We start from the raw sequence: 54,877 nt of genomic DNA, 5'->3' as shown, positions 1-54,877 counted from the left end.
CAGCCGGGGGTCGTCGGCGTGCACGAGCAGGGCGGTGCGGCCCTCGCCCACGTCGGCGAAGGCGACGGGCTTCCAGCCGTCCCCCGCCTCCTCGCCCTCGACCAGCGCGAGGAGCTCGGCGCCGGGGGCCTCGCCCCCGGGGATCTCGATCCACCGCTGGACCATGCCCTCGCCGTACGGTCCGTCGCGCAGCACGGTGGTGGGCACCAGGCCCCAGCCGGTGGCTTCGGAGACCAGGTAGGAGGCGACCTCGCGCTGGGCGAGGTTCCCGTCGGGGAAGTCCCACAGGGGGCGCTCGCCCTTCACCGGCTTGTACACGCAGTCGGCGCTCTCGCCCCCGTACGCGACCTTGCACAGCAGCACGGCGTTGGACGCCTCGCGGATCCGGCCGACGACGGTCAGCTCACCCTTGGTGAGCAGTTCCTCGTACTTCTCCCGCTCCCCCATGACGGTCACACCTGGCGCCGGTAGCCGTTCTGGCGGGGGCAGACGTGCCCCTCCGGGTCCAGCGGCAGACTGCACAGCGGGCACGGCGGCCGGCCCGCGTTGACCACGTCCAGGGCCCGCTTGGCGAAGGCCCGGGCCTGGGCGCCGGTGAGGCGGACCCGGAGCATGGGCGGGCCGTTCTCCTCGTCCTGGAGCAGCCGCTCCTCCGCCTCGGCGAGATCCTCGTCCGAGTCGGCGTCGAGTTCGACCAGGGCCTGCGCCTCGACGATCATGCGCTGTTCCTCGCCGTCCCAGGCCAGGGCCATGGTGCCGACGCGGAACTCCTCGTCGACGGGGACGTCCAGCGGCGCGGTGTCGGCCGCCTCGGCGGGGGCGACGGCCGGAACCGGGGCGTTGCCCCCCGTGCGCCGTACGACCTCGTCCAGCAGCTCGTCCATCCGCTCGGCCAGCGCCGCGACCTGGGTCTTCTCCAGGGAGACGCTGGTGACGCGTGGGCCGGCGGAGGCCTGCAGGAAGAACGTACGGCGCCCCGGCAGACCGACCGTGCCGGCCACGAAGCGGTCCGGCGGGTCGTAGAGGAACACCTGACGGGGCACGTCCTGTCTCCAAGTCTCGGCGGCAGCGCTCATTTACGGGGCCAGTCCACCCTACTGCGCCGTTCGATCACACCGCGCCCGCACCGCCTCCCACGACGGCGTTCCCGCCGTCTTCCACGGCTTTGTCCGGTGTGGTCGCGCGCGGCACGAGCGCGCCCAGGTCCCCGGTGTCACCGACCCGGAACACGAACGGCCGGGTCGGGGTGTAGCGGACGGCGGTCACGGAGCACGGGTCGACGTGGATGCGCTGGAAGAGGTCGAGGTGCATGCCCAGGGCGTCCGCGACGAGGGACTTGATGATGTCGCCGTGGGAGCACATCAGGAAGACGGCGTCGGCGCCGTGCTCCTGCTCGACGCGCGCGTTCCAGTCCCGTACCGCGTCCACGGCGCGCGCCTGCATGGTGCGCAGGGACTCGCCGCCGGGGAAGGCGGCCGCCGAGGGATGCTGCTGGACGACCTTCATCAGGGGCTCGTCGGCCAGTTCGGAGAGTTTGCGGCCCGACCAGTCGCCGTAGTGGCACTCGCCGATCCGCTCGTCGGTGTGCAGTTCCAGCTCCGGGCGGGCGGCCAGCAGCGGGGCGAGGGTCTCCCGGCAGCGTTGCAGCGGGCTGGTGACGACGGCGGCGAGCGGCACGCCCGCCAGTCTCCCGGGCAGTGCGGCGGCCTGCTCGGCGCCGCGCTCGTCGAGGGCCACTCCCGGGGTCCATCCGGCGAGCAGCCCAGCGGTGTTGGCGGTGGACCGCCCGTGTCGTACGAGGATCAGCGTGGCCATGCCGCCAGCCTAAGCGCTGCCGGTGGCGTGCGGGCCGGGCGGGGGCGGGGGAGAATACGGCGCGTGATAGTGGACTGCGCGATTTACCGGAACGGCCGCCGCACCGAGGGCCCCGCGGACTTCTCGGACGCCCTGGACGAGGCGCGCGCCACGGGGGACGCCTTCCTCTGGGTCGGCATGTACGAGCCGACCGAGAAGGAATTCGAGCACGTGCGGACCGAGTTCGGCCTGCACCCGCTGGCGGTGGAGGACGCCCTGACCGCGCACCAGCGCCCGAAGCTGGAGGTCTACGACGACTCGCTGTTCGTCGTCCTCAAGCCGGTGCTCTACGACGACCACACGGACATCGTGACGGCGGGCGAGCTGATGGTCTTCATCGGTGACTCGTTCGTGGTCACGGTCCGGCACGGCGAGGGGGCCGCGCTGGCCGCCGTACGGCGGCGGCTGGAGCACGAGCCGGACGTCCTGAAGCACGGCCCCACCGCCGTGCTGTACGCGGTCTCCGACGCGGTGGTGGACCACTACATCGACGTGGCGGCCGAGCTCCAGGCCGACCTGGAGGAGTTGGAGGCCGACGTCTTCGCCCCGAACGCCTCGGACACCAAGAACACCGCCTCGCGCATCTACGCCTTCAAACGGCAGGTGCTGGAGTTCCGCCGGGCGACGAGCCCGCTGCTCCAGCCCATGGACCGGCTCGCCTTCGGGAGGGTGCCCTTCGTCCACGAGCACGCCCAGCCGTTCTTCCGCGACGTGGCCGACCACCTGACCAAGGCGAACGAGTACGTGGAGGGCCTGGACCGGCTGCTGTCGGACGCGCTCGCCGCGCACCTGGCGCAGATGGGCGTGCGGCAGAACGACGACATGCGCAAGATCTCGGCATGGGCGGCGATGGCGGCCGTCCCCACGATGGTGGCGGGGATCTACGGGATGAACTTCGACCACATGCCCGAGCTGGGGTGGGGGCTGGGGTATCCGGGCGTGGTTCTGGTGATGGCCGGGGCCTGCCTCGGCCTGCACCGGATGTTCAAGCGGCGGGGCTGGCTCTAGCCGGCCCGAGGGGCCCGAGGGGCGCGGGGGGCCCGGGGGCCCGAGGGGCGCGGGGCTCGGGGTCCGGCTCTACGCGAACTCCGGCGAGGTGACCGGCGCCCCGCCCAGGGCGTTGCGCCGCTCGGGCTGGCGCAGCTCCACCATCCGGTGCCAGCCGCTGAACCGCTCGTACGCGTACATCCCGCGGATCCCGGCGGCGAGCGCGGCCGCCTTGGGCCGGGGCCAGCGCAGCAGCCGCCCCATGTGCGCCATGACGGCGAGGCTCACGTCCCGGTAGATGCCGATCTCGGCGAGCGCGCTCTGGCGCAGCACCCGCTGGATGGTGCGGCCGTGTCCCTCACGGGCCAGGCGCAGCAACTCCTCGTGGCAGTAGGCGAGGTGGTTGTCCTCGTCGTGGCTGATCATGCGGATGGCCCTGCCGACCTCGGGGTGGTCGCCGAAGTGCCGGACCAGCATGTCCATCTGGTCGGCGGCCCGCTGTTCGGTGACCCGGCTGTGCGAGAGGTAGACGACGATGTCGCGCTCGGTCAGCGGCTCCTCGCGGCGCAGCTTGTCGTGCGCGAGGCCGATGCCCCGCCGCTCCAGCAGCATCGTGTAGTCGGTCTCGGGTGGCACCGGGACGGGCGGCAGGCCGCGCTTGCGGAGCAGGGCGTGGAAGATCCGCCCGTGCTTGTCCTCGTCCGCGCCGTGCCGGGTGATCTTGGGTGCGAGGTCGCGCATGCCGTCCGGCACCAGGGCTGCGATGCGGGCGTTCTCCCAGCCGCCCTGGGTCTCCCCGCTGGCGGCGATCGAGCAGAACAGCTGGAAGGAGTCGTCGTTGTCGACGATCTCCTGGAACAGGCTGCGGGCAGAGAGCATGCAACGAGTCAAACGCCGGTCGCCGGGGGCGGCAACCGAAGGACCGCGGCGCTCGCCCGAATGAACGAAACCGGCGGATGGGCGCCGGCGCGTAACCCGGCGGGCGCCCCGCGCGTTGTTGCCTGTGTCGGCCGTGGCGGGGAAGACCCCCGAGCCCCCACCACGGCCGCAGGACCCGTCGCCGCCGCGCCGGTCAGGCCAGGCCCGCACGCTCCATGGCCTCGGTGCCGGCCCGCAGGGCGGCGATCCGCTCGTCCAGGGTGAAGCCGGCCGGGGCCAGCGTGAGGGTCGTGACCCCGGCCTCCGCGTAGGCCCGCATCCCGTCCGCGATCCGCTCGACCGGGCCCAGCAGGGTGGTCGAGTCGATCAGGGAGTGCGGGACGGCCTGGGCCGCGCCGGTCTTGTCACCGCCCAGGTACTTCTCCTGGATCTCGGCGGCTTCCTTCTCGTACCCCATGCGCTGGGCGAGCTGGTTGTAGAAGTTCTGCTTGCGGCTGCCCATGCCGCCCACGTAGAGGGCGGTGTACGGGCGGAACATGTCGGCGAGCGCGGTCACGTCCTCTCCGAGGGCCAGCGGCACGGTCGGGCAGACGTCGAAGCCGTCCATGGTCAGCCCGGCCTTCTCGCGGCCCGCCCGGATGTGGGTGAGGGCAGTGGCCTCGAGGTGCTCGGCGGCCGGGAAGATCAGCAGGGCGCCGTCGGCGATCTCGCCGGTCTGCTCGAGGTTCTTGGGGCCGATCGCGGCGATGTAGAGGGGGATGTGCTCGCGCTCGGGGTGCACCGTCAGCTTGAGCGGCTTGCCCGGGCCTCCCGGGAGCGGCAGGGTCCAGTGCTCGCCCTCGTACGAGAGCCGCTCACGGCTCATCGCCTTGCGGACGATCTCCACGTACTCCCGGGTGCGTGCGAGCGGCTTGTCGAACGTGACGCCGTACCAGCCCTCGGAGACCTGCGGGCCGGAGACGCCGAGGCCGAGCCGGAAGCGGCCCTTGGTGAGGGAGTCCAGGGTGGCGGCGGTCATGGCCGTCATGGCGGGCTGACGGGCCGGGATCTGGAGGATCGCCGAACCGACGTCGATCCGCTCGGTCTGGGCGGCGACCCAGGCGAGCACGGTCGGGGCATCGGAGCCGTAGGCCTCGGCCGCCCAGCAGACGTCGTAGCCGAGGCGGTCGGCCTCCTGTGCGACGGCGAGGTTGTCGGCGTCCATGCCCGCACCCCAGTAGCCGAGATTGATGCCGAGCCGCATGTGTCGTCCCCTTACCGAATGTACCGATCAGTAACGTGCGTGTGCCGGGACTCTAGCGCGCCCGGAGCCCTTGCGGCAGTGCCCCAGTAGTCTCAGCGCTCATGGAGCAGAGGCATCTCGGCCGCACCGGACTGCGCGTATCCCGGATCGGCCTCGGCACCCTCACCTGGGGCCGCGACACCGGCGAGGAAGCCGCCGCCGAGCAGGTGAAGACGTTCTGGGAGGCGGGCGGCACCCTCGTCGACACGGCCGACGTGTACGGGGGCGGCGAGGCCGAGTACCTCCTCGGCCGGCTGCTGGCCGGGCTCGTCCCGCGCCGGGACCTGGTGATCGCGACCAAGGCGGGCAGCGTGCCCGACCCGGACCGGCGGTTCGACGGCTCGCGCGGGCACCTGCTGGCCGCGCTGGACGCCTCCCTGGAGCGGCTGGGCACCGATCACGTCGATCTCTGGCAGCTGCACGCCTTCGATCCGGTGACCCCGCTGGAGGAGACCCTGCAGGCACTGGACCTGGCCGTGAGCAGCGGGCGCGCCCGGTACGCCGGCGTGGCCGGCTTCTGCGGCTGGCAGTTGGCGAAGGCGGCGACCTGGCAGCTCGCGGCGCCGGGGGTGAGGACGCGGCTGGCCTCGACCCAGATGGAGTACTCGCTGCTCCAGCGGGGCGTCGAACGCGAGGTGCTGCCGGCCGCCCTGGACCTGGGCGTCGGCCTCCTGCCCTCGTCCCCGCTGGGACGCGGGGTCCTGACGGCCAAGTACCGGGCCGGTACCCCGGCGGACTCGCGGGGCGCCTCGGAGTCGCTGGCCGCCCTGGTGGACCCGTACCTGGACGAGGCCGCGGGCCGGATCGTGGACGCGGTGGTGACGGCGGCCCAGGGGCTGGCGGTGACCCCCCTCCAGGTGGCCCTGGCGTGGATCCGCGACCGGCCCGGGGTGGTCGCGCCCATCGTCGGCGCGCGGACGTCGGCGCAGCTCGCGGAGGCCCTGTCAGTGGAGGCCCTTAGTCTTCCCGAGGAGATCTGCCGGGCGCTGGACGATGTGTCGGCTCCCGTGCACCGCTACCCCGATCAGGACTGGAGCACGCTGTGAGCACCGACCGCTCGGCCGAACCCGCTGCCGCGGAGGAAACGGAGGCGACGGCCGTCCGGCCCGCTGCCGTGGAGGACCCGGCCGGGCAGGCACCCGCCGACGGGGACGCCCCGTACCCCGCGGAGCCCGACGCCACGGGCGCCGCCGCCCCGGCCGGGACCGCGCCGGGTCCGGAGCCGCAGGCCGCGGCACACGGCGAAGCCGGGGATGTCGAGGTCCCGGACGGCGAGGTCCCGGACGGCGAAGCCCGGGACGGCGAAGCCCGGGACGAGGAAGCGTTGGACGAGGAAGCGCCGGACGGGGAGGCAGCGGACGGGGAAACCGGGGCGGGGGCCGCCGGCGCTGCCGGGCCCGCCGGCGGCGAAGCGGCGGTCGCACCCGGGCTGAGCGAGGCCCAGGCCGAGCTGGCCGCGCAGAAGATCGAACGGGAGCGGATCGCCCGCCGGAAGGCCGAGCGGGAAGGACCGGTCGAGGCCGGCGCCAAGCTCAGCGGCAAGGCCGCCGACCTGCTGGCCGCCGTACGGGCCGTGGAGAGCGGGACCAAGCCCCCGTCCGCGTACTTCGACGAGGCCCCGGCCGCGCCGCGCAAGGCCGCCCCCGCTCCTGCGCCGCCGCCGCGCAGGACGACGCAGGCTCCGGCCGCCGCCCCGGCCGCGGACACCGTCGACGGCGTACGGGCCGTCCTGGCCCGGGGCGGCGCCCCCGAGGCCCTGGCCGCCCCGGCCGCAGCGGCGCTCGGCGACGGCGCCGCCGACCGGCTCGCGGAGAACCCCTGGCTGCTGCTGGCGGTACCGGCCGTGCGCCCGACGCAGGCGGACGGCTTCGCCCGCGCCCTGCTCGGCCCCGAGGCCGGGCCCGGCGACGAGCGCCGCACCGCCGCCCTGGTCGGCTGGCTGCTGGTCCAGGCCGGGCTCAAGGGCCACACCGCGCTGGAGGCCCCGGTCCTGCGGTCGGCGCTGGCGCAGTACGGCGTGCCGGATCCCGACGCGGCCCTCGAGGCGGCCATCGCCGAGGGCTCGGTCCTGGTCTTCCACGAGCCGCTCGGGCCGCCGGTCGCACAGGACGCGCAGGACGCCGAGCAGCCGGTACGGGTGCTGGTGGGCCTGGAAGGCGCGGCGATGGCCGAGGAGAGCCTGGCCGACGGACTGGCCCGGATCGCCAGCACCTTCGACGCCCCGGCGGACTGGGACAAGGCCGCCGCCGGCCCCGGCGCGGAGCTGATCCGCGCCGTCGCGGGCCACGGTCTGGTCACCCACACCGGCGGTGAGGCCTCCCGCGCGGAACCGCTCGCCCTGCTGGCCGCCGCCCGCGGACTCGGCCTGCGCACCTGCCTGGCCGCGCACGTCCCCCCGGCCGAGGGGGTCACCGTCGCCGGGCTGCTGGCCGGGGCGGAGGGCCCGGGGCGGGACGCCGACGGGCAGTTCGCGCTGGACCTGCTGGTGGTGCTGGACGCACCGCAGCTGGACGTGGAGACCGCGGCCGCACTGGTGGAGTCCGTCCCCGACGGAGCCCGCCTGGTGCTCTCCGGGGACCCCTCGGTGCTCGGTTCCGCCGGGGCCGGGCGGGTGTTCGCCGATCTGCTGGCCGCCCGTACCTGCCCCCAGGTGGTCTCCCGCGTCCCGGACCCCGGCCCCCTCGGCGAGCTGGTCTCCGGGGTCGGCATCGGCGAGCTGAACCAGGTCGACGCACCCGGCAAGGAGGTCGTCATCGTCCCGGTGCGCGACGCCGGGGAGGCCGTGCACCGGGCCGTACAGCTGGTGGCCGAGTCGGTACCGCGGGCCTTCGGGATCCCGGCGGACAGCGTGCAGGTGATCACCCCGGGCCACGGCGGCTCGGCGGGCACCCGTGCGCTGAACGCGGCCCTCAAGGAGCGGCTGAATCCCGGCCCGGGCCGGTTCGGCGGCTTCGATCCCGGCGACCGGGTGGTCCACGTGCCCTCCCCCGGGCGGGCCCTGCCGGCCCGGGTGGTGTCGGCCGACGCGCAGGGGCTGCACCTGGAGCGCGCGGGCGCGCCGGTCGTCGTACCGAAGGAGCTGGTGGAGGCCCAGGTCCGGCACGGGTGGGCGGTGACCGCGCACCAGGCGGTGGGCGCGCGCTGGCCGGCGGTGGTCGTCGTCCTGCCGGGGGACGCGGCGCAGGCCCTTTCCCGGGACTGGGTGTATACGGCGTTCGGGCGGGCGGAGCGGCACCTGTCCGTGGTGCACGGCGTGGACCAGGCCCTGCCACACGCGGTCGCCGAGGTGCTGCCGAAGCCGCGTACGACCCGGCTGACCGGGCTGCTGACCGCCCTGACGGCGGCCGACGGACAGCCGGAGTAGACGGAAGCGGCCCCCGCGGTGCGGGGGCCGCTTCCGTTCCGGCTCGAGCGCGGCCCGGGCGCCGCTCAGGCCGGGGTCAGCCCCGGCCGTGCGGTCTCGTCCGCGACCTCGTCCGCGTCGGCGTCCTCGCCGAACTCGTCGGTCTCCTCGTCGAAGACGGAGCTGACGTCGAACCGGTGCATGACGTCCTCCGGATCGGTGTGCCCGAAGGGCGAGTTGAGCCAGTCCCCCGGCTCCGCCATGTCCTCCGAGGCCGCGATCCACAGCGTGGAGTCGCCCTCCTCCAGCCCGAAGTCCTTGTAGCGGGAGGCGATCTCGTCGGGCTCGTACTCCCCGAACAGGACGCCCAGCGCCCCCGCGGTGCCGCCGTCGTGGACGCGTTCGGCCTCCCGGTCGTGCGCGGCGACCCGCTCGGCCTGGGCGATCAGCCGCTGCGGCTCGACCACGGCGTAGTCGCGGCGGATGAGCACGCTGAAGGCGGCGGGCTCGGCGGGACCGGTGTACGGGACGCCGTCCTCGGGGGTGGGGATCTCGAAGGGGGTGACCTCGTCGTAGCGGTCGTAGAGCAGTTCGTCGTACTCCTCGGCAGCGGCGGCGAGTTCGTTGAACGCGGCGTAGACGGCGGGGTCCTCGTCCCCGGTCCGGCGCTCGACCGCGGCGAGGTGCCGGTCGAGCGCTTCCTTGACCGCCTCGGCGGCGGCGCGTACCTCGGCAACAGTGGGCAGAGCGGCATCAGACATAGAGGAGACGCTATCCGTAGCAGGGCTCTGCCCGCACAATAGATGCGATGCCGGAATACGAATTTGTCGACGTGTACGTGCCCCGCGGGGTTCCCCGCAAGGAGGCGACCCGCCTGCTGACCGATCATGCCGAGTACGGGAACTGGGAACTCGACCGCCTGACCCTGCACCGGGACGGCAGCCGCCGCGTGCGACTGCGCCGCCGGATCATCCGCCAGGTCCGCGCGACCTGGTGACGCGGGCCCCGGGCATGGGGCCCGCGTCGTGAGGGACCGTCAGGCGGCGTTGCGGGCGCGCCGGTAGAGCACGGCGCCGCCCAGCAGCAGACCGCCGGCGAGCGGAAGCGCAGCCGCGAGGACGTCACCGGAGCCGGTGGCGGCGAGGACGGGCGGCGAGCCCGGAACACCGGCCTCCGGAGCGGGGTGCGTGATCGGCGTGACGGGCGTGCCGGTGATCGTGACGGGGTTGCCCGGCTTTTCCTGCTCGGGCTTGCCGTTGCCGGGGTTCTCCGTGCCCGGCTTGCCCGGGCCCGGCGTCTCGGGGTGGTCGTCGCACGGCTCGTCGCCGCCGTTCCCCGGGTGTCCGGGGGGCGCCGGGTGCCCGGGTCCGCCCGGGTGGTCAGGGTGCTCAGGGTGGCCCGGGTGATCAGGGTGGCCCGGGTAGTCAGGATTACCCGGGTTGCCATGGTTGCCAGGGTTACCCGGATTGCCGGGGTTGCCCGGGTGGTCAGGCGTGTCAGGCGTGTCGGGCCGGTCCGGGCGGCCGGGCCTGCCGCCGTGGTCCGAACCGTTGGCGCAGTGGTTCCCGAAGGCCGGGTTGAGGGCTCCCACCACCGTGACCGTGATGCCGCAGGCGTTCACGGGCGCGTCCACGGGTGCCTGCACGTTGTTCCCGGACAGCAGTCCGGGAGAGTTGGCGGCCTTCCCCGAGGCGCCGGAGTCCGCATGTGCGTACCCCCCGCCCAGCGCCAGGACACCTCCCGCGGCAGCCATGGTGATCAGGGTCTTCCTGGTGGCCTGTACCGGTCGTCGCATCTGTACTCGTCCCCATGATGTTTAGGTCCAGGCTCCCCTGCCTGGAGCACCGAACGTGAGAATCCGGGCCGGAAAGCCCGGTAGCCCCGGAGCGCTGGAATGCGCTCCGGGGCCGAAGACTTCAGACGCGTCAGGCGTTGACGCAGGTGTTGCCGAAGGCCGGGTTCAGCAGGCCGATCACGTTGACCGTGTTGCCGCAGACGTTCACGGGGATGTGAACCGGGACCTGGACGACGTTGCCGGACAGCACACCGGGGGAGCCGATGGCCGCACCCTGGGCGCCCGCGTCGGCGACAGCCAGACCCGCACCCGCGAGAACCAGGCCACCGGTGGCAGCCGCAGCGGCGACAACCTTCTTGATCATTGTTCCTCCTAGTAGGCAATTGCGGTCCCAGCCGCGGACCGCACCACCTGTAACGAGGAGGGATCACCAGGGCTACGAGCGTATGAGCGCATTCACTCTTCCCAGTGGTCTGCGCACACTTCTGCGATTCTCGGGCGTTGTCCCCCTCAGGCGTTGTCGATGAATCGGTCGAGGACGCGGACGCCGAACTTCAGTCCGTCGACCGGCACCCGCTCGTCGACGCCGTGGAACATCCCGGCGAAGTCCAGCTCCGGCGGCAGCTGCAGCGGCGCGAAGCCGAAGCAGCGGATGCCGAGGTCGTCGAAGGACTTGGCGTCCGTACCGCCCGAGAGCATGTACGGGACGGCCCGCGCGATCGGGTCCTCGGCCTTCAGGGCGCCCTGCATCGCGTCGACCAGCCGACCGTCGAAGTCGGTCTCCAGAGCCTTGTCCCCGTGCACGTCCTCCCGCTTGACCCGGGGGCCGAGGATGCGGTCGAGGTCGGCGAAGAACTCGTCCTCGTAGCCCGGCAGGAAGCGGCCGTCGACGTGGGCCGTGGCCTGGCCGGGAATGACGTTGACCTTGTAGCCGGCGCCGAGCATGGTCGGGGCGGCGGAGTTGCGCAGCGTCGCGCCGACCATCTTGGCGATGCCGCCGAGCTTGGCGAGCGTGGCGTCCATGTTGTCCGGGTCCAGGGGGGTCCCGAGGGCGTCCGAGAGCTCGTCCAGGAAGCTGCGTACGGTCTTGGTCACGCGCACCGGCCACTGGTGGCGCCCGAGCCGGCCCACGGCCTCGCACAGCTCCGTGATCGCGTTGTCGTTGTTGGTCATGGAGCCGTGGCCCGCGGTGCCCTCCACCGTGAGCCGCATCCAGTGCATGCCCTTCTGGGCGGTCTCCACGAGGTAGAGGCGCAGGTTCTCGTTCACCGTGAAGGAGAAGCCGCCGACCTCGCCGATCGCCTCGGTGACGCCCTCGAAGAGGCCCGGGTGCTTGTCGACGAGGTGCCGTGCCCCGTACACGCCGCCGGCCTCCTCGTCGGCGAGGAAGGCGAGCACGATGTCACGCGGGGGCTTGCGGCCGCTGCGCATGCGATCGCGTACGACGGCCAGCGTCATCGCGTCCATGTCCTTCATGTCGACGGCGCCGCGGCCCCACACGCAGCCGTCGGCGATCTCCCCCGCGAAGGGGTCGAAGGTCCAGTCGGCCGCGTTGGCCGGGACCACGTCGGTGTGCCCGTGGATCAGCAGCGCGGGCCGCGAGGGGTCCTCCCCCTCGATGCGCGCCACGGTCGAGGCCCGCCCCTTGTGCGATTCGAAGATCTGCGGCTCCAGGCCGACCTCGGCGAGCTTCTCGGCCACCCACTCGGCCGCCTTGCGCTCGCCGGGGCCCGAGTGGTCCCCGTAGTTGCTGGTGTCGATCCGGATGAGGTCCCGGCAGAGGTCGACGACCTCGTCCTCGCCGGAGACGGTCCTGCCCGCGCTCGACTCGCTCACGCTGCTTCCTCCCACTGATCGGTACCGGACTGCCCCCATCCTCCCGCTCGGAACCGTTCTCCCCAAGGGCACTCCCTGGCCATGGGGGGGTGTGATCGAGGGCCCCGGAATGTTTGGTAATGTTTTCCACGTCGGAACGGCCCGCGAGGGACGCGAGACAGACACCTTGTCCGGGTGGCGGAATGGCAGACGCGCTAGCTTGAGGTGCTAGTGCCCTTTATCGGGCGTGGGGGTTCAAGTCCCCCCTCGGACACAAAAGAAGGACCCCGCTTCGGCGGGGTCCTTTTCGTTGTCCGCGCCGCCCCCCGTCCCGCGGCACGGGCGCGGGGGGCGGTGGCGGGGCCCCGGTGGGGGCCCCGCCGCTTCGCGGGAGGGTCAGTCGCGGGCCGCGGCGAGTTGTGCGACGCGGCCGCGCACCAGGAACCAGCCGCCGACCAGGGCGGCGGCGATGGCCGGGACGAACATGACCGTGGTGCGGCCCACACCGCCGTCGCACCACATCAGGACCAGGACCGTGAGGAGGAAGGCCAGGGTCAGCAGCTGGGTGTACGGGGCCCAGGGCAGGCGGTAGGCGGGACGCTCGACGCGGCCCTGCTTCGCGCGGCGCCAGAAGTGCAGCGAACAGATCATGACCATCGCCCAGGTGCCGAGGATGCCGAGCGAGGCGAAGTTCAGGACGATCTCGAAGGCCTCCTCCTCCATGAAGTAGTTCAGGCCGACGCCCGCGACGCCGAAGGCGGCGGTGAACAGGACCCCGCCGTAGGGGACCTTGCCCTTGTTCATGAGGCCGGTGAACTTGGGGGCGGAGCCGGACAGGGCCATGGAGCGCAGGATGCGGCCGGTGGAGTAGAGGCCGGAATTCAGGCTGGAGAGGGCCGCGGTCAGCACGACCAGGTTCATGACGCCCGCGGCGCCGGGGACGCCGAGCTTGTCGAAGACGGTCACGAAGGGGCTCTGGTCGGACGAGTAGGCCGTGTACGGGAGCAGCAGGGCGAGCAGCACCACGGAGCCGACGTAGAAGAGGCCCACGCGCCACATGATCGAGTTGATCGCCTTCGGCATGATCTTCTCGGGGTTCTCGGTCTCGCCGGCGGCGACGCCGCACAGTTCGACGGAGGCGTACGCGAAGACCACGCCCTGGATCACCAGGAGCATCGGGAGGACGCCGGAGGGGAAGATGCCGCCGTTGTCGGTGATGGTGGCCAGGCCCGGGGTGTGGCCGCCGATCTCGTGGCTGGTGGCCACGAGCCAGATGCCGACGATCAGGAAGATGACCAGGGCGGCGACCTTGACCAGGGAGAACCAGAACTCCATCTCGCCGAAGTACTTCACCGAGATCAGGTTCGCGGTGAGGACGACGGCGAGGGCGATGAAGGCCAGGACCCACTGGGGGACGTCGGTGAACAGCGACCAGAAGTGGGCGTATGTCGCCGCGGCGGTGATGTCGGCCACCGTGGTCGTGGACCAGTTGAGGAAGTAGAGCCAGCCCGCCGTGTAGGCGCCCTTCTCGCCCATGAACTCGCGCGCGTACGAGACGAAGGCGCCGGAGGAGGGGCGGTAGAGCACGAGCTCGCCGAGGGCCCGGACGACGAAGAAGGCGAAGACGCCGCAGACCGCGTAGGCGATCGCCAGGGAGGGCCCGGCTCCGGCGAGGCGGCCGCCGGCGCCGAGGAACAGGCCGGTGCCTATCGCCCCGCCGATGGCGATCATGTTGATGTGCCGGGACTTGAGGTCCTTGCTGTAGCCCTCGTCGCCGGCGTCGACGTGGCGGGAAGACGCCGGGGCGGGGGCCTCGGTCAAGGTGCTGTCACTCATGGATGACTTCGCCTTCGTGGGGGTCGGACAGGCATGCCCGGACCGCCGCGCAGGGGAGCTGGGTGGTGTCCCCTGTGCAGTGGTTCGGTCGTTTTGATCGCCCCAGGAGACCATGGGGGTCCGTCCGCCGCCAAAATCAGCCCAGCGCATCGAAGCCCCCGACGACCTTGGAAAGGGGTGTCGGGGGCTTCGTAAGGGCTGGAAAGCCAGGTCCCGGGGTCAGTCTCTGGTGGTGGCCTCTGCTGCCTGGTCGAGGCGGAAGGCCTCGTTGCCCAGGCCGATGCGGGCGTGCGCCTCGGGGCGGCTGCGGCGCAGGAAGGCCCCGTAGAGCAGGCCGGTGACGACGGCGGCGCCGATGATGCCCGGCAGGACCCAGCTGAGGGCGGAGCCCTCCGCGGCGCCGACCAGGACGCCGAAGTCCTTGACGGTGTAGACGGCGATGGCGAGCAGCGCGAGCCCTGCGGCGCCGGCCGCGACGAGCCGCCAGACCTGGGCGCCGGCGGTGCCGCGGCGGACGAAGAAGGCGATGACCGCGAAGGAGGCGGCGGCCATGAGAAGGGTCACGCCGAGAGCGCCGACGCTGCCCATCCAGGTGAACAGGTGGAGCACGGGGGCGGTGGGGTCGCCGGCGGGCTTGTCGTCGGTGACGGCGAAGGCGATCACGACGAGGGTGGCGATGCCGGTCTGCAGGAGCGAGCCGGTGGCGGGGGCGCCGGTGCCGGCGCTGGTCCGGCCGAAGGCGGCCGGGAGCAGGCCCTCGCGGCCCATCGCGAAGGCGTAGCGGGCGACCACGTTGTGGAAGCTGAGCATGGCCGCGAACATGCCGGTCACGAAGAGGACGTGCAGGACGTCGGTGAAGGTGGCGCCGAGGCGGGACTCGGTGAGCTGGAAGAGCAGGCCGGGGCCGGCTTCCGCGGAGGTCCTGACGACCTCGGCGGGGCCGGTGGCGACGGTCAGGGCCCAGGCGCTCAGGGCGAAGAAGAGCGCGACGAAGCCGACGGCGAGGAACATCACCCGGGAGACGACGATGTGCGGCTTGCTGGTCTCCTCGGCGTACACCGGTGACTGCTCGAAGCCGACGAAGGCGGCGATGCAGAAGCACAGGGCGGTGCCGAGGCCGGGCCCGCTGAGGGTCTCCGGGTTGAAGGCGTGCAGCGAGAGGCCTTGGGCTCCGGGCTTGCCGAGGGCGGCGAGGTCGAAGACGACGACGAGGGCGCACTCGATGAGGAGCAGGACGCCGAGCACCTTGGCGTTGAGGTCGATCTTCAGCCAGCCGAGGGCGCCGGTGGCGGCGACGGCGAGCAGGGCCGGGATCCACCAGGCGAGTTCGATCTCGAGGTAGGTGGCGAAGAGGCCGGATATCTCGAAGCCGAGGATGCCGTAGACGCCGACCTGCATGGCGCTGTAGGCGACCAGTGCGACGAGGGAGGCGCCGGCGCCCGCGGTGGGGCCCAGTCCGCGGGCGATGTAGGCGTAGAAGGCGCCGGCGTTGTGGACGTGCCGGCTCATTTCGGCGTAGCCGATGCTGAAGAGGGCGAGGACGATGCCGAGGATCACGAAGAGCAGCGGCTGGCCCACGATGCCCATGACGCCGAAGGTGGTGGGCATCACACCGGCGACCACCATCAGGGGCGCGCTGGCGGCGAGTACGGAGAGCAGCAGGCCGGCGGTGCCGAGGCGGTCGGCGCGCAGGGCCCGGTCCTGGCCCTTGTACGTGCGGATCTCGGCGGGGTCCTGGAGCGTGGTGGATCTGCCCGTCGGCATGGCGGGTCCGTCCTTTCGGGGGGATCGGGGGTGGTCCTGGTCCCGGGGGGCCGGGTCTGGCCGGTCGGGGTCAGGCGGTGCCGAGCGCGGCGCGGCGCGCGGCGAGGAAGGCCTTGTGCGGGTCGAGGTCCGGGTAGGACCACGGGGCGGGGGTGGCATGGCTGCCGATGCGGTGGAACAGGGCGGCGGCCTCGGCGGGGCGGCCCTCGCAGAGCTTGGCGTGGGCGAGGAAGTTGAGGTCGACGCGGTTGCGGGGGTGGTCCTCGCGCTCCCACTCCAGCCACCAGTCGAAGGCGGAACGCAGCACCTGGCGGGCGCGCCGGCCGGACCAGTGCTGGGCGGCGTTGCCGAAGGTGTGCCCGTGCGTGGCGGCGAGCACCCGGTAGCGCTCGGCGTGGGCGATGACGGGGAGCACCGCGAGGGGGGAGTCGGCCGGGGACTCCTCGGCGGCCCAGGCGGCGAAGTCGTAGACCTCGTGGAGCGGGTCGTGGCCGGCGGCGGGGGTGCGCTCGGCCAGCCTGGCGACCATCAGGTGGTGGGCGTGGTGGTGCTCGCGGTGGCGGGCGCGGACCTGGTCGAAGTGGCGGCTGAACTCCTCCTCGGTGCCGAAGGCGCGGGAGAGCAGGAGCAGGCCGAGCCAGGGGGTGGGGTCGGCGGGGAGCAGGGCGGCGGCCCGGCGGCAGGCCTCCTCGGCCGCCGCGGGGGTGCCCTTGCGGCGCAGGGCGGTGAAGACGGCGGCGCAGGCGAGGAGGGTGGCGGCGTCGGCGCTCTCGGGTTCGGCGAGCAGCCATTCGCGGGCCCAGGCGGTGGCCGCCGGGGTTTCGGCGAGGACGACGATGCGGTGGCCGCGGCGGTCCCAGTCGTCGCCGGTGCCGACGAGCAGGGAGCGGGCCTTGCTCCAGCGACCCTGGGTGAACTGGGCGCGCACGTCGACGAGTTCGGCGTCGCAGAGGGCGGGATCGAAGAGCTGGGCGTCCCGCTTGCGGGCGCGGCCGAGGGGCGGCGGAGGCGGGGACATCCGCGGGTTTCCCTCCAGGGCGCGGGCGGACGAGGGGTGCTGGTGAGCGGTGGCCGGAAAACGTGCATGATGCACGTGGGTGGTCCGGCCGCGTGGTGTGCGGATCGTGCCGGTGAGCGAACCGGTGATCACTGACAGCAAAGCGGTACGCACAGCTCCGAGTCAAGGTCCAGTCCACTGCGTGGCGGGTTTCAACTGCTGTGGGGGTGGTGCGCGTTGGGGTGGTTGTGCCGGTTCGGGGCGGACTGGGCCGCGATCCCCTAGGCTCGGCCCATGACCACCTGTGACGATCTTCCCCCGTACCTGCTGGGCTTCCCGGGGCCGCTGCGCGACAGGCTGGTCGCGGCCGTGCTGAGCGGGGCGAAGACCGCGACGACGGGGCTGCTCGCGGGATACGCGGCGGAGGGCGAGCCGCTGCCCGTGGCGGGGCAGCGGGCGGTGCTGCTGGATTCCGCGGAGCGTCCGGTGGCCGTCCTGGAGGTGACCGGCGTACGGGTGCTGCGGCTGGGCGAGGTGGACCTGGAGCACGCGTCGGCCGAGGGCGAGGGGCACGCGTCCGTGGCCGAATGGCGCTCCTCCCACGAGGCGTTCTGGCACGGTCCCGAACTGCGCGAGCTGCTCGGCGATCCGGGGTTCACGGTGGACGACGACACTCCGGTGGTGGCGGAGCGGTTCCGGATCGTCGAGCAACTGGGCTGAGGCCCGGGCGGGGCCTTTCGGCGTACGCGGCCCGGGGACGGGCACGGCGGCGTACGGGCACGGCGGCGTACGGGCCCGGCGCCGGGCCGGGCCCGGTGGGTACGGGTCCGCGTACGGGTCCGGGTACGGGTACGGGTACGGGTACGGGCTCGAGGTCAGCCGACCGCCTTCGCCGCCGCCCGGCCCGCCGCCCGGCCCGAGAAGAGGCAGCCGCCCAGGAAGGTGCCCTCCAGCGCCCGGTAGCCGTGGACCCCGCCGCCGCCGAAGCCGGCCGCCTCGCCCGCCGCGTAGACGCCGGGCAGCGGCTCGCCGTCGGCCGTCAGGACCCGCGAGGAGAGGTCGGTCTCCAGGCCGCCCAGGGACTTGCGGGTCAGGATCGACAGCCGTACGGCGATCAGCGGCCCGGCCCCGGGGTCCAGGATCCGGTGCGGTGCGGCCGTGCGGATCAGCTTGTCGCCGAGGTACTTGCGGGCCCCGTGAATGGCCGTCACCTGGAGGTCCTTGCTGAACGGGTTGGCGATCTCCCGGTCCCGGGCGGTGATCACGCGGCGCAGTTCGGCCTCGTCGATCAGTTCCTCCTTGGTGACGGCGTTCATCCCGCGCACCAGGGCGGACAGGTCCCGCTCGACGACGAAGTCGGCGCCGTTGTCCATGAAGGCCCTGACCGGACCGGGGACGGCCTGCCGGGCACGGTTGATGACGTCGCGGACCGACTTGCCGGTGAGGTCCGGGTTCTGCTCGGAGCCGGAGAGGGCGAACTCCTTGCCGATGATGCGCTGGTTGAGGACGAACCAGGTGTGCCCGTGGCCGGTCTTCATGATGTGGTCGAGGGTGCCGAGGGTGTCGAAGCCCGGGAAGAGCGGCACGGGCAGCCGCCGGCCCGTGGCGTCCAGCCACAGCGAGGAGGGGCCGGGCAGGATGCGGATGCCGTGCCGGGACCAGATGGGGTCCCAGTTCTCGATGCCCTCGGTGTAGTGCCACATGCGGTCCTTGTTGATGTGGCTGGCGCCCGCCCCCTCGGCGATCCCGAGCATCAGGCCGTCCACGTGCGCGGGGACCCCGGAGAGCATCCGCTCGGGCGGGGTGCCGAGCCGCGCGGGCCACTGCTCCCGTACGAGGTCGTGGTTGCCGCCGATGCCACCGCTGGTCACGATCACGGCCTGGGCCCGCAGGGAGAACGCCCCGGTGGTCCCGCGGCTGCTCGCGGCGCCCCGTACGGCGTCGGAGGGCTCGAGGATCTCGCCGGTCACGGTGTCGACCGCGCCCGCGGTGCGGGAGAGCCCGGTCACCCGGTGGCGGAACCTGAGCTGGACCAGGCCGCGGGCCACGCCGGCCCGGACCCGCCGCTCGAAGGGTGCGACCAGGCCGGGGCCGGTGCCCCAGGTGATGTGGAAGCGGGGGACGGAGTTGCCGTGGCCCTCCGCGTCGTAGCCGCCGCGCTCGGCCCAGCCCACCACCGGGAAGAAGCGGACGCCCTGCGCGTGCAGCCAGGGGCGCTTCTCGCCCGCGGCGAAGTCGACGTAGGCCTCGGCCCAGCGGCGCGGCCAGTCGTCCTCCGCGCGGTCGAACCCGGCGGTGCCGAGCCAGTCCTGGAGGGCGAGCTCCCGGTCGTCCTTGATCCGCATCCGGCGCTGCTCGGGCGAGTCCACCAGGAACAGGCCGCCGAAGGACCAGTGGGCCTGGCCGCCGATGGACTGCTCGGGCTCCTGGTCGAGCAGGATCACCTTGCGGCCCGCGTCGACGAGCTCGGCGGTGGCCGCGAGACCGGACAGCCCGGCCCCGATCACGATCACGTCAGCGTCGTACGTCATGCGTATACCCGTCCTCCGTCGGTGGTGGGGCAGATCCTTGGCTACGGAGCGGTAACCAGTCAACAACGGTGGTTGGATGGACCGTGTGAGTGCCGCTGACGAAGTGCTGGACGTGGTGGACCGCGACGACCGGGTCCTCGGGCAGGCCCGGCGGGGCGAGGTGTACGCGCGGGGCCTGCTCCACCGCTGCGTGTTCGTGCAGGCCAGGGATGCGCAGGGGCGGATCTTCGTGCACCGGCGCACGGCGTCGAAGCTGGTGTTCCCCTCGTACTACGACATGTTCGTGGGCGGGGTGCTCGGCGCCGGGGAGGACTACGCGTCGGCCGCGCTGCGCGAGGCCGAGGAGGAGCTCGGGGTCACCGGGCTGCCGCAGCCGGTGCCGCTGTTCAAGTTCCTGTACGAGGGCCCGGGCGGGGCCTGGTGGTCCTTCGTGCACGAGGTGCGCTGCGCGCTGCCGGTGGCTCCTCAGGAGTCGGAGGTGGACTGGCACGCCTTCCTCGCGCCGCAGGAGCTGGACCGGCGCGTCGCCGACGGGCAGTGGGCGTGGGTGCCGGACGGGCTGGAGGCGTACCGGCGGCTGCGGGAGTTCCGCCGTAGATTGCCCTTGTGATCGACTTCGTCAAAGACGTCCGCCTCTGGTTCGCGCCGCAGGGCCTCCAGGACGAGGGCGAGACCCCCGACTACCGCTTCTCGCTGGCCAACGAGCGGACCTTCCTCGCCTGGATCCGGACCGCGCTGGCCTTGGTGGGCGGCGGTTTCGCCGTCGACCAGTTCCTGCCGGACCTGCGGTGGGGGGTGCGGGTCGGGATGGCCTTCGCGCTGCTCGCGGTGGGGGCCGCGTGCGCGCTGCGCGCGGTGAACCACTGGGTGCGGTGCGAGCGGGCGATGCGGCGGGGCCGGGACCTGCCGCTGTCGCGGTTCCCGGTGGTGCTGAGCCTGGGGGTCGGGCTGGTCGCGGTGGCGATGGTGGTGGTCGTGGCGCTGGGCTGGACGTCGGGCCGGTGAGCCCGTCCCCGGACGGCGAGGCGCGCGACGCGGGACTGCAGCCCGAACGGACCCGGCTCGCGTGGCGGCGTACGACGCTGGCCTCCTCGGTGGTGGCGGTGCTGGCGCTGCGGCAGGCGCTGCGCGGTTCCGGGCGGCCGCTGGAGGTGGCCGGGGCGGCGGTGATCGCGCTGGTCTGGCTGGCGTTCCTGTGGGTGGCGCACCGGCGGATCCGGGCGCTGACGGCGGGGCGGCCGCCGGGGCTCGCACCCGGCGCGGCGCTGGCGGCGGTGGCCTGCACGGTGGCGCTGGCGGTGTTCGCGATGGCCGTGATCATCTGAGCGGGTGACCCGATGATCCGGCTTCCGGGCGGCGCCCGGGCACGGCTCGACGCCCGCCGGACACCACTCGGACACAGTCGGACAGAACGGGCGATCCCGGATGATGCGCACTAGCCTCGGCCCCATGACCACTCAGCACATGGAACACCCCACGCACACCCACACCCACGGCCCCGACTGCGGGCACCGGTCGGTCGTGCACGGCGACCACGTCGACTACGCGCACGACGGGCATCTGCACCGGGAGCACTCCGGGCACTGGGACGAGTGCGAGAGCGCCGGGCACACCGCGCACGACGGCCACAGCCACGTGCACGGCGCGGACTGCGGGCACGAGGCGGTCCCCCACGGGGACCACGTGGACTACGTGCACGACGGGCACCGGCACGCCGAACACGACGGGCACTACGACGACCACTGACGCGGTGGGCCGCTGACCGGAAGTCCACGCAGGAAGACAGGAAGACACCCGCCCTCCCCCGGCGCCGCGACGGCTGGCAGGATGCCGACCGCCCGTCAAAGCCACCCGGGGAGAGCGCAGATGACCGTCGACAAGCCGTACCTCGTCCAGCCCGCACCGGGGGTGTACGCCTACGTCCAGCCGGACGGCGGCTGGTGCCTCAACAACGCCGGCTTCGTCAGCGACGGCGGCCGGACCCTGCTCGTCGACACCGCCGCCACCGAGCGGCGGGCCCTGGCCCTGCGCGAGGCGGTCACGGCCGCCGGCGTGCCGCTCCCCCGCACCGTCGTGAACACCCACCACCACGGCGACCACACCTACGGCAACGGCGTGTTCACGCCCGAGGCGCTGGTCCTGGGGCACGACAACGCGCGGACCGAACAGCTCGCGGCCGGGCACCAGCTGGAGATGATCTGGCCCGGGACCGATTTCGGCGCGATAGAGATCACCGCGCCCGACCTCACCTACAGCGACCGGATGACCCTGCACGTCGGCGGGACCGAGGTGCAGGTCATCCACCCGGGCGTCGCGCACACGACCGGCGACTCGATCGTGTGGCTGCCCCGGCAGGGGGTCGTGTTCACCGGGGACCTAATCTTCGCCGAGGGCACCCCCTTCCTCGCGATGGGCTCCCTGGCCGGCTCGCTGCGGGCGCTGGAGCTGCTGCGCTCCCTGGACGCGCAGACCGTCGTGCCGGGACACGGGCCGCTGACCGACGCCTCGGCCTACGACGCCACCGAGCGCTACCTGCGGTACGTGGCCGAGCTGGCCCGGGAGGGGCGGGAACAGGGGCTGACCCCGCTGGAGACGGCCCGCCGGGCCGATCTCGGCGAGTTCGCGGCCTGGCGGGAGAGCGAACGGCTGGTGGCGAACCTGCACCGGGCGTACGCGGAACTGGCCGGGGAACCGGAGGGCGCCGCGCTGGACATTCTGGCGGTGCTGAAGGACATGACGGTCATGAACGGCGGGACGCCGATCCTCTGCCATGCCTGAGGGCGCCTGTCCGGCCCGATCGATGCGTGGGGGCGGGTGATCCCGCCGCCGTACTCTGGACTACATACCGACTGGTCGGCATGATGTCTGCGAGCGAACACAGTCAGCGTCGCCCCCTACGGAGGTGCCCACCCATGACCCCAGCCCCGGACGATCCCCGAGGCCTCGATCTGGAACGGCTGCGCGGCCATCTCGACAGCGCGCGGCCCGGCCTCGTGGCCGGGGCGCTGAGCGGCCGGCTGATCGAAGGGGGCCGGTCGAACCTCACGTACGAGGTCACCGACGGGTCCGCCCGCTGGGTGGTGCGCCGTCCCCCGCTCGGCCACGTCCTGGACACGGCGCACGACATGCGGCGCGAGCACCGGGTGATCGCCGCCCTGCACGGGACGGCCGTACCGGTCCCCGAGCCCGTGCTGCTGTGCGAGGACGAGTCCGTGCTCGGGGCGCCGTTCTACGTCATGGAGTACGTGGACGGCGTGCCGTACCGCATGGCGGGCCAGCTCGCCGCGCTCGGCCCCGAACGCACCCGGCGGGCGGTGCTCGGGCTGGTGGACACGCTGGTCGACCTGCACGCGGTGGACCCCGAGGCCGTCGGCCTGGGCGACTTCGGCCGGCCCGAGGGCTTCCTGGACCGGCAGCTGCGCCGCTGGGGCAAGCAGCTCGCGGCTTCCCGGGGGCGCGAGCTCGCCGGGATCGAGGAGCTGCACGGCACGCTCGGCCGCACCCTGCCCCGCTCCCCCGCGCCGACCGTGGTGCACGGGGACTTCCGGCTGGACAACGTGCTGATCGGCGGCCCGGACGACACGATCAGGGCGGTGCTGGACTGGGAGATGTCTACGCTGGGCGATCCCCTGACCGACCTCGGGCTGCTGGTGATGTACAGCTCCGACCTGGGCCTGACCGCGTCCGCGGTCAGCACCACCAGCGGGGCTCCGGGGCATCCGGCCCCCGCCGAACTGGTCGAACGCTACGCGGCGCGCTCCGGGCGGGACACCGGCGCGATCGCCTGGTACACGGCGTTCGCCTGGTTCAAGCTCGCGGTGATCCTCGAGGGGATCCACTACCGCTACACGCTCGGGCAGACCGTCGGCGCGGGCTTCGACCGGATCGGCGAGCTGGTCCCGGTCTTCATCGAGCACGGTCTGACCACCCTCCAGGAACTCCACGAAGGCTGAGGCACGCAACCCATGGACTTCGCATTCGACGCCCGGACCGAGGAACTCCGCGAGCGGCTGCTCGCGTTCATGGAGGAGTACGTCTACCCGGCGGAGCCCGTCGCCGCCGAGCAGCGCGCACGGCTGGCCTCGCCCTGGGACACCCCGGCCGTCTTCGGTGAACTGAAGGCCGAGGCACGCCGCCAGGGCCTGTGGAACCTCTTCCTGCCCGACACCGGGTACGGGGCGGGGCTGACCAACCTCCAGTACGCCCCGCTCGCCGAGATCACCGGCCGCAGCCCGCACCTGGCCCCGATGGCGACCAACTGCGCGGCCCCGGACACCGGGAACATGGAGCTGCTCGCGCAGTTCGGTGCGGAGGAGCACAAGAAGCAGTGGCTGGAGCCCCTGCTGGCCGGGGAGATCCGCTCCGCGTTCGCGATGACCGAGCCGGATGTGGCGTCCTCGGACGCGACCAACGTCGAGACGCGGATCGAGCGGTCGGGTGACGAGTACGTCGTCACCGGGCGCAAGTGGTTCATCTCCGGGGCGATGAACCCGGACTGCAAGATCTTCATCGTGATGGGCAAGACCGACCCGCAGGGCCCCGATCCGCGGCGCCAGCAGTCGATGATCCTGGTACCGCGCGACACCCCGGGCGTCGAGGTCCGCCGTGCCATGACGGTGTACGGGTACGAGGACCACGACCACGGCGGGCACGCCGAGGTGGTCTTCGACGGGGCCCGGGTCCCGGCGGCGAACCTCATCGGCGAGGAGGGCACCGGCTTCGCCATCGCCCAGGCGCGGCTCGGACCGGGCCGCATCCACCACTGCATGCGGCTGATCGGCATGGCGGAGCGGGCCATCGAGCTGATGTGCCGGCGCGCCGTGGACCGTACGGCCTTCGGCAAGCCGCTGGCCGCGCAGGGGGTCGTACAGAACTGGATCGCGGACGCCCGGGTGACGGTGGAGCAGTTGCGGCTGCTGGTGCTGAAGACGGCCTGGCTGATGGACACGGTCGGGAACCGGGGCGCGCACACCGAGATCCAGGCCATCAAGATCGCGACCCCGCGGGCGGTGGTGCGGATCCTGGACGACGCGGTGCAGCTGCACGGCGCGGGCGGGGTGAGCCAAGACTTCCCGCTCGCCGAGCTGTGGGCGGCGGCGCGCACGCTGCGGCTGGCGGACGGGCCGGACGAGGTCCACCAGCGCTCGCTGGCCCGGCGCGAGCTGAAGCGGTACATGTAGCGCCGGGCGGAGCGCGGAGGGCTTGGGGTCCGGGGCGGGCGGGCCCGGCTCCCCTTCGGGACACGCCCTTCGTCTCCTCCGTCCGCCCTGGTCAGCGTGGGGACCTGGGGCCGCACGGCCCTCCCGCTGGGCCGGGCTCAGGGGCGCAGTGCGCGCAGCAGCAGGTCGGCGAGGTGATCGGCGACCTGCTGCGGCGTGAGCGGCCCGTCCGCGCGGTACCAGGTCGACAGGTGGTGCACGGACCCGAAGTGGTAGTCCACCACCAGGTCGGCGGGGGTGGCGTCGGAGAACACGCCGGTGCGCTGGCCCTCCTCGATCAGCGCCCGGAAGCGCTCGTGGTAGCGCCGTCGCTCCGCCCGGACCTGCTTGAACTTCTCCGGGCTGAGCTGGTGCATCGACCGGAAGAAGATCATCGCATCGTCGAGGTTCTCGATCGTGGTGACCACCACGTCGGCGGCGGCCGCCCGCAGCCGGTCCTCGACCGGTGCGTCGGATCCGGCCACCGCGTCGAGCCGCTGCTGCTGGCGGCGCAGCATCCGCGCGTACACCTCGTGCAGCAGGTCGTCCTTGGACCCGAAGTAGTGGTAGAGCGCCCCCTTGGTGACCCCGGCCGCCTCGACGATCTCCTGCACGGAGGTGCGGTCATAGCCGCGCTCGGCGAACAACCGGGTCGCGACGGCCAGCAGCCGCTGCGGTACCGGGGCCTCGTGCGCGCCTTCGGGTTCCGTGGTCCTGGCAGCCATGGCGCCGACCTTCCCTTCCGATTCCAGCTGTACGACCATCCGACTGTTTTCAGCCGCGGTCGCGCAGTTCCCGTCGCAGGATCTTGCCACTGGTGGTCTTCGGCAGGACAGGCAGGATCTCCACCTGGCGGGGGTACTTGTAGGCGGCGATGCGTTCGGCGCAGTAGGCGGACAGTTCGGCCGGCTCGGCGCGGGCGCCGGGACGCAGGCTGACGTACGCCTTCACGCTCTCTCCGCGGTAGGGGTGGGGGACGCCGACCACGGCCGCCTCGCGGACCGCGGGGTGGGTGTAGAGCACGTCCTCGACCTCGCGCGGCCAGACCTTGAAACCGGAGGCGTTGATCATGTCCTTCTTGCGGTCGACGACGTACAGCCAGCCGTCCGCGTCCATGAAACCGACGTCCCCGGTGCGCAGTTCGCCGCCCGGAAAGGCCTTGGCCGTGTCCGCCGGCAGGCCCCAGTAGCCGGGTACGACCTGCGGGCCGCGGACGGCTATCTCGCCGGTCTCGCCGAAGGGCACCTCGGCGCCGTGCTCGTCGAGGATCCGTACGACGGTGTCGGCGCCCGGCAGTCCGACGGAGAGGGTGCCGGAGGCCGGGTCGACGGGGGCTTCGAGGTGCGGGGGAACGCTGGCGCAGGGGGCGGTGCACTCGGTGAGGCCGTAGCCGTTGCGCAGGTAGAAGCCGAAGGCGCCGCGCAGCCGTTCGACGAGCGCGGGCGGCAGCGGGGCTCCGCCGGAGGAGATCACCCGGAACGAGGAGAAGTGGTCCCGGGTGACTTCGGGGTGGGCGGCCAGGGCCATGAAGGCGGTGGCCGGGCCGACGGTGTAGGCGGGGCGGTGCTCCAGGAAGGCGTCGAGCACGACCGCGGCGTCGAAGCGGTGGGCGAGGACGAGGGTGCCGGCGTTGGCGAAGCAGGCGGCGAGCTCGCAGACCATGCCCGTGATGTGGAACAGGGGCGCGAGGGCGAAGTAGGTGGCGCCCTCGGGGAGGGGGTGGGCGGTGACCTGGCGGACGGCGTTGTACGTGAGGGCGCCGTGCGGGTTCATGGCGCCCTTGGGGGTGCCGCTGGTCCCCGAGGTGTAGCTGATCAGGGCGGTGTCGTCGGCGGCGAGGAGCGGGTCGTCCGGGGCGGGGTGGCCCTGGCGTGCGACGGTGGCGAGGTCGGCGACGTCGGGACCGCCGGCGCTGTCGGGACCGCCGGCGCTGTCGGGGCCGCCGGTCGTGTCCGGGGCTCCGGACGCTCGACGGCCGTCCGCCGGGGCCAGGACCCGCGGGTCGTTGCGGCTCTGGAAGTCCAGGTCGCAGGCGGTCAGGACGGTCCGTACGGCGGTGCCCGCGACGGTCTCGCGGAGGTACGCCGACCACGCGCGGCCGTCGCAGACCAGCGCGGCGGCGCCGGAGTCGCGCAGGACGTGCCCGACTTCGCCCGCCTTGTACATGGGGTTGAGCGGGACGACGACGGCCCCGGCCTTCCAGGCGGCGAGCACGGCCAGCACGAAGTGCGGCGTGTTCTGCAGCATGACGGCGACCCGGTCACCCCGGCGGACGCCGCGCGCCGCGAGGTGGCCGGCGACCGAGTCGGACAGGGCGTCGGCCTCGGCGTAGCCGGTGCGGCCGTCGAAGTAGGCGAGCGCGGTCCGCTCGGGGGCACGGGCCACGGCCTCGCGGAAGGCGTGCAGCACGGTCGGCGGCGGGGTGACGGGCGCCCGCTGGGCCGGGCTGAGCAGGGCGAGCCAGGGCCGGGCGGCGTACGGGGAGCTCACGGGGTCTCCCATGTCCGCTGGAGGTGGTTCATGCCGCTCAGCCAGCGGTCCGGGTCGGTGGCGCGGGCGGCGTAGAAGTCCGCGACCTCGGGGTGCGGGAGGATCAAGAACCGGCCCTTCTCCATGCCGTCGAACAGTGCGTCAGCGACCGCTTCCGGCTCGATCGCGGTCGGTGCGAGGACGAGCTCGCCCGCCGATCCCGCGGCCGTCAGCATGTCGGTGCGCACCCCCTGCGGGCAGATGGCGTGGACCTCGACACCGCGGTGGCGGTAGGTCAGCGAGAGCCATTCGGCGAAGGCGAGCGCACCGTGCTTGGTGACACTGTACGGCGCGGCCCCGATCATGGTCAGCAGTCCGGCGGCGGAGACCGTGGACACGAAGCGGCCGCTCCCGCGCTCCAGCCAGTCCGGAAGGAGGAGCCGGGCCGCGCGGACGTGGGCCATGACGTTGGTGTCCCAGGCCGCCTCCCAGACGGCCTCGTCGGCGAACGCGTCGCCCCCGGAGGCCAGTCCGGCATTGGCGCAGTAGACGTCGATCCCGCCGCCGAGGGCGTCCCGGGCCTCGGCCACGATCGCCGACGCGTCGCCGGCGAGGGGGATCGCGCGGACGCCGATCGCGCCCGCCACCGCGGCGGCCTTGGCCGGGTCGAGGTCGTTGACGACCACCGTGGCCCCCTCCGCGGCGAAGCGGTGGGCGAGGGCGGCCCCGATCCCGCCGCCCGCTCCGGTGACGACGACTCGCTGGTCCTGGTACGCGTACGCGCTCACGGGGATCACCTTTCGGGGACGGACGGCGTGCGGATCGCGAGCAGACTAACCAGTCGGTATGTCGGGGCGGAAGGGGGCTGCGCCCTAGCGTGGCGGGATGACTCTGTCGCGACGCGGGGTGCTGGGACTGGCGGGGGCCATCGGGGCGGCGGGGGCCGTGGGTGCGGCCGGGGTCGCCGGGGCCGCGGGGGCCGCCTGGGGTACGGATCCGTCGGCCGGCTCGGATCCGTCGGCCGGCGCTCCACGGGCGGGCCGGGTGCGGACCGGCTTCGAGCGGCTCGCCGCGGACGGCTACGCCGCACTCGCCGGGCAGAAGGTCGGGGTGGTCACCAACCCCACCGGGATCACCGCCGACGCCCGCCACCTGGTCGACGTACTGCACGCGGACGGCCGGGTGGACCTGGTGGCGGTGTTCGGCCCGGAGCACGGGTTCCGCGGGACGGCGCAGGCGGGCGGCTCGGAGGGGCCCTCCCGGGATCCGGCGACCGGGCTGCCGGTGTACGACACGTACGACAAGAGCGGGCAGCGGCTCGCGGACGTGTTCACGGCGGCCGGGATCGACACCGTCGTCTTCGACATCCAGGACGTCGGGGCGCGCTTCTACACCTACATCTGGACGCTCTACGACTGCATGCGCGCGGCCGCCCTCGCCGGCAAGGCGGTGGTGGTGCTGGACCGGCCCAACCCGGTGGGCGGCCGGCGGGCCGCGGGGCCGGTGCTGGAGCGGCCGTACGCGAGCTTCGTGGGACGTGAGCCGATCGCGCTCGCGCACGGGATGACGGCGGCCGAACTGGCGCTGCTCTTCAACGGCGAGTTCCTGTCCCGGCTGCCCGAAAAGCAGGTCGGGCTGCGGACGGTGGCGATGAGCGGCTGGCGGCGGGGGTCCTTCTTCGGTGACACCGGGCTGCCGTGGGTGCCGCCCAGCCCGAACATGCCGACCCCGGACACGGCCCTCGCCTACGCCGGTACCTGCCTGTTCGAGGGGACGAACCTGTCCGAGGGGCGCGGGACGACCACCCCCTTCGAGGTGCTGGGCGCGGAGGGCGTCGACCGGCGGTGGGCGCAGGCGGCGAACGCGCTGGATCTGCCGGGGGTGTGGTTCCGGGAGGCGTACTTCACGCCGTCCTTCTCCAAGCACGCCGGGAAGGTGTGCGGCGGGGTCCGGCTGATCGTGCACGACCGCGAGGCCTTCGATCCGGTACGGGCCGGGATCGGGCTGCTGGTCACGGCCCGGCGCTCGTGGAGCGGCTTCGCCTGGCGGCCCGACCACTGGATCGACAAGCTGACGGGCTCGGACCGGGTGCGCAGGCTGGTGGACGCGGGGGCCGGCGTAGAGGAGATCGCGGGCGACTGGGCGGCGGGGCTGGCCCGGTTCGAGGCGGTGCGTGCGGAGTACCTGCTCTACGGGTGAGCCGGTGGCGTCCGGGGTCTGGCCGGGCGGGCGCGCCCGCAGGATGCTGGATCCACCGGGCGCACGGCGTGGAGGGGGCGGGTCATGACGGACGGCGGAGTCGGGGCCGGGACTGGGGCTGGGGTCGGGGCCGGGCCGGCAGCCGGGGTCGGGCCGTATGCGGAGCTGACCTTCGACTCCGAGGGCGACGTGGACCGGGGGACGCAGGCCGCGGTGGCCCGGATCGATGCCACGGACCTCCTGGTCTTCGCGCACGGCTGGAACAGCGACCGGTCCACGGCGACCCGGCTCTACGACCGGTTCTTCGCCCCCTTCCCGGGACTGGTGGGGCCAGGGGTGCGCTTGGGGTACGTGGGCGTCGTATGGCCCTCGATGCGCTTCTCCGACGAGCCGATACCGGACTTCGAGGGCGCCCTCGCGGAGCCCGGCTTCGGGACGGCGCTGGATCCGGGGACCCGGCGGGCGCTCGCGGGGTTCTGGCCCGGGCGGCAGGCGGAGCTGGGCCGCGTGGCAGAACTGCTGGAGGTGCGGCCGGAGTCGGAGGCCGCGTTCATCGAGTTCGGGGCGCTCGTACGGGAACTCGCGGGCGTGGACGTGGTGGACGGTGCGTCCGCGGCCGGCGTGCCGGCGGCGCGGCCGGTTCCCGCCGTCTTCGCTCTGGACGTCCTCGAGGTGTGCCGGGCCCTGACCGACGCGCTGGTCGAGGCGGGCGCGCCGCCCGGGGGCCGGCCCGAGCAGGGCCTCGCGACGGGCGCGGGGCTGCGCCCGCTGTGGAACGGCGCGAAGGAACTGCTGCGCCAGGCCACGTATTACAAGATGAAGAAGCGGGCGGGCGTCGTCGGTGAGCGCGGCCTCGGCCCGGTCCTCGCGGAGCTGGCGGGCAGGCGGCCGGGCCTGCGGATCCATCTGATCGGGCACAGCTTCGGGGCGCGGCTGGTGTCGTACTCGCTGCGCGCGATCCCGGACGGCTCCCGGTGCGTGGCCTCCCTGACGTTGCTCCAAGGAGCGTTCTCGCACTACGCGTTCGCGGAGCGGCTGCCCCACGACAGGAACCGCGGCGGCGCCCTGGGCGGTCTCCAGCGCAAGGTCGCCGGGCCCGTGGTGGCCTGCCACTCCCCGCACGACACCTCGCTGCGGGTGTTCTACCCGCTGGCCTCCCGGATGGCGGGCGATTCGGCCGGACTGCTGGGCTTCGACGAACGCTGGGGCGCGCTCGGGCACGACGGGGTGCAGGCGGTGCCGGGCGCGCCCCGGCTGACCCTGGACGCGGCCCTGCGCGAGGGGGTGCCCGCGGCGGGTTGCGTGAGTGTGGACGCGGGCTCGGTGGTGCGGCGCGGCGGCGCTCCCTCGGGGGCGCACAGCGACATCTGCCACGAGGAGCTGGCCCGGGTGGTGGTGGCCGCGGGGCGCATGGGGCGCTGACTTCCGGCCATGTGCCACCCGCACGCCTCGACCGCCCCCGCATGCGCCCGGCCCCGGCAGGGCATGTTGGGCACATCGGTGGAGGTGAAGGTGCGATGGCAGGATTCCGGAGTCTGGCCCATCAGGTGCGCGACGCGCGCAATGACCGGGCCCTGCGGCGCCATTCCCTGCGCCGCTGCCTGGAGCGGTTCGCCCCGTACGGGCACCGGGCCACGTGGTGGCACCTGTGCGACCGGCACGGGATCGCCCCCGAGGACCGGGGCGCCGACCCGCTGCGGCTGGTCGCCGCGCTGGAGGAGCTGGAGGACGCACGGGCGGTCTGGCTGGAGTACGAGCGCCAGTTCGCGGAGCGGCGCCGGCGGGAGAAGCACCACGGGCTGCGCCGTCCGGAGTGGGCGTGGGGCGGGAGCGGGGACGCGGTGGTGCGCTGCGCGGATCCGGGGGTGCGGCCGGAGGGCGCGCTGGGCGAGGTGTTGAGACGGCTGGTCAGGGCGCTGGAGTCGGAGCCCGGGAGGGCGTGCCCGGTCTGCGGGGAGGAGGAGCTGCGGTGGCCGGCCGTCCCCGCGGTCGGCGCCTGGGAGGGGGCGTGGGCCTGGGACGGTCCGGTGTGCGCGGGCTGCGGGATCGTGGTGCCGAGACCGGCGCTGGCGGACACCTCGACCGCGGGCGCGGCGTGAGGCCGCGCGGGGCGTCGGAACGCGCCTCCGGGGCGGCCGGGGCACCGGGGGTGGCTGTGGCACCTGTGGCGAGCCGGCCCGGGGGATCGGCGTCCGCGCCGCTGGTGTCGCTGAACGGCGCCCGGGGCGCCGTCGAGGGGTCGGCCGTGCCGATGTCGCCGCAGGACCTGGCGGAGGCGGCGCTGGCCGCGGTAGCCGCGGGGGCCGGGGAGGTACGGGTGAGCCCGCGGACCCCGTGCGGCCGGCAGAGCCTGTCGCCGCGGGTGGTGGGGCCGGTGCTGGAGGCGCTGCGGGGCACGGGGGTCCGCGTACCGCTGTCGGTGCCGGTGAGCGTGGGGGCGGAGCCCGGTCCCGCGGGGCGGCTGGAGCGCGTGCGGTCCTGGAGCGTGCTGCCGGACCGGGCGGAGGTGAGTTTCGCGGAGCCGGGGGCCGCGGAGTTGGCGGAGGCGCTGCTGGCCCGGGGGGTCCTGGTCGACGCGATGGTTCCGCTGGGCGGACCGGCCGGCCCGGAGCCGATGGCGCGGTTCCTGGCCTGGCCGGTGCGGGCGCCCGGGCGGGTGCGGCTGCTGGCGGAGCTCGCCGCGGCCGATCCGGCGCTGGTGGCCGGGCTGCGCGGGCTGCCGCCGGTGGCGGTGGTGCTGTACGGGCGGGAGGCCGCCGCCTGGCCGGTTCTGCGCCTGGCCGCGCGATGCGGTACGGGCGCGCGGACCGGCGTGGGCGACGTACTCCGTCTGCCGGACGGGCGTCCGGCGCGGTCGAACGCCGAACTGGTGGCGGCGGCCCGGGAACAGCTGGAGCGGCACGCGCCGGTTACAGCCGCGAGCCGGTGAGCCGTTCGCCGAAGACGTCGTCCGGGTTGGACAGTGCGCAGTTCTCCAGGGAGAGGCAGCCGCAGCCGATGCAGTCGGTCAGATGGTCGCGCAGCCGCCCGAGTTGGGTGATCCGCTCGTCGAGCTCGGTGCGCCAGGCCTCGGAGAGGCGGGCCCAGTCCTCGCGGGTGGGTGTGCGCTCCTCGGGGAGTTCGGCGAGTGCGTCGCGGATGCTGGCGAGCGGGATGCCCACGCGCTGGGCGGCGCGTACGAAGGCCACCCGGCGCAGCGCGTCGCGGGTGTAGCGGCGCTGGTTGCCGGATGTGCGGCGGCTGCTGATCAGGCCCTTGGACTCGTAGAAGTGGAGCGCCGAGACGGCGGCTCCGCTACGGGCGGACAGCTGGCCGACGGTGAGTTCGTGGATTTTCTCGGGAATCTGCGGCACCCGGTCGAGGTTAGTCGGCGGTCCGTTGACATACACATACGGTCCCAGCATGCTGAGCAAGCGCTTGTTCGCCCCGGCGCAATCCGTGAGTGAGAGGCAGGAGCAGGGCATGGCCGAGCCGAGGATCTTCACGTCCGCCGAGGAGCTGCACGCCGGGACGGGCGAACCGCTCGGGCCCAGCGGATGGCTGGAGGTGGACCAGAAGCGGATCGACCTCTTCGCGGACGCCACCGGCGACCACCAGTGGATCCACGTGGACCCGGAGCGGGCGGCGTCCGGACCCTTCGGTTCCACGATCGCGCACGGCTATCTGACCCTGTCCCTGCTGCCGAGCCTGGTGCCGCAGATCATGCGGGTCGAAGGCATGAAGATGGGCATCAACTACGGCGTGGACAAGGTACGCTTCCCGGCGCCGGTGCCGGTCGGCTCGCGGCTGCGCGCGACCGCCGTGATCACGGAGGTCACGGAGGCCGGGGGCGGGGTCCAGGTCGCGGCCACCGTGACGGTGGAGCGCGAGGGCGGCGACAAGCCGGTGTGCGTGGCGCAGTCGGTGTCCCGCTACTACTTCTGAGCCGCTGCCGTTTCGGAGCGGCTCATCCCCTGCGGAGCGGCTACCGCCTCCTGGCCACCGCACGGCCGTTGACGGCGCGCGCCCGGGTCTGTTGGCAGCACGCGCCCGGGTCTGTTGGCAGCACGCCCGGGCCCGTCCTCCCGGTCCGGTGCCCGCCGGCCTACCGGTGGGGGCGCGCGCCCACCATGCGGAGCACGAGGTCGGCGTAGAGGGCGCCGACCTCGTCGGGCGTGCGGTGCCCGGACACGCTGAACCAGCGGGCCACGTCGATGCAGAGCGACAGCACGGCGAGGGTGGTGCCGGGCACGTCGGGGACGGCGAACTCGCCCGCCTCGACGCCGTCGGCGAGGATCCGGCGCACGGCGGCGTCGCTCTGCCGGCGCAGTGCCACGATCTCGGAGCGGTGCTCCGGAGCGAGAGCATCGAGCTCGTACTGGACCACGCGCGCGGTGGTGTGGTGGGCGGCGTGCCAGCGTACGAAGGACCGTACGGCCGCATCGAGCCGTTCGGCGGCGGTGCCCGGCGCGTCCGCGGCGGTGGTGAGGATCTCCAGGGCCTTGTCGTGGCCGATCCGGCTGATCCGGTGGAGCAGTTCTTCCTTGGTCTTGTAGTGGATGTAGAGGGCGGCCGGGCTCATCCCCGCGCGACCCGCGATGTCACGTGTGGTGGTCGCGTGGTACCCGCGCTCCGCGAAGGCCTCCACGGCGGCGACGAGCAGCCGCCGCGCGGCGTCGGGGGTGACCTCGGACCACGGCTGGTAGCCGTCGACCGTCTCCGCCGCGCTGTCCATCGCTCACTCACCCTCTTCGCCGTATGGAAATGAACACCTTACCGGAGGGTGAGCAAGCGCTTAGCGGGCGCGCGGGAGGTTGGCGCGCTCCCGTTCGTGCTCAGAACGCGGACACCCCGGTCCGGGCCCGGCCGATCAGCAGCTTCTGGATCTGGCTGGTGCCTTCGTAGAGGGTCATCACGCGGGCGTCGCGCAGCAGCTTCCCGGCCGGGTACTCGTCGATGTATCCGTAACCGCCGTGCACCTGGAGCGCGTTGCTCGCGGCCCGGACGGCAGCCTCGGAGGCGAAGAGCTTGGCGGTGGAGGACTCGGTGGCGAAGGGCTGGCCGCGGTCGATGAGGTCCGCGACCCGCCAGGTCAGCAGGCGGGCGGCATCCACGTCGACCGAGATGTCGGCGATCAGCTCCTGCACCAGTTGATGGTGGGCGATCGGCTTGCCGAACTGCTCGCGCTGGGCAGCGTAGGACACGGCCGCGTCCAGGGCCGCCTGGGCTATGCCCACGCAGCCGGCGGCCACCGACATCCGGCCCTTGGCCAGTGCGGACATGGCGACCGAGAAGCCCTTGCCTTCGGGGCCGAGCAGGGCGGAGGCGGGGACGCGGACCCCGTCGAGGGCGAGCTCGGCGGTGGCCTGGCCGCGCAGGCCGAGCTTGCCGTGGATCTCGCGGCGGGTGAGGCCGGGCGTGTCGGTGGGGACGAGGAAGGCGGAGACCCCGCGGTGGCCGGGCTCGTCGCCGGTGCGGGCGAACAGCAGCACGACGTCGGCCCAGGTGCCGTTGGTGATGAACATCTTGCTGCCGCTGAGGACGTAGGCGTCGCCCTCGCGCACGGCGCGGGTCGTGAGGCTGCCGGCGTCGGAGCCGGTGCCGGGCTCGGTCAGCCCGAAGCAGCCGAGCGCGTCCCCGGCACACAGGCGCGGCAGCCAAGCGTGCTTCTGCTCCTCGGTCCCCCAGGCCGCGATGGACTTGGCGACCAGGCCGAGGGAGACCGAGACGATGCCGCGCACGGCGGAATCGCCCCGGCCGAGCTCCTCGGTGACCAGGACGTAGGCGAGGTGGTCACCGCCGGAGCCGCCGTATTCCTCGGGGACGGTCAGGCCGAGGAAACCGAGCGCACCGAGCTTCTTCACGATGCCCCGGTCGACGCTCTCGGCGCGGTCCCACGCGGCGGCGTACGGGACCACCTCGCGCTCGGTGAACTCGCGGGCGAGCCTGCGCACGGCGCTCTGCTCCTCGCTCAGCTCAAGGTTCACCGGGCACCTCCGGGCGTTTCGTCCGGGCCGTTAACTAGCACCGGTAGTTTATGGCGGGCAGGCCCTACTATGTGGCGCATGGCCAGACCGCGCAAGCCCCTCCTCAGCAGAGCCCGCATCGTCGAGGCGGCGGGGGCGCTCGTGGACGCGGAGGGGCTGGAGGCCGTCTCGACGCGGCGGCTGGCGGCCGCCCTGGGGGTCAGCGGGCCATCGCTGTACAACCACTTCCGCACGAAGGACGAGATCCTGGACGCGGTGGCGGACGCCGTGAGCGCGCGGGTCGACCTGTCGATGTTCGAGGCCGGCCGCCTGGACTGGCGGGGCGCCCTGCACGCCTGGGCCCACTCGTACCGGGCCGCCCTGTCCGACCATCCGAACATCGTCCCGGTACTGGCGCGGGGCCCGGGCCGCCGTCCGGCGGGCCTCCGGCTGGCGGACGCGGTGTTCGGCGCGATGACGGCGGCGGGCTGGCCCCCGGCCCAGGCGACCCGGATCGGCGCGCTGATGCGGTACTTCATCCTGGGCTCGGCGATGGCCTCGTTCGCCCGGGGCTTCGTGGACGACGAGACGGCATACGACCCGGCGGACTACCCCCACCTGGGCCAGGCCCACCTGCTGGCCGAGCGACAGAACGAGGTGGACGAGGGCGCCTTCGAGACGGGCCTGGCGGCCCTGCTGGACGGCCTGGCGCTCCAGTACGAGGCGCTGGCGCGCGCGAACGCGGGAACGTAGCCGGCCGCGGCTCGCGCGCGACCGCGGGAGCTTGGAAGGCCGCGGCCTCCCCGGCCCCGCGCAGCCTCGAGGACCGCGGCGTCCCGGGGCGCCGTCTCCTCCTCCACCGGGCCGGGCTGGGGAGAAGACGGCGCCGGACTGCCGGACCAGAACCGGACTGCCGGACTGCCGGACTAGAAGACGACGAGCGAGCGGCCGCCCTTGCCCGCCAGCATGGCGTCGAAGGCGGCCGGGATGCCGTCGAGGGTGATGCGGTCGGTGACGAGGCCGCCGAGGTCGAGGCGGCCCGCGCGGACGTGTTCGGCGATCACCGGGAGGTCGCGGGCGGGGTCGCTGTTGCCGTAGACGCAGCCTGTGAGGGTGCGGGCGAAGTGGAAGATCTCCAGCGCGTGGAAGGTGACCTGCTGGTCCTTTCCGCCGATACCGACGACCGTGGTGCGGCCGCCCCGGCGGGTGGCCTCCCAGGCTGCGCGGATGGTGTCCGCCCGGCCGACGCATTCGACGGCGACGTCCGCGCCCTGCCCGCCGGTCAGGGCACGGATCTGCTTGGCGGTGGTGTCCGAGGCGAGCACGAATTCGGTGGCTCCGGCCGCCCGCGCCAGCTCCTCCTTGGCCGGCGAGACGTCGACGGCCACGACGGGGCCCGCCTGGGCGATCCGGGCGGCCTGGAGTGCGGCCAGCCCGACCCCGCCGACACCGAACACGGCCACCGACTCCCCCGGGCGGACCTGGGCGCTGTGGTGGACGGCGCCGTAGCCGGTGAGGACCGCGCAGCCGAGCAGGGCGGCCTCGGCGAGCGGGATCCCGGCCGGCGCGGGCAGCACGCAGTTGGCCGCGACGACCGTCTCCTCGGCGAACGCGGCCACGTTCAGCCCCGGGTGCAGCTCGGCGCCCTGCGCGTCGTGCGCGTAGACGGCCCCGACGCCCGTGAGCGCCTGCGCGCAGAGCCAGACCTCGCCGATGGAGCAGTGGTGGCACTGCCCGCAGGACGGGGCCCAGTTGAGCACGACCCCGTCGCCGGGGGCGACGTGGGTCACGCCCTCCCCGACGGCGAGGACCGTACCCGCGCCCTCGTGGCCGAGGACGGCGGGGACGGGCACGCGCATGGTGCCGTTGGTGAGGGAGAGGTCGGAGTGGCAGACCCCGGCTGCGGTGAGCCGGACCCTGACCTGCCCGGGGCCGGGATCGGGCAGCACGATCTCCCGTATCTCGAGCGGGGCTCCGACGGCGGGCAGGATGGCGGCGCGGACCATGGTCGTCTTCTCCGAATCGCGGCGGCTCAGAACGGGCAGGACAGCTTAGAACTGCAGGGACTTGGTCTGGAGGTACTCCGCCAGGCCGTGCGGGCCCAGTTCGCGGCCGACGCCCGACTGCTTGTAACCGCCGAAGGGCGCGAGCACGTTGAAGCGGCCGCCGTTGATGTCCACCTGTCCGGTGTCCATGCGGCGGGCGAAGGCCACGGCCGTCTCCCCGTCCGCGGCCCAGACCGCCCCGCCCAAGCCGTAGACGGTGCCGTTGGCGATGCGCAGGGCGTCCTCCTCGTCCTCGTAGGCCAGGATCGACAGCACGGGGCCGAAGATCTCCTCCTGGGCGATGGTCATGTCGGGCGTGACGTCGGCGAACACCGTGGGCGCGACGAAGTAGCCCCTCTCGTGCGGTGCGTCGGCGCCGCCGGCGACGAGGCGGGCACCTTCCTCGACGCCCTTGGCGATGTACCCGCGCACGCGCTCGTGCTGCTTGGCGTTGACGACCGGGCCCAGGCGGGTGGCCGGGTCGGTGGGGTCGCCGGTGGGGTAGTTGGCGACGGCGGCGGCCGCGAGCGAGACGGCTTCCTCGTACTGGTCCCGGTGTACGAGCATGCGGGTGAGCGCGTTGCAGCTCTGACCGGTGTTGTTCATGACGTGGCCCACGCCGGCGGCGACGGCCTTGGCCAGGTCGGCCCCGGGCAGGATGACATTGGCCGATTTGCCGCCCAGCTCGAGGGCGACCCGCTTGACGGCGGCGCCGGCGGTGGCGCCGATCTTCTTGCCGACGGCGGTCGAGCCGGTGAAGGAGACGAGGTCCACTCCCTCGTGCGCGGCCAGGGCCTGTCCGGCGACCGGACCGGTTCCGGTCACGAGGTTGAAGACTCCGGCCGGGATGCCCGCCTCGTGCACGGCCTCGGCGAAGAGCTGTGCGGTCAGCGGGGTGTCCTCGGCCGGCTTGAGAACGAGGGTGCAGCCGGCGGCGAGAGCGGGCGCCACCTTGGCAACGACTTGGTGCAGGGGATAGTTCCAGGGCGTGATGGCCCCGACCACACCGACCGGTTCGAGCAGCACGGTGGAGTTCCCGAGCCGCTCCTCGAAGGCGTACGAACCCGCGAGTTCGGCATACGAGGAGGCCACCGCGAGCGGCGCCCCGACGTGGACCATCTCCGCGAAGCCGAGCGGGGAACCGAGCTCCGCGGTGATGGTCTCGGCGATCTCGCCCTTGCGGGCGGCCAGTACGTCGCGCAGGGCGCCGATCAGGGCCGCCCGCTCGGCCGGAGCCGTGGCCGCCCAGCCCGGGAGGGCTGCGCGGGCCGCCCGTACGGCGGCGTCCACGTCCTCCGCGGTGCCGGCCGGAACCGAGCCGATGACCTGCTCGTCGGCCGGGTTGACCACCTCGATGCGGTCGCGTCCGGCGGCGGGCCGCCATGCGCCGCCGATGTACATCCCGTCGTGGGCCTTCATGGCATTTCCTCCCGAGCACGCACGAGCGCGTAGACCAGACCTCGCGGACACCCTACAAACTAGCGCCGGTAGTTTTCTGCGCGCCAGGGGCGGCCGGGATCAGATGATGCCGAAAAGCATCCCCGCCGCGAGGACCACCAGGGAGGTCAGGGCCGCCCATTTCACCGTGAAGCGGGTGTGGTCGCCGAACTCGACCTTGGCCATGCCGACGAGGACGTAGACGGCCGGAACCAGCGGGCTCGACATGTGCAGCGCCTGCCCCACCAGGGAGGCGCGGGCGATCTCGAGCGGGGAGACGCCGTGGGCGGCGCCTGCTTCGGCGAGGACGGGCAGCACACCGAAGTAGAAGCCGTCGTTGGACATGAAGTAGGTGAGCGGCAGGCTGAGCAGGCCGGTGACCAGCGCCATGTGCGGACCCATGCCCTCGGGGACGGCGCCGACAAGCCAGTCGGCCATGTGCTTGACCATGCCGGTGCCGGAGAGGACGCCGGTGAAGACGGCGGCGGCGAAGACCATGCCGGCGACGTTGAGGACGTTCTCGGCGTGGGCGCCGATCCGCGCCTTCTGGTCGGGCATGTGTGGGAAGTTGACGGTGAGGGCGAGGGCGGCGCCGAGCAGGAACAGCACCGGGATGGGCAGCAGCTCCGTGATCATCGCGGTGAGCAGGGCGAGGGTGAGACCGGCGTTGAACCAGTACAGGCGCGGGCGCAGGGTGGCGCGGTGGGGGTCGAGGCCCTGGAACCCGTCCGCGGCGGCCTCGGGGGCGGCCGGGGCGGGGGTCGGAGCCGGGCTCGGGCTCGGGGCGGCCGGATCGGAGCCGCCGGCCACGGTGGAGGGCGTACCACCGTGGCCGGCCGGGCCCGACGGGCCCTCGGCGGAGCCGCCCGTACCGGCGGCCACCAGCGCGGATGCGGTCTCCGGGGCGCGCTCGGCTGCGGTGGCGGGGGCGAGGGCGGGTGTTGTGACGGCATCGTCTTCGGGCATGGCCAGCAGGCCGACCCGGCGGCGCTCCTTCACGCCGAGGACGTAGGCCAGGACGAACACGAAGATCAGGCCCATCGCGAGGGCCGGGATCATCGGGACGAAGATGTCGGCGGCGTCGAGCTTGAGGGCGGTCGCGGCGCGGGCCGTGGGCCCGCCCCAGGGCAGGGTGTTCATGACGCCGTTGGCGGTGGCCGCGACGCCCGTCATGACCACGAGGCTCAGGCCGAGCCGCTTGTAGAGCGGGTACATCGCCGAGACGGTGATCATGAAGGTGGTCGATCCGTCTCCGTCGAGCGAGACGATCGCGGCGAGGACGGCGGTGCCGACGACCACGCGCACGGGGTCTGCCTTGCAGAAGCGCAGGATGCCGCGCACGATCGGGTCGAAGAGGCCGACGTCGATCATCACGCCGAAGTAGACGATGGCGAACATCAGCATCGCGGCGGTCGGCGCGAGTTTGCCGACGCCGTCGATGACGTAGTCGCCGAGGTGGGCGCCCTTTCCTGCGAACACGCAGAACAGCGCGGGGATGAGGACGAGCGCCGCGATGGGCGACATTTTCTTCAGCATGATCAGGACCAGGAAGGTCGCGATCATGGCGAAGCCGAGGATGGTCAGCATGCAGGGAACGTAGGTGCCTCCTCCTTGCGCCAACAAGACGTCAACGCGTGAGCAATACGAGCAAAACTGCAGCTCAGGGCAGGGGTGCGAGCGTGACGGGGAAGCCGTTGAGCACGGCTGTTCCCGAGAGCGGATCGAGCCGGCTGCCGTCGAGCAGCTGGTTGACGTTGGCGCCGGGGGTGGCGGCGGCGACCGAGAGCCGGGTGCCGGTGCGGTCGTGGCCCCAGCCGTGCGGCAGGCTCACCACTCCGGTGCGCAGGGTGTCGGTGATCTCCACGGGCACGTCCAGGCTGCCCCCGTCGGCGGTGATCCTGGCCCGGCCCCCGTCGGTGAGGCCAAGCCGGTCCGCGTCCTGCGGGTGGACCTGGAGGGTGCACCGGTTGGAACCTCCGGTGAGGGCCGGGACGTTGTGCAACCAGCTGTTGTTGGACCGCAGATGGCGGCGGCCCACGAGCACCAGGGCGGCGGGGCGGTCGGCGAGCGCCGCACGCAGCCTGGGGAGCTCTGCCGCGATCGGGTCCGGGAGCAGCTCGATCCTGCCGCTGCGGGTCTTCAGCACGCCCGGAAGCCGGGGCCCGAGCGGTCCCAGGTCGATGCCGTGCGGTGACGCCAGCAGCCGCTCCAGGCTGAGCCCGTACGCCGCGGCGTCGGCGGCGGGTTGGGCAGAGGGGTCGGCGGCGGGTTGGGCAGAGGGGTCGGCGCCCGGCTCGGCTTCGCGCTCGGCGGCGCCGACTCTGAACCGGTCTCCGTACGGCCCGAGTCGGAGCATCAGATCGAGCCGCCGCTCGGGGCCGCTCCCACCCGTGAGCAGGCCTGCGAGGCGCGCCGGATCCTGCCCGTGCAGCGGGGAGTGCGCAGCGGCGGTTTCCTTGGCGAGGGCGGAGTGGATGGCCAGTTCGTCGACACCGGCCGGGTCGGCGGACCCGTGCAGGCCGGAGACGGCCAGGATCAGCCGCGCGTGGATCTCACACTCGTCCATCCGCCCTGCCTCCAGCGGGACGGCGGCGGGCGTGTAGCGGGCCTGGTTGCGTACGGCGAACCCGTTGAACGCGAAGTCGAAGTGCGCGCTCTGGGAGGGCGGCGGCGGGGGCAGTACGACATGGGCGTGGCGCGAGGTCTCGTTCAGGTAGGGGTCGACGGAGACCATGAATTCGAGCCCGGCCAGCGCCCGGTCGAGCCGGTCGCCGTCGGGTGCGGACAGGACGGGGTTGGCGGCGATGGCGAGCAGGACCCGGATCCGCCCTTCCCCGGGTGTGTCGATCTCCTCCGCCAGCGCGGCGGTGGGGAGTTCGCCCTTGGCTTCGGGGTGGCCGCTGACCCGGCTCGCCCAGCGGCCGAGGGCGAACCCCTTGCCGGGACCGGCCGGCCTGGGCGCGGGGGCCGTCGCGGAGAGCGGGAAGAGGGCTCCGCCCGGCCGGTCGAGGTTGCCGGTGAGGATGTTCAGTACGTCGACCAGCCAGCTGGCGAGCGTGCCGTACTCGACGGTGCAGCTGCCGATGCGCGCGTAGACGGCTGCGGTGGGGGCGGCGGCGAGCTCGCGGGCGAGGGTGCGGATCTCGGCGGCCGTGAGGTCGCAGGCGGGTGCTACGGCCTCGGGAGTGAAACTCTCGAGCGCGGCGGCGAGTTCCCCGGTTCCCTCGATCTGTTCCTCCAGTGCGCCGGGAGCCGCGAGCTTCTCCTCGATCAGCGTGTGCGCGAGGGCGGCGAGCAGCAGCGCGTCGCTGCCCGGGCGCGGCGCGAGGTGGCGGTCGGCGAGCTTGGCCGTGCGCGTGCGGCGCGGGTCGACGACGACCAGGGTCCCGCCGCGGGCGCGCAGGGCCTTGAGCCGGCCCGGGAAGTCGGGGGCGGTGCACAGCGAACCGTTGGACTCCACCGGATTGGCGCCGAGGAGCAGCAGGAAGTCGGTGCGGTCGAGGTCGGGGACCGGGATGGCGAAGGCATCGCCGAAGAGCAGACCGCTGGAGACGTGCTTGGGCATCTGGTCGAGCGTGCTGGCGGTGAAGAGGTTGCGGGTGCCGAGGGCCTTGAGGAGCAGGGGCGGATAGAGGGCGCCGGCCATGGTGTGGACGTTCGGGTTGCCGAGGACGAGGCCGGCCGCCTGGGGTCCGTGCTCCCGGACGAGGGCGGGGACGGCGGCGGCGATGGTGTCGAAGGCCTCCTCCCAGGTGGCCTCCTGGAGCCGGCCGTCGCGTCGGACCAGGGGGGCGCGCAGCCGGTCGGGATCGGAGTCGAGTGCTCCGAAGGCGGCGCCCTTGGGGCAGATGAAGCCGCGGCTGAAAACGTCCTCGCGGTCACCGCGGGCGCCGGTGACGGCGGCGCCCTCGATGGTGAGGGTGAGGCCGCAGGTGGCTTCGCACAGGGGGCAGATGCGCAGGGCGGTGCGGGGCATGGGCCCTCCAGGGGCAGCAGGCTGCGGCGCGGGCACGCGGGCGCTCCGAGCATACCGACCGGTTGGGACGGAGGGGAGGGGCTGGAGGGGCCCGACGCCGCGCCGGACCGGAGCCGCAGCGACACCGGGGCTGCGCAGGGGGTCAGTCCAGTACGCGGGCCAGGTAGGCGTGCATCATCGCGCGCGTCTCGGCGACGATGCCGGGGTCGCCTGCCGGGTCGGTGCGGAAGGCCAGTTGGATCAGCGCGTCCGTGGCCTCGACGGAGACGAGGACGGCCCGCCCGAGGGCGACGTCGGGGCTCAGCCCGAGGTGGGCGCAGAGCAGTTCGGTGAGGCGGGCGGCGACCAGGTGGTTGGGGTCGGCCTCCGGCCCCTCGGGCGGCGGCGCGGGCACGCCGAAGTCGACGAGCGCGAAGCCGGGCACGCTCCGCTTCATGACCAGGTACTCGTCCAGTACGGCGTCGACGACGGGCCGCCAGTGGGTGGCGGGGAGGTCCGCGAGCCGGTCCGCGATGCCGTCGGCGTAGCGGTCCAGGTTGCGGTGCGCGAGGGCGATGGCCATGGCCCGCTTGTTGCCGAAGAAGCGGTAGACCGAACCGATCGGCACCCCGGCGCGCAGGGCGACCGCGCGGGTGCTGAGGTTCTCGTACCCGGTCTCGTCGAGCAGCTCGGCGCATGCGTCGAGGATCCGGGCGAGCCGGTCGGCGCTGCGCTGCTGGATCGGGGTGCGGCGCAGGGGGTGGGCGGGAGGCACGGGGTCCATCATGCCGTTCCTCGCTTCTGTGTCGAGCGGGGGCTCAGTTCAGCAGGAGGCTCAGCCCGCCGATCGTGTACGTGATCATCAGCGCGAGCAGCGGCAGCTGGCCGGCCACGGCCCGGGCGGGCGGGAAGAGGCGGACGGACCGGTCGTGGGCGGCGACGACGCCGAGCACGTGGCTGGCGACGACGGCCATGACCTGGAGGGCGGCGAGGCCGCCCGGACCCAGGGGTGGAGCGGGGTCGGGGGCGTTGTCAGTGCCGAGTGCCATGCTTACTGTGCGTGGTCCTTCGGTTACCAGAAGGGAGAAGTAGTGGGCGATGAGATAACCGAGTGCGATCGGTACGAGTGAGTGCGCGAACGCGGTGAGCGGGCCGGGGTGCGGACCGCTGACGAAGCGGGTGGCCGCCGCGCAGAGGCAGTACAGGGTGGCGACGAGGGCGACGGAAGCGAGCAGTCCGAGTGTGGCCGTGGGGGTGCGGCCGAGGGGGGAGGTCTGGAGGAGGTTGATCCAGGAGGGGTTGTCGGAGAAGCCGTCGTAGGCGGTGGAACCGAGCAGGACGCAGACGGTGGCGACGAGTCCGGGCCGCTCGGGCGTCGCGTCGAGTCCGTGGAAGGGGTTGCGCAGGACCAGATGGCCGTCGCTTCGGCGGCCGAGGGGGGAGAGGCGGGCCAGGAGGGCGGAGTACGCCTCGAAGGCGTCGGCGTCGTCGAACCAGCGCTCGCCGAAGCGGGCGGCGAGCAGCAGGTGGGCGGTGGCGTAGGTGGCGAGGGCGATGAGGAGGGTGGTGGTGGATGCGGGGTCGGGAGAGACGAGCTCGAGCCAGGTGAAGGCGAACAGCCCGGCAGCGGCCGGCCATTGGCCGAGGCGGGCGGGGAGGGGGCGTTAGGGGCGGGCGCGGTCGGGGCCTGGGCGGTCAGGGCCGGGGTGGTCAGGGCCGGGGTGGCGGTGGATGGCCCGGGTGAGCAGGCGGTGCAGGGTGCGGAGCGGGTTGAGCAGGCGCCAGACCGGGCCGAGGAGGAGGGAGGCGGGGACAAGTCCGACCCAGAAGAGGACGTAGACGGCGCCGGGAGCGGGATTGTGCGCGGCGTCGTCGGGACCGAGGAGGAGGTGAAGGAGGACGGCCAGGGCGGCGGCGAGGCCGAGGCCGCGCAGGGCGGTGCGGGTGGCGGGGGCGTCGGCGGCTCGCTGGAGGGCGGCTGGAAGGGGGCGACCGGAGCGGTCGGCGCGGAATCGGGAGGTGGACCAGAGGAGACCCAGCGCGAGGAACGAGATGAAGAGTGCGGCGAAAGCACCGGCGAATGCATAGAAGGGAGAGATGGGCAGATCGTGCTGGGACCCGATCCCGTGCGCGAGCGTGGTGAGCGGATCGGCCGGGTGCAGGACCACGCCCTGGCCGGCCCCACCACCGCCGGCGCGCGGGGCGGGGACCGGACCGGCCGGGGTCAGCATCGGCCCGCCGGCGTCCCGCCACCCGGGGCCCCCACTCCCCCGGCCCGGGGAGGTGTGGGCGGCACCGGCATCGGCGGGGGCATGAGCCTGGGGTTCGGTCTCGGCATCGGCGGGGGCATGAGCCCGGGGTTTTGCCTCGGCATCGGTGCGGGCCTCGGCGGGGTCATCGGACGAGGAGTTGGGTCAGGACGAGGGCGGACTCGTGCGTCTCGACCTCGAAGAGGCCCGTGCGGTCGGCCGTCAGGATCAGGGTGGCCTCCTGGCCTGCGGGCAGGGTGAGTTCCTTGTCGTAGCCGTGGACGTGCAGGGTGTCCGAGCGGTCGCTGGTCACGCGCAGGGCCACCCGTTGGCCGCGGCGCAGTTCGGTGCGGGCGGGAGCGGGGCTAACCTTGCCGTCCCGGACGGTGATGGTGACCGTCCGGTCGGCCTGCTCCTGCGGGGTGCTGCCGTGGTCGTGCCCGCCGGGCCGGCTGCCCGGGGCGGGCGCGGTGGCGGTGAGCGGGGTCGTGCCCTCGACCGCCTTGCCCGAGACCGCCCAGGCGGTGTGGTCGTCGGCGTACAGGCGGACGGTCAGGGTGTGCGTGCCTTCGGGGACCTGCGCGGCGGGCAGGTGGAACCAGGGGCCGTACAGCCGGGCCAGTTTGCGGCCGTCGAGCTCCAGGTGGGCGTGGCCCGCGCCCGGGAGGGCGGCCCCGCCGGTGCTGTCGGGGGTGAAGCGGAAGTTCTGCACGGCCAGTTGGAGGTTCCAGCCGTCCTCCGAGTCCGGCCGGGCGGTGAGCCGCACCTCCGGCGCGCCCTGCGCCGGGACCTCGCGCAGCCGGTGGCCGGCGCCGTCGTCGGCGGCGAGCAGAGTGCCCGTCTCCCCGGAGGCCTGCTCGTGGCTGGTGCCGGGCTTGTGGTGGGTGGTGGCCCGCCCACCACAGCCCGTCGCCATCACGCAGGCGAGCAACAACGCCAGGGCGAGCCGGGCCGGAGTGCGCGCGGCGCGACCGGCACCGGCGGCACGGGCGCCGTCACCGGCGGGGGCTCCGCCGCCGGTCACGAGCCGGGCCCCGGGGGCGGGGCGGGCGGTCATCGCCGAGCTCCTGAGCGCGGGGCGGGCGTACCCGTCCTGCCTGCCCGGAGCGGGCCGGGCCGTCTCCGCCGGCCTGCCGGGGGCGGGGTGGGCGGTCACAACCCGGCTTCCGGGAGCAGGGTGGGCGGTCTCGGCCCAAGCGCCGGGGGCGGGGCCGCCGGTCACGACCCGGCTCCCGGGGGCAGGGTGGGCGGTCTCGGCTCGGGCCCCGGGGGCGGGGCAGGCGGTCTCGGCCCGGCTCCCGGGGGCAGGGTGGGCGGTCTCGGCCCTGGCGCCGGGGGCGGGGCAGGCGGTCTCGGCCCGAGCGCCGGGGGTGGGGTGGGCGGTCTCGGCCGGGGGGCCGGGGGTGGGGTGGGCATGCGTCTCTCGCCTGCCAGGGGCGGGGTGGGGGGTCACCGCTGGGGGCCCTGGGGTGGGGTGGGTGACTGGGGGCCTGGGGCGGATGGGGATTCGGGGGATGCGCCGAAGGTGGGGGTGGGGGCGGCCGGGGCCAAGGGGCGGTCGTTCGCGGGGGCTTCGCCGGGGGTGCAGGGGTGGGGCGGGGTGTGGGGGCGGGCCGAGGCGACGACCGCCCACAGGACCCAGGCCACGGCGAGCAGGGACCGCACCCAGGCGGGGCTCAGCGGGGTCCAGGGGATCATCAGGACGGCCTTGTCGAAGGCGTCCAGCAGGGTCAGTCCGGCCAGCAGGAGGGTCAGGCGGGCCAACCAGGGGCGGGTCGGGCGCAGGGCCAGCCCGACACCCGTCCACCACAGTCCGAGGAGGAGGAGGGCCAGTGCCGGAACGGAGGTGGCCACCAGGCCGGCCGTGGAGCCGGCCACGTCCAGGGCCAGGCCCGCCAGGCCCAGCAGCGAGGCCGCCGTGCCCAGGCGCGAGCCGCGCAGCCGGCGCCACCACAGCACGCCGCCGACCAGCAGCAGGACGCCCGCCACGGCGAGCGCGATCTGGGTCTCGACCCGTTCCAGACCGCGGGCACCGTACCAGTCGCAGCCGGCCGGGAGTTTGCGCGCCTGGACGCTGTAGTCCGCGCAGACGAGCAGCTGGACCAGCTTGACCGGTTCGCCGATCAGCCGGGCCGAGGCGCCGGTGACGTCCCCGCGGGCCTGGCCGCACCGCGGCAGCGTGCCCGGCGTGGTGCCGTCGGGTCCGTCCTGCCAGCAGTTGCCGCGGCCCTGGCCGTCCCACCACACGTCCATGCCGTTGGGGCGGGCGGCGCCGGACTTGTCCTTGCCCAGGGTGTTCCCGGCGTAGCGGTTGTGGTGGGAGGTGTCGGCCTGCTTCGACCACTGCTCCTCGCCGCGGATGAAGGCGGGTACCGCGCTGAGGAAGAAGCCCGCGCGCCGGTGTCCGTACACCCAGTTGTCCTCGTAGAGGTTCCAGTTGCCGCCCGCGGTGATGATGCCGGTGCCCGGCGGCATGGAGATCTGCGGGCACACGACGCCGCGTTCGTAGCCGCGCTCGACCGGCGGCTTGGCGCAGGTGCCGTCGGCGACGTACCGGTAGTAGTCCTGGTTGTTGTCGTGGATCAGGTTGCGCTCGAACTTGGCGTGGTTCTGCGGAAGTCCGGGGTGGCCGGGGAAGGCGCTGTCCATCGAGGCGCCGCCCATGTTCTGGTCGAACTCGTTGTCGTGCACCCACACCGAGTCGCCCGCGGTGCCCGAGTAGCCGACCATGTTGTGGTGGCTGCGGCAGCCGGTGATCTCGATGGAGTAGCGGGGCACGTCGTAGCCGCGGCCGTCGTTGATGTCGGACGCGCTGCCGGGATAGATGCCGGAGTCGCCGTTGCCGTACGACTCGCAGTTCTTGTAGAGGCCGTGGTCGCTGGCGAAGGTGAGGAAGCCGTACTCGTCGTTCCAGCGGGTCAGGACGTCGTCGATGACGAACCCGTCGCCCGCCAGCACGTACAGCGAGTTGAAGGTGGTGCGCTGGGCGGTGAAGTTGCGGAAGTAGATGCCGTTGGACCGGTCGGCGCGCAGCGCGTTCAGCTTCTGGTACTTGGCGTCGATGACCACGTCGGTGCGTGCGGCGCCGGTGCCCTCGATCTGGAGGTTCGTCTTGCCGAGGATGGCGACGAGGTTCTGGTTGTGGCGGCAGGCCACCTGCTGCTCGTAGCTGAGGATCTGGTAGCCGAGCGAGGAGTTCGGGGCCTTCAGGGCGGCGCACTCCCCCGCCGGCTTGCCCAGCGAGGGCTCCTCTTCGTAGAGGCCCGGCAGGACCGCGATGTTCATCCCGGGCCGGTCGACGGCGTCGACGGCCTCCTGGAGGTGGCGGTAGCCGCTCTTCTCGCACCGTTCGTACAGGGCGAGGTTGCGTTGCTTGAGCGCCTCCGGAAAGCCGGATATGCGGCGTTCGAAGTCGCGCCGGCCGGTCTTGCAGACGAGGAGGTCGGGCTCGGCGTTCCGGTACGCGGGTACGGAGCCGGAGCCGTCCGGGAGGGTGACGGGGCGCTCCTCGTGCGCGCGGGCGGCGGGCGCGGCGGCGAAGAGGGACAGGAGGGCGAGGAGGGCGGCGAGGAGCGCCGCCGGCACGGCAGGGAACCTGCGGGTCCACGACATGCGCGTGAGAGTAGAGCAATGTTCATCTTTTGTGAGCCCCCTCTGCGCGAATCCGTTCCGCCGAGGAGAGGCCTCTGCGCCAAGGTCACCGTTGACGTGGGGGCCGCGGAATCCTACTGTCGACCATAGGATTCCTTCGACGGAGCGGGAGCAGCACATGAGCGAGCAGGCCAGGAAGACGGCGGAGGGGCTGGAGTACCTCACCGGCTTCGGCAACGAGCACAGCTCGGAGGCCGTCCCCGGCGCCCTGCCGCTCGGCCGGAACTCGCCCCAGCGCGCACCCCTGGGCCTCTACGCCGAACAGCTCAGCGGCTCCGCCTTCACCGAGCCGCGCACCCACAACCGCCGCTCGTGGCTGTACCGGATCCGCCCGTCGGCCGTGCACCCGCCCTTCACCCGGATCGACAACGGGGCCCTGCGCACGGGGCCCTTCACCGAGATGGCCGCGGACCCGAACCGGCTGCGCTGGAACCCGCTGCCCGACCCGGCGCCCGGCACCGACTTCCTGGCCGGCCTGTGGACCCTCGGGGGCAACGGCGACGCCGCCCAGCGCACCGGCATGGCCATCCACCTCTACGCCGCCAACGCCCCCATGGTCGACCGGGTGTTCAGCACCTCCGACGGCGAGCTGCTGATCGTCCCCGAGCGCGGCGGGCTGCTGCTGCGCACCGAACTCGGCCTGCTCGCCGTCCGTCCGGGCGAGGTCGCCCTGATCCCGCGCGGCGTCCGCTTCCGCGTGGAGCTCCTGGACACCGACAGCGGCACCGGCACCGGCGACGGCGCCGCCGACGGCGGCGACACCGGAGCCGGTCGCTCCGCGCCCGCCCGCGGCTACGTCTGCGAGAACTACGGCCAGCCCTTCGAGCTGCCGAACCTGGGCCCGATCGGGGCCAACGGCCTCGCCGCGGCCCGCGACTTCCGGGCTCCGGTGGCCGCGTACGAAACCCCCGAACTCCTCGACCGCCCGACCGAGGTGGTCAACAAGTTCTGCGGCAACCTCTGGTCGGCCACCTACGACCACTCGCCGCTCGACGTCGTCGCCTGGCACGGCACCCACGTGCCCTACGTCTACGACCTGCGCCGCTTCAACGTCCTGGGCTCGATCAGCTACGACCACCCCGACCCGTCGATCTTCACGGTGCTGACCTCGCCCTCCGACACGCCGGGACTGGCCGGCGTGGACTTCGTGGTCTTCGCGCCGCGCTGGCTGGTCGGCGAGGACACCTTCCGCCCGCCGTACTTCCACCGCAACGTGATGAGCGAGTACATGGGCCTGATCGAAGGCGCCTACGACGCCAAGGCGGAAGGGTTCGTGCCGGGCGGCGGCTCGTTGCACAACATGATGTCGGCGCACGGCCCGGACCGGGAGACGTTCGACCGGGCCAGCGCCGCCGAGCTGAAGCCGCAGAAGATCGACGACGGCCTGGCCTTCATGTTCGAGACCCGCTGGCCGATCACCGCCACCGCCCAGGCGGCCGGCGCGGATCACCTCCAGCGCCGATACGACGACGTGTGGCAGGGCCTGCAGCGCCACTTCCGCGCCTGACCTGCACTGCATACCCTGCGTAGCGCGCCTGCGTAGCGCGCCTGCGCCTCGCGCCGGCGCACCGCGCCCGCACCGCGCCGCACCGCCGTCCAGCCGTTCGGAGAACCTCCCGTGACCGCCTTCGCACCCGACTCGCTGGTCCTGAACCGGAAACTGCCCCTCTGGTACCAGGTGTCACAGTCGCTGCGCGCCTCGATACTGGGGCGCACCCCGGACGCCTCGCTGCGCCTGCCCACGGAAGAGCAGCTCGCCGAGCACTACGGGGTGAGCGTGCTGACCATGCGGCAGGCGCTCAAGGAGCTGGAGGGCGAGGGCCTGATCAGCCGGCACCGGCGGCGCGGCACCTTCATCGAGCCGGGCGCGCGGCGCGGCTCTCCGGTGCGGCTGCTGGGCTCGGTCGACGCGATCGTGGCCCAGCAGTCGGGCGACCGTACGACGATCCTCGGCCACGGGCGCACGGCGGTGTCCGGGGAGCTGCTGGAGCACTTCCCGGACACGCCCGAGGTGGTCACGTACCGCCGGCTCCGCCACGACCGGGCGAGCGGCGAGCCGACGAACTGGGTGGAGAACGCGGTCCTTCCGGAGCTCGCCGAGGCGGTACGGCTGGCTGATCTCGAACGGTGGCCGATGACGAAGGTCCTGCGGGACGTCGTCGGGGTGCGCATCAGCCGGATCACCGACACGGTCGAGGCGCGGCTCGCGGACCCGGAGACGGCCGAGCTGCTCCAGGTGCCGCTGCTCAGCCCGATCCTGCACTACACGGGCGTGACCTACGACGAGGACGGCCGGGTGGTGGACGTGGCACGGATCCGCTACCGCGGCGACCGGTTCTCCTTCACGGTGACGGTCGACGCGCACTGACGCGGGGAAGCGTCGCACCGACTCCCGCAGACGCGCGCGCCGTCCCCAGAGGCGCGCAGGAACCGCCGGACCCCCGGACGAGGCCCGTCCGGGTCACGGCCGGGCTGTTCCTGTCGGCGGGCTACTTCTCTTCCTCGTCCTTGGCGCGCTCGCCCTCCGCCTGCGACGGCGTGGTCCGCATCGTCTGGGGGTGCAGCTGCTTGCGCTGGGTCTCGTCCATGTCCTCGTCGAGCCGCTCGCCCTCGGCCTGCGAAGGAGTCGAGTATTCGTCGTACTGACTCATGGCCGTCTCCTCGGTCGATACCGTACGTATGCGTACATAAGGAGCGTAGCGCTTCGGCCTGGACACAGCCCGGCCGCCGGAAGCCGTCGCTACCATCGGCGGCGTGAGCGCTGACGCACCGCTGCCGGACCTGCTGCTGGACGATCTGATGCCCTGGGCCGTGGGCGGCCTGCGCCTGGGCCGGGACTGGGTGGCCGCGCCCGATCCGGCAGCCCTGCGCGCCCGCTGGGCGGCCCTGACCAGCGCCGAAGGGGCCGAGCGGGAGCGGCTGTTCCGGCCGAGCCGCACCCGTACGCCCGCCTCCGGTGCGGCCGCGCTGCCCGGCCAGCGCTCGGCTGCCACCGCCCGTTTCGCCGACGTGCCCGGCCCGTGCCCCGATCCGGTGCGCGTGCTCCGCGAGCCCTTCGACGAGCAGTGGCTCCTGCCCGACCAGCGGCTCATCGACACGGCCCGCCCGGAGCTGTGGCGGGTCCTGGACCAGCACCAGCTGTTCCTCGTGGAGACGCCGGACCCGCTGGTCACCGCGCTCCTCCCGGCCGGCCGGCTCGGCCGGATCCGCCCGCTCCACCGGCGCCCCGGCGGCGCCGAGCCGAACATCGCCCCCGGCCTGCTGCCGCTGCTGGGCGAGCGGTACGGCGGCTGGGTCACCCCCGAGGACCTGCTGTGCTGGATCCTCGCGGCGGGCCGCCCGGGGCCGCGGGGGTACGGGGTCCCGCTCGCCGCCGACCCCGCGCGCTGGCGGGCCGGGCTGGAACTGGGGCACCGGCTGCTCACGGTCCAGCTGCGGGGCGCCCGCGGGGGCGAGGCGCCGCGGCTGCCCGGCGGGCGCCGCCCGTACGTCCGCTCGGCGGTCACTGCCTGGCCGGACGAGGTCGTGTACGACGCCGGGAGCGAGACGCTCGGCTTCGGCGGGGGGACCGTGTCCCCCGTACCGGTCGGCGCGTGGGAGTACGAGGTGCAGGGCGTGCGGGTGCTGGAGGCCTGGTTCGCCGCCCGCGGCGCGCACCGCGACCCTGCCGCCGACGGGCTGGAGGCACTGGGCCCGGCGCAGTGGCCGCAGGCCTGGACCTCGGAGCTGCTGGCCCTGGTGACGACCTTGGCGCTCCTGGCCGATCTGGCCCCGGAGCGGGCCGCCTTCGAACCGGGACCCGCCCTGTCCGCCGGGGAGCTGCGGGCGGCCGGGGTGCTGCCGCCGCCGCGGTGGGCCAGGCGCCCGGCCTCGGTCCTGGACCACCAGGAGGAGGGGCCGGGCGGGCAGTTCGCGCTGCTCTGAGCACCGCGAACACGCCGGCCCTTACGGGCCCCAGGCCCCCAGCAGCCGCGCCATCGAGCGGTCGAAGACGGCCGCCATGTCCAGCCCGGCGCCCGGGACCGGGCCGCCGCCCGTGAGGGCCGCCGCCAGTCGCGGGTACTGCCCGGTGGCCAGGCACGAGCCGAGCCAGGCCGTCCGTACGCCCTGCTCCTGTTCCTCGCTCCAGGGCAGCGACCGGGCCCGCTCGGCCAGCGCCAGTTCGCTCGCGACGTACGTGGCGACGGCGCCGTTGACCGCGGCGACCAGCTCCAGCTTCTCGGCATCGGGCACGTCCAGCGGCGCCAGGCAGTCCAGGCTGTACTCCAGGTAGCGCAGGGCGTTCGGGCTGAAGCCGTGGACGGGGCTCAGCAGGCGCGGCAGCCACGGGTGGCGGTGCATCAGCGCCCGCGTCTGGCGGGCCAGCGCGAGCACGTCGGCCCGCCACTCGCCGGCCGGCGGGGGGAACTCGTACTCCCCGCTGACCGCGTCGACCATCAGCTCGTACAGGTCGTCCTTGCGCGGCACGTAGTTGTAGAGGGACATCGTCCCCGCGCCGATCCCGGCCGCCACGCGCCGCATCGAGACGGCTTCGATCCCCTCCTCGTCGGCGATGCGCACCGCCTCGGCGGCGATCGACTCGCGGCTGTGCGCGGGCCTGGGACCGCGGCCGGCCCGCTGGGGGCGGGACCAGATCACTTCGGGTTCAGCGGGTCGCCCGCCGGCTGTCATCGCTCAGATCACCTCGTCGTCTCGCCACCATCTTAGTTACGTACGCCGTACGTAGTGAGGTACGGTGTCGCGCATGACAACTGCGTACGCTGTACTTAGTGAGGCTCTGGAGAAGAACTACGGGGAGGTCCACGCCCTGCGCGGCCTCGACCTCGCCGTGCCCGAGGGCACGGTCTGCGGCCTCCTGGGACCCAACGGCGCGGGCAAGACCACCGCGGTCCGGATCCTCGCCACCCTCATCGCGCCCACCGCCGGGCGCGCCCTCGTGGCCGGCCACGACGTCGCCCGCGATCCCGCGGCGGTCCGCCGCGCCATCGGAGTCACCGGCCAGTACGCCTCCGTCGACGGGGACCTGACGGGCCGCGAGAACCTGCGGCTCTTCGCCCGCCTCGCCGGACTGCGCGGCTCCGCGGGCCGGGACCGCGCCGACGGGCTGCTGGAGCGCTTCGGGCTCGGGGAGGCGGCGGACCGCGTGGCCGGCACCTGGTCCGGCGGCATGAAGCGGCGCCTGGACCTGGCCGCCGGGCTGGTGACCCGGCCCCGCGTGCTGTTCCTCGACGAGCCCACGACCGGCCTCGATCCGGCGGCCCGGGAGCAGATCTGGACCGCGGTACGGGAACTCGCCGAGGAGGGCACCACGGTGCTGCTCACCACCCAGTACCTGGAAGAGGCCGACCGGCTCGCCGACGACATCGTGGTCGTCGACCGCGGCCGCGCCGCCGCGCACGGCACTCCGGGCGAACTCAAGGCCAGGATCGGCGCCTACGCCGAGGTCGCCGTCCCCGCGCGCGAGGCGCTCGCGGGCGCAGCCGCCGTACTGGACCAGCTCACCGGCGGCCGGCCGGTGCTCGACGAGGAACGGCTGACGGTCGGCGTCACCGTGCTCGACTCCGCGCTCACGCTGCCGCGGATCATCCGCGAGCTCGACACCAGCGGGGTTGCCGTCACCGATGCGACCCTGCGCCCTCCCACCCTCGACGAAGTGTTCCTGCGCCTCACCGGGATCCCCACGGCAGCACAGGACTCGGCACAGAACACGGCCACGAATGCGGCACGGAACGCGGCGCGGAACACGGCACGCAAGGAGAACGCGGCATGAGCACCCTGCTGTCCGACGGCGGAGCCGTCCTCACCCGCCAGCTCCAGAAGGCCCGGCACGCCCCCGCCCTGCTGATCCTCACCCAGACCATGCCGATCACGATGCTGCTGTTCTTCGGCTACGTCTTCGGCAGCGCCCTCGCGATGCCGGGCGCCGAGTACCGCGAGTTCCTGGTCCCCGGGCTGCTCGCCGCGACCGCCGCGAACGGCCTGATGACCGGCATGTTCACCGCCGCGCAGGACGCCCACCGCGGGGTGATGGACCGGTTCCGGACGCTGCCGATGAGCCGGAGCGCCGTACCGCTCGGGCAGACCGCCGCGGATCTGCTCACCACTGCGGTCTCCATGGTGCCGCTGATGCTGGTGGGGCTGGCGATGGGCTGGCGCGTCGAGAGCGGCCTGCCGGGCGCGCTCGGCGCCTTCGGCCTGCTGCTGCTGTTCCGCTTCGCCACCGCCTGGGTCGGGACGTACCTCGGGCTGCTGAGCAAGAGCGAGGAGGCGGCCGGACAGCTCGGCAGCGCCACCTTCGTCCTGCCGATGCTCTCCAGCGCGTACCTGCCGACCGCCGGGCTCCCCGGCTGGCTGCGGACGGTCGCCGAATGGAACCCGATCAGCGCCGTCGCGACCGCCGTGCGCGACCTGTGCGGGAACGCGGGGGCCGGGGCCGCGGCGGGCGCCGCCTGGCCCGCCGCCCACCCGGTCGCCGGAGCCGTCGTGTGGTCGTTCGTGCTGCTCGCGGTCTTCGCGCCGCTGGCCACGCGCCGGTTCGCGCGCGGCCTCGCCGCCTAGGGGGTGTCTGACGGAGGTCCGCGGCGTCGCGGTGCCCGGCACGCACTCTCGCCGCACCGGCCGAAAGCCCAAGTACGTCCAGTACGGG

General features: G+C 73.5%; 51 protein-coding genes, 1 tRNA gene and 1 pseudogene (1 of these 53 cut by a window edge). 24 read left to right on the top strand and 29 right to left on the bottom strand.

The genetic code is table 11. The features are described from left to right. The 3 genes from AB0D44_RS25535 to AB0D44_RS25525 form a co-directional block, all read right to left on the bottom strand. A protein-coding gene (locus tag AB0D44_RS25535) for an SCO1664 family protein (protein ID WP_362595051.1) crosses the window boundary here: on the bottom strand, positions 1-447 show its 5' portion. 363 nt of this gene lie to the left of the window's left edge; 447 of the gene's 810 nt are visible here — the first part of the coding sequence; the start codon lies at positions 445-447; the stop codon falls past the left edge of the window. A 5-nt stretch (positions 448-452) separates the two neighbouring features. Further along, positions 453-1,043, bottom strand: a complete 591-nt coding sequence (locus tag AB0D44_RS25530) for a DUF3090 domain-containing protein (protein ID WP_362595049.1) — start codon at positions 1,041-1,043, stop codon at positions 453-455. A gap of 67 nt (positions 1,044-1,110) precedes the next feature. Continuing rightward, positions 1,111-1,815 carry a histidine phosphatase family protein gene (locus tag AB0D44_RS25525; RefSeq protein WP_362595047.1) on the bottom strand — a complete coding sequence of 235 codons (705 nt, stop codon included), beginning with the start codon at positions 1,813-1,815 and terminating at the stop codon, positions 1,111-1,113. A 54-nt stretch (positions 1,816-1,869) separates the two neighbouring features. Here AB0D44_RS25525 and AB0D44_RS25520 point away from each other — a divergent pair, with 54 nt between their 5' ends. Continuing rightward, positions 1,870-2,862 carry a magnesium and cobalt transport protein CorA gene (locus tag AB0D44_RS25520; protein ID WP_362595059.1) on the top strand — a complete coding sequence of 331 codons (993 nt, stop codon included), beginning with the start codon at positions 1,870-1,872 and terminating at the stop codon, positions 2,860-2,862. Between the two features lie 69 nt (positions 2,863-2,931). Here AB0D44_RS25520 and AB0D44_RS25515 read toward each other — a convergent pair whose 3' ends face one another. Together AB0D44_RS25515 and AB0D44_RS25510 are read right to left on the bottom strand one after the other, a co-directional pair. Then, positions 2,932-3,720 carry a ferritin-like domain-containing protein gene (locus AB0D44_RS25515; protein WP_362595045.1) on the bottom strand — a complete coding sequence of 263 codons (789 nt, stop codon included), beginning with the start codon at positions 3,718-3,720 and terminating at the stop codon, positions 2,932-2,934. Between the two features lie 193 nt (positions 3,721-3,913). After that, on the bottom strand, positions 3,914-4,963 hold the full coding sequence (locus AB0D44_RS25510) for an LLM class F420-dependent oxidoreductase (RefSeq protein WP_362595043.1): 1,050 nt from the start codon (positions 4,961-4,963) through the stop codon (positions 3,914-3,916). Between the two features lie 101 nt (positions 4,964-5,064). Here AB0D44_RS25510 and AB0D44_RS25505 point away from each other — a divergent pair, with 101 nt between their 5' ends. After that, positions 5,065-6,048, top strand: a complete 984-nt coding sequence (locus tag AB0D44_RS25505) for an aldo/keto reductase (protein WP_362595041.1) — start codon at positions 5,065-5,067, stop codon at positions 6,046-6,048. Then, the gene (locus AB0D44_RS25500; RefSeq protein ID WP_362595039.1) at positions 6,045-8,366 is read left to right on the top strand and encodes an ATP-binding domain-containing protein; all 2,322 of its coding nucleotides are present in this window, start codon (positions 6,045-6,047) and stop codon (positions 8,364-8,366) included. The genes AB0D44_RS25505 and AB0D44_RS25500 overlap by 4 nt, the downstream gene beginning before the upstream one ends. A 65-nt stretch (positions 8,367-8,431) precedes the next feature. On the opposite strand, the gene AB0D44_RS25495 is transcribed toward AB0D44_RS25500, so the two are convergent. Continuing rightward, a complete protein-coding gene (locus AB0D44_RS25495; protein WP_362595037.1) occupies positions 8,432-9,106 on the bottom strand; it encodes a hypothetical protein in 675 nt (224 codons plus the stop codon). Positions 9,107-9,153: 47 nt separating this feature from the next. On the opposite strand from AB0D44_RS25495, the gene AB0D44_RS25490 reads away from it, so the two are divergent. Continuing rightward, positions 9,154-9,342, top strand: coding sequence for a DUF5703 family protein (locus AB0D44_RS25490; protein ID WP_031146791.1), 189 nt, complete (start codon positions 9,154-9,156; stop codon positions 9,340-9,342). Between the two features lie 39 nt (positions 9,343-9,381). Here the strand turns inward: AB0D44_RS25490 and AB0D44_RS25485 are convergent, their stop codons facing one another. The 3 genes from AB0D44_RS25485 to AB0D44_RS25475 all read right to left on the bottom strand — a co-directional run bounded on the left by AB0D44_RS25485 (position 9,382) and on the right by AB0D44_RS25475 (position 11,976). Continuing rightward, on the bottom strand, positions 9,382-10,140 hold the full coding sequence (locus tag AB0D44_RS25485; protein WP_362595035.1) for a chaplin: 759 nt from the start codon (positions 10,138-10,140) through the stop codon (positions 9,382-9,384). A gap of 130 nt (positions 10,141-10,270) precedes the next feature. Next, on the bottom strand, positions 10,271-10,504 hold the full coding sequence (chpH, locus tag AB0D44_RS25480; protein WP_069919593.1) for a chaplin ChpH: 234 nt from the start codon (positions 10,502-10,504) through the stop codon (positions 10,271-10,273). Positions 10,505-10,650: 146 nt separating this feature from the next. After that, a complete protein-coding gene (locus tag AB0D44_RS25475; protein ID WP_362595033.1) occupies positions 10,651-11,976 on the bottom strand; it encodes a M20/M25/M40 family metallo-hydrolase in 1,326 nt (441 codons plus the stop codon). Positions 11,977-12,144: 168 nt separating this feature from the next. On the opposite strand from AB0D44_RS25475, the gene AB0D44_RS25470 reads away from it, so the two are divergent. After that, positions 12,145-12,229 (top strand) — tRNA-Leu (locus AB0D44_RS25470). A gap of 122 nt (positions 12,230-12,351) precedes the next feature. Here AB0D44_RS25470 and AB0D44_RS25465 read toward each other — a convergent pair. From AB0D44_RS25465 to AB0D44_RS25455, 3 genes are all read right to left on the bottom strand, one after another. Beyond that, positions 12,352-13,791: an amino acid permease gene (locus AB0D44_RS25465; RefSeq protein WP_362595031.1), complete on the bottom strand. Its 1,440-nt coding sequence runs from the start codon at positions 13,789-13,791 to the stop codon at positions 12,352-12,354. A gap of 219 nt (positions 13,792-14,010) precedes the next feature. After that, on the bottom strand, positions 14,011-15,555 hold the full coding sequence (locus AB0D44_RS25460) for an APC family permease (protein WP_362595029.1): 1,545 nt from the start codon (positions 15,553-15,555) through the stop codon (positions 14,011-14,013). A gap of 70 nt (positions 15,556-15,625) precedes the next feature. Further along, positions 15,626-16,573 (bottom strand): hypothetical protein, encoded by a 948-nt coding sequence (locus AB0D44_RS25455; RefSeq protein ID WP_362595027.1) that lies wholly within the window; start codon positions 16,571-16,573, stop codon positions 15,626-15,628. Positions 16,574-16,846: 273 nt separating this feature from the next. Here AB0D44_RS25455 and AB0D44_RS25450 point away from each other — a divergent pair, with 273 nt between their 5' ends. Beyond that, positions 16,847-17,272 (top strand): ASCH domain-containing protein, encoded by a 426-nt coding sequence (locus tag AB0D44_RS25450; RefSeq protein WP_362595025.1) that lies wholly within the window; start codon positions 16,847-16,849, stop codon positions 17,270-17,272. 155 nt (positions 17,273-17,427) lie between these two features. On the opposite strand, the gene AB0D44_RS25445 is transcribed toward AB0D44_RS25450, so the two are convergent. Then, positions 17,428-19,083: an FAD-binding dehydrogenase gene (locus AB0D44_RS25445; protein ID WP_362595023.1), complete on the bottom strand. Its 1,656-nt coding sequence runs from the start codon at positions 19,081-19,083 to the stop codon at positions 17,428-17,430. A 76-nt stretch (positions 19,084-19,159) separates the two neighbouring features. On the opposite strand from AB0D44_RS25445, the gene AB0D44_RS25440 reads away from it, so the two are divergent. The 7 genes from AB0D44_RS25440 (at position 19,160) to AB0D44_RS25410 (ending at position 24,263) form a co-directional block, all read left to right on the top strand. Further along, complete coding sequence (locus AB0D44_RS25440; RefSeq protein ID WP_362595021.1) at positions 19,160-19,693, top strand: NUDIX domain-containing protein; 534 nt, start codon at positions 19,160-19,162, stop codon at positions 19,691-19,693. Continuing rightward, complete coding sequence (locus tag AB0D44_RS25435) at positions 19,690-20,088, top strand: DUF202 domain-containing protein (RefSeq protein ID WP_362595019.1); 399 nt, start codon at positions 19,690-19,692, stop codon at positions 20,086-20,088. Before AB0D44_RS25440 ends, AB0D44_RS25435 begins: the two co-directional genes overlap by 4 nt. After that, positions 20,085-20,408, top strand: coding sequence for a DUF202 domain-containing protein (locus AB0D44_RS25430; RefSeq protein ID WP_362595017.1), 324 nt, complete (start codon positions 20,085-20,087; stop codon positions 20,406-20,408). The genes AB0D44_RS25435 and AB0D44_RS25430 overlap by 4 nt, the downstream gene beginning before the upstream one ends. A 124-nt stretch (positions 20,409-20,532) precedes the next feature. Then, the gene (locus tag AB0D44_RS25425; protein WP_362595015.1) at positions 20,533-20,829 is read left to right on the top strand and encodes a hypothetical protein; all 297 of its coding nucleotides are present in this window, start codon (positions 20,533-20,535) and stop codon (positions 20,827-20,829) included. A gap of 120 nt (positions 20,830-20,949) precedes the next feature. Further along, entirely contained in the window at positions 20,950-21,861 is a 912-nt protein-coding gene (locus AB0D44_RS25420; RefSeq protein WP_362595013.1) for an MBL fold metallo-hydrolase, read from the top strand. A gap of 134 nt (positions 21,862-21,995) precedes the next feature. Then, on the top strand, positions 21,996-23,036 hold the full coding sequence (locus tag AB0D44_RS25415; RefSeq protein ID WP_362595011.1) for a phosphotransferase family protein: 1,041 nt from the start codon (positions 21,996-21,998) through the stop codon (positions 23,034-23,036). A gap of 12 nt (positions 23,037-23,048) precedes the next feature. Next, a complete protein-coding gene (locus tag AB0D44_RS25410; protein ID WP_362595009.1) occupies positions 23,049-24,263 on the top strand; it encodes an acyl-CoA dehydrogenase family protein in 1,215 nt (404 codons plus the stop codon). A 137-nt stretch (positions 24,264-24,400) separates the two neighbouring features. Here AB0D44_RS25410 and AB0D44_RS25405 read toward each other — a convergent pair whose 3' ends face one another. From AB0D44_RS25405 to AB0D44_RS25395, 3 genes are read right to left on the bottom strand one after another with little or no spacing between them, the layout of a single operon-like run. After that, on the bottom strand, positions 24,401-25,006 hold the full coding sequence (locus tag AB0D44_RS25405) for a TetR/AcrR family transcriptional regulator (protein ID WP_362595007.1): 606 nt from the start codon (positions 25,004-25,006) through the stop codon (positions 24,401-24,403). A gap of 49 nt (positions 25,007-25,055) precedes the next feature. Beyond that, positions 25,056-26,783 (bottom strand): AMP-binding protein, encoded by a 1,728-nt coding sequence (locus AB0D44_RS25400; protein WP_362595005.1) that lies wholly within the window; start codon positions 26,781-26,783, stop codon positions 25,056-25,058. Further along, the gene (locus AB0D44_RS25395) at positions 26,768-27,538 is read right to left on the bottom strand and encodes an SDR family oxidoreductase (protein WP_362595003.1); all 771 of its coding nucleotides are present in this window, start codon (positions 27,536-27,538) and stop codon (positions 26,768-26,770) included. Before AB0D44_RS25395 ends, AB0D44_RS25400 begins: the two co-directional genes overlap by 16 nt. A gap of 97 nt (positions 27,539-27,635) precedes the next feature. Here AB0D44_RS25395 and AB0D44_RS25390 point away from each other — a divergent pair, with 97 nt between their 5' ends. The 4 genes from AB0D44_RS25390 (at position 27,636) to AB0D44_RS25375 (ending at position 31,878) form a co-directional block, all read left to right on the top strand. Beyond that, on the top strand, positions 27,636-28,949 hold the full coding sequence (locus AB0D44_RS25390; RefSeq protein WP_362595001.1) for a DUF1343 domain-containing protein: 1,314 nt from the start codon (positions 27,636-27,638) through the stop codon (positions 28,947-28,949). Between the two features lie 84 nt (positions 28,950-29,033). Then, positions 29,034-30,371: a serine-threonine protein kinase gene (locus AB0D44_RS25385; RefSeq protein WP_362594999.1), complete on the top strand. Its 1,338-nt coding sequence runs from the start codon at positions 29,034-29,036 to the stop codon at positions 30,369-30,371. A gap of 95 nt (positions 30,372-30,466) precedes the next feature. Next, on the top strand, positions 30,467-31,048 hold the full coding sequence (locus AB0D44_RS25380) for a hypothetical protein (RefSeq protein WP_362594997.1): 582 nt from the start codon (positions 30,467-30,469) through the stop codon (positions 31,046-31,048). A gap of 50 nt (positions 31,049-31,098) precedes the next feature. Further along, positions 31,099-31,878: a 3-keto-5-aminohexanoate cleavage protein gene (locus AB0D44_RS25375; RefSeq protein WP_362594995.1), complete on the top strand. Its 780-nt coding sequence runs from the start codon at positions 31,099-31,101 to the stop codon at positions 31,876-31,878. Here the strand turns inward: AB0D44_RS25375 and soxR are convergent. After that, positions 31,859-32,302 (bottom strand): redox-sensitive transcriptional activator SoxR, encoded by a 444-nt coding sequence (soxR, locus tag AB0D44_RS25370; protein ID WP_362594993.1) that lies wholly within the window; start codon positions 32,300-32,302, stop codon positions 31,859-31,861. The genes AB0D44_RS25375 and soxR overlap by 20 nt on opposite strands. Before the next feature lie 109 nt (positions 32,303-32,411). Here soxR and AB0D44_RS25365 point away from each other — a divergent pair, with 109 nt between their 5' ends. Beyond that, entirely contained in the window at positions 32,412-32,873 is a 462-nt protein-coding gene (locus AB0D44_RS25365; RefSeq protein WP_362594991.1) for a MaoC family dehydratase, read from the top strand. Between the two features lie 160 nt (positions 32,874-33,033). Here AB0D44_RS25365 and AB0D44_RS25360 read toward each other — a convergent pair whose 3' ends face one another. Together AB0D44_RS25360 and AB0D44_RS25355 are read right to left on the bottom strand one after the other, a co-directional pair. Continuing rightward, entirely contained in the window at positions 33,034-33,663 is a 630-nt protein-coding gene (locus tag AB0D44_RS25360) for a TetR/AcrR family transcriptional regulator (protein ID WP_362594989.1), read from the bottom strand. A 100-nt stretch (positions 33,664-33,763) separates the two neighbouring features. Beyond that, entirely contained in the window at positions 33,764-34,915 is a 1,152-nt protein-coding gene (locus AB0D44_RS25355) for an acyl-CoA dehydrogenase family protein (protein WP_362594987.1), read from the bottom strand. 78 nt (positions 34,916-34,993) lie between these two features. On the opposite strand from AB0D44_RS25355, the gene AB0D44_RS25350 reads away from it, so the two are divergent. Beyond that, positions 34,994-35,647 (top strand): TetR/AcrR family transcriptional regulator C-terminal domain-containing protein, encoded by a 654-nt coding sequence (locus tag AB0D44_RS25350; protein ID WP_362594985.1) that lies wholly within the window; start codon positions 34,994-34,996, stop codon positions 35,645-35,647. A 173-nt stretch (positions 35,648-35,820) separates the two neighbouring features. On the opposite strand, the gene AB0D44_RS25345 is transcribed toward AB0D44_RS25350, so the two are convergent. The 8 genes and pseudogenes from AB0D44_RS25345 to AB0D44_RS25310 form a co-directional block, all read right to left on the bottom strand. Continuing rightward, positions 35,821-36,900 carry a Zn-dependent alcohol dehydrogenase gene (locus AB0D44_RS25345; protein ID WP_362594983.1) on the bottom strand — a complete coding sequence of 360 codons (1,080 nt, stop codon included), beginning with the start codon at positions 36,898-36,900 and terminating at the stop codon, positions 35,821-35,823. Positions 36,901-36,945: 45 nt separating this feature from the next. After that, the gene (locus tag AB0D44_RS25340; RefSeq protein WP_362594981.1) at positions 36,946-38,358 is read right to left on the bottom strand and encodes an aldehyde dehydrogenase family protein; all 1,413 of its coding nucleotides are present in this window, start codon (positions 38,356-38,358) and stop codon (positions 36,946-36,948) included. A gap of 99 nt (positions 38,359-38,457) precedes the next feature. Continuing rightward, positions 38,458-39,963 (bottom strand): citrate:proton symporter, encoded by a 1,506-nt coding sequence (locus AB0D44_RS25335; RefSeq protein WP_362594979.1) that lies wholly within the window; start codon positions 39,961-39,963, stop codon positions 38,458-38,460. 73 nt (positions 39,964-40,036) lie between these two features. Beyond that, complete coding sequence (locus AB0D44_RS25330) at positions 40,037-42,352, bottom strand: molybdopterin oxidoreductase family protein (protein ID WP_362594977.1); 2,316 nt, start codon at positions 42,350-42,352, stop codon at positions 40,037-40,039. A 142-nt stretch (positions 42,353-42,494) separates the two neighbouring features. Continuing rightward, positions 42,495-43,115: a TetR/AcrR family transcriptional regulator gene (locus AB0D44_RS25325; RefSeq protein ID WP_362594976.1), complete on the bottom strand. Its 621-nt coding sequence runs from the start codon at positions 43,113-43,115 to the stop codon at positions 42,495-42,497. A gap of 34 nt (positions 43,116-43,149) precedes the next feature. Beyond that, positions 43,150-44,499, bottom strand: a pseudogene (locus tag AB0D44_RS25320) (hypothetical protein). A gap of 226 nt (positions 44,500-44,725) precedes the next feature. Beyond that, on the bottom strand, positions 44,726-45,496 hold the full coding sequence (locus AB0D44_RS25315; protein WP_362595057.1) for a hypothetical protein: 771 nt from the start codon (positions 45,494-45,496) through the stop codon (positions 44,726-44,728). A gap of 533 nt (positions 45,497-46,029) precedes the next feature. After that, entirely contained in the window at positions 46,030-48,192 is a 2,163-nt protein-coding gene (locus AB0D44_RS25310) for a right-handed parallel beta-helix repeat-containing protein (protein ID WP_362594974.1), read from the bottom strand. Positions 48,193-48,349: 157 nt separating this feature from the next. On the opposite strand from AB0D44_RS25310, the gene AB0D44_RS25305 reads away from it, so the two are divergent. Continuing rightward, positions 48,350-49,738 carry a homogentisate 1,2-dioxygenase gene (locus AB0D44_RS25305; RefSeq protein WP_362594972.1) on the top strand — a complete coding sequence of 463 codons (1,389 nt, stop codon included), beginning with the start codon at positions 48,350-48,352 and terminating at the stop codon, positions 49,736-49,738. Between the two features lie 111 nt (positions 49,739-49,849). After that, positions 49,850-50,599: a GntR family transcriptional regulator gene (locus AB0D44_RS25300; protein ID WP_362594970.1), complete on the top strand. Its 750-nt coding sequence runs from the start codon at positions 49,850-49,852 to the stop codon at positions 50,597-50,599. Positions 50,600-50,720: 121 nt separating this feature from the next. Here AB0D44_RS25300 and AB0D44_RS25295 read toward each other — a convergent pair whose 3' ends face one another. Continuing rightward, on the bottom strand, positions 50,721-50,882 hold the full coding sequence (locus AB0D44_RS25295) for a hypothetical protein (RefSeq protein ID WP_362594968.1): 162 nt from the start codon (positions 50,880-50,882) through the stop codon (positions 50,721-50,723). 148 nt (positions 50,883-51,030) lie between these two features. On the opposite strand from AB0D44_RS25295, the gene AB0D44_RS25290 reads away from it, so the two are divergent. Continuing rightward, positions 51,031-52,155 (top strand): type ISP restriction/modification enzyme, encoded by a 1,125-nt coding sequence (locus tag AB0D44_RS25290; RefSeq protein WP_362595055.1) that lies wholly within the window; start codon positions 51,031-51,033, stop codon positions 52,153-52,155. 21 nt (positions 52,156-52,176) lie between these two features. Here the strand turns inward: AB0D44_RS25290 and AB0D44_RS25285 are convergent, their stop codons facing one another. Continuing rightward, positions 52,177-52,902, bottom strand: a complete 726-nt coding sequence (locus AB0D44_RS25285; protein WP_362594966.1) for a TetR/AcrR family transcriptional regulator — start codon at positions 52,900-52,902, stop codon at positions 52,177-52,179. Positions 52,903-52,975: 73 nt separating this feature from the next. Between AB0D44_RS25285 and AB0D44_RS25280 the strand changes: the two genes are divergently transcribed. Both AB0D44_RS25280 and AB0D44_RS25275 read left to right on the top strand, forming a co-directional pair. Further along, positions 52,976-54,001 (top strand): ATP-binding cassette domain-containing protein, encoded by a 1,026-nt coding sequence (locus AB0D44_RS25280; RefSeq protein WP_362594964.1) that lies wholly within the window; start codon positions 52,976-52,978, stop codon positions 53,999-54,001. Further along, positions 53,998-54,789, top strand: coding sequence for an ABC transporter permease (locus AB0D44_RS25275; RefSeq protein ID WP_362594962.1), 792 nt, complete (start codon positions 53,998-54,000; stop codon positions 54,787-54,789). Before AB0D44_RS25280 ends, AB0D44_RS25275 begins: the two co-directional genes overlap by 4 nt. The last annotated feature ends 88 nt before the right edge of the window (positions 54,790-54,877 follow it).

This window comes from Streptomyces sp. NPDC048349, from assembly GCF_040651925.1.
Lineage (GTDB): Bacteria > Actinomycetota > Actinomycetes > Streptomycetales > Streptomycetaceae > Streptomyces.
Note: the sequence above shows the minus strand (reverse complement) of the source record. Positions and strands in the feature narration are given on the sequence as shown.

What these genes read in the sequence shown, in the direction of transcription:
- AB0D44_RS25490 (WP_031146791.1), top strand. Translation starts at nt 9,154, where the DNA reads ATGCCGGAATACGAATTTGTCGACGTGTACGTGCCCCGCGGGGTTCCC.
- AB0D44_RS25335 (WP_362594979.1), bottom strand. Translation starts at nt 39,963, where the DNA reads ATGCTGACCATCCTCGGCTTCGCCATGATCGCGACCTTCCTGGTCCTG.
- AB0D44_RS25400 (WP_362595005.1), bottom strand. Translation starts at nt 26,783, where the DNA reads ATGGGAGACCCCGTGAGCTCCCCGTACGCCGCCCGGCCCTGGCTCGCC.
- AB0D44_RS25440 (WP_362595021.1), top strand. Translation starts at nt 19,160, where the DNA reads ATGGACCGTGTGAGTGCCGCTGACGAAGTGCTGGACGTGGTGGACCGC.
- AB0D44_RS25460 (WP_362595029.1), bottom strand. Translation starts at nt 15,555, where the DNA reads ATGCCGACGGGCAGATCCACCACGCTCCAGGACCCCGCCGAGATCCGC.
- AB0D44_RS25445 (WP_362595023.1), bottom strand. Translation starts at nt 19,083, where the DNA reads ATGACGTACGACGCTGACGTGATCGTGATCGGGGCCGGGCTGTCCGGT.
- AB0D44_RS25525 (WP_362595047.1), bottom strand. Translation starts at nt 1,815, where the DNA reads ATGGCCACGCTGATCCTCGTACGACACGGGCGGTCCACCGCCAACACC.
- AB0D44_RS25415 (WP_362595011.1), top strand. Translation starts at nt 21,996, where the DNA reads ATGACCCCAGCCCCGGACGATCCCCGAGGCCTCGATCTGGAACGGCTG.
- AB0D44_RS25485 (WP_362595035.1), bottom strand. Translation starts at nt 10,140, where the DNA reads ATGCGACGACCGGTACAGGCCACCAGGAAGACCCTGATCACCATGGCT.
- AB0D44_RS25515 (WP_362595045.1), bottom strand. Translation starts at nt 3,720, where the DNA reads ATGCTCTCTGCCCGCAGCCTGTTCCAGGAGATCGTCGACAACGACGAC.
- AB0D44_RS25380 (WP_362594997.1), top strand. Translation starts at nt 30,467, where the DNA reads ATGGCAGGATTCCGGAGTCTGGCCCATCAGGTGCGCGACGCGCGCAAT.
- AB0D44_RS25310 (WP_362594974.1), bottom strand. Translation starts at nt 48,192, where the DNA reads ATGTCGTGGACCCGCAGGTTCCCTGCCGTGCCGGCGGCGCTCCTCGCC.
- AB0D44_RS25365 (WP_362594991.1), top strand. Translation starts at nt 32,412, where the DNA reads ATGGCCGAGCCGAGGATCTTCACGTCCGCCGAGGAGCTGCACGCCGGG.
- AB0D44_RS25455 (WP_362595027.1), bottom strand. Translation starts at nt 16,573, where the DNA reads ATGTCCCCGCCTCCGCCGCCCCTCGGCCGCGCCCGCAAGCGGGACGCC.
- AB0D44_RS25410 (WP_362595009.1), top strand. Translation starts at nt 23,049, where the DNA reads ATGGACTTCGCATTCGACGCCCGGACCGAGGAACTCCGCGAGCGGCTG.
- AB0D44_RS25330 (WP_362594977.1), bottom strand. Translation starts at nt 42,352, where the DNA reads ATGCCCCGCACCGCCCTGCGCATCTGCCCCCTGTGCGAAGCCACCTGC.
- AB0D44_RS25465 (WP_362595031.1), bottom strand. Translation starts at nt 13,791, where the DNA reads ATGAGTGACAGCACCTTGACCGAGGCCCCCGCCCCGGCGTCTTCCCGC.
- AB0D44_RS25325 (WP_362594976.1), bottom strand. Translation starts at nt 43,115, where the DNA reads ATGGACCCCGTGCCTCCCGCCCACCCCCTGCGCCGCACCCCGATCCAG.
- AB0D44_RS25510 (WP_362595043.1), bottom strand. Translation starts at nt 4,963, where the DNA reads ATGCGGCTCGGCATCAATCTCGGCTACTGGGGTGCGGGCATGGACGCC.
- AB0D44_RS25425 (WP_362595015.1), top strand. Translation starts at nt 20,533, where the DNA reads ATGACCACTCAGCACATGGAACACCCCACGCACACCCACACCCACGGC.
- AB0D44_RS25345 (WP_362594983.1), bottom strand. Translation starts at nt 36,900, where the DNA reads ATGGTCCGCGCCGCCATCCTGCCCGCCGTCGGAGCCCCGCTCGAGATA.
- AB0D44_RS25390 (WP_362595001.1), top strand. Translation starts at nt 27,636, where the DNA reads ATGACTCTGTCGCGACGCGGGGTGCTGGGACTGGCGGGGGCCATCGGG.
- AB0D44_RS25295 (WP_362594968.1), bottom strand. Translation starts at nt 50,882, where the DNA reads ATGAGTCAGTACGACGAATACTCGACTCCTTCGCAGGCCGAGGGCGAG.
- AB0D44_RS25315 (WP_362595057.1), bottom strand. Translation starts at nt 45,496, where the DNA reads ATGGCGACGGGCTGTGGTGGGCGGGCCACCACCCACCACAAGCCCGGC.
- AB0D44_RS25495 (WP_362595037.1), bottom strand. Translation starts at nt 9,106, where the DNA reads ATGTCTGATGCCGCTCTGCCCACTGTTGCCGAGGTACGCGCCGCCGCC.
- chpH (WP_069919593.1), bottom strand. Translation starts at nt 10,504, where the DNA reads ATGATCAAGAAGGTTGTCGCCGCTGCGGCTGCCACCGGTGGCCTGGTT.
- AB0D44_RS25420 (WP_362595013.1), top strand. Translation starts at nt 20,950, where the DNA reads ATGACCGTCGACAAGCCGTACCTCGTCCAGCCCGCACCGGGGGTGTAC.
- AB0D44_RS25290 (WP_362595055.1), top strand. Translation starts at nt 51,031, where the DNA reads ATGCCCTGGGCCGTGGGCGGCCTGCGCCTGGGCCGGGACTGGGTGGCC.
- AB0D44_RS25275 (WP_362594962.1), top strand. Translation starts at nt 53,998, where the DNA reads ATGAGCACCCTGCTGTCCGACGGCGGAGCCGTCCTCACCCGCCAGCTC.
- AB0D44_RS25405 (WP_362595007.1), bottom strand. Translation starts at nt 25,006, where the DNA reads ATGGCTGCCAGGACCACGGAACCCGAAGGCGCGCACGAGGCCCCGGTA.
- AB0D44_RS25305 (WP_362594972.1), top strand. Translation starts at nt 48,350, where the DNA reads ATGAGCGAGCAGGCCAGGAAGACGGCGGAGGGGCTGGAGTACCTCACC.
- AB0D44_RS25450 (WP_362595025.1), top strand. Translation starts at nt 16,847, where the DNA reads ATGACCACCTGTGACGATCTTCCCCCGTACCTGCTGGGCTTCCCGGGG.
- AB0D44_RS25350 (WP_362594985.1), top strand. Translation starts at nt 34,994, where the DNA reads ATGGCCAGACCGCGCAAGCCCCTCCTCAGCAGAGCCCGCATCGTCGAG.
- AB0D44_RS25360 (WP_362594989.1), bottom strand. Translation starts at nt 33,663, where the DNA reads ATGGACAGCGCGGCGGAGACGGTCGACGGCTACCAGCCGTGGTCCGAG.
- AB0D44_RS25385 (WP_362594999.1), top strand. Translation starts at nt 29,034, where the DNA reads ATGACGGACGGCGGAGTCGGGGCCGGGACTGGGGCTGGGGTCGGGGCC.
- AB0D44_RS25285 (WP_362594966.1), bottom strand. Translation starts at nt 52,902, where the DNA reads ATGACAGCCGGCGGGCGACCCGCTGAACCCGAAGTGATCTGGTCCCGC.
- AB0D44_RS25340 (WP_362594981.1), bottom strand. Translation starts at nt 38,358, where the DNA reads ATGAAGGCCCACGACGGGATGTACATCGGCGGCGCATGGCGGCCCGCC.
- AB0D44_RS25505 (WP_362595041.1), top strand. Translation starts at nt 5,065, where the DNA reads ATGGAGCAGAGGCATCTCGGCCGCACCGGACTGCGCGTATCCCGGATC.
- AB0D44_RS25280 (WP_362594964.1), top strand. Translation starts at nt 52,976, where the DNA reads ATGACAACTGCGTACGCTGTACTTAGTGAGGCTCTGGAGAAGAACTAC.